Annotated in this window: 53 protein-coding genes, 2 tRNA genes and 1 pseudogene (2 of these 56 cut by a window edge); 27 read left to right on the top strand and 29 right to left on the bottom strand. The window is 62.5% G+C overall.

Annotated features, from left to right (window positions below):
* The 5 genes from FJW03_RS10755 to FJW03_RS10735 form a co-directional block, all read right to left on the bottom strand.
* Positions 1-671, bottom strand: the 5' portion of a protein-coding gene (locus tag FJW03_RS10755) for a zinc-binding dehydrogenase (protein WP_140694232.1). Its footprint begins 358 nt before the window's first position; only the first 671 of its 1,029 coding nucleotides appear in the window; the start codon lies at positions 669-671; the stop codon falls past the left edge of the window.
* Positions 672-707: 36 nt separating this feature from the next.
* Positions 708-1,979, bottom strand: a complete 1,272-nt coding sequence (locus FJW03_RS10750) for a beta-ketoacyl-ACP synthase (protein ID WP_140763312.1) — start codon at positions 1,977-1,979, stop codon at positions 708-710.
* Positions 1,980-2,028: 49 nt separating this feature from the next.
* Positions 2,029-3,219 (bottom strand): beta-ketoacyl-ACP synthase, encoded by a 1,191-nt coding sequence (locus FJW03_RS10745; protein ID WP_140607605.1) that lies wholly within the window; start codon positions 3,217-3,219, stop codon positions 2,029-2,031.
* 57 nt (positions 3,220-3,276) lie between these two features.
* Positions 3,277-3,558, bottom strand: coding sequence for an acyl carrier protein (locus FJW03_RS10740; RefSeq protein WP_010909964.1), 282 nt, complete (start codon positions 3,556-3,558; stop codon positions 3,277-3,279).
* A gap of 223 nt (positions 3,559-3,781) precedes the next feature.
* Positions 3,782-4,330 carry a histidine phosphatase family protein gene (locus tag FJW03_RS10735; RefSeq protein ID WP_140607604.1) on the bottom strand — a complete coding sequence of 183 codons (549 nt, stop codon included), beginning with the start codon at positions 4,328-4,330 and terminating at the stop codon, positions 3,782-3,784.
* A 281-nt stretch (positions 4,331-4,611) separates the two neighbouring features.
* Between FJW03_RS10735 and FJW03_RS10730 the strand changes: the two genes are divergently transcribed.
* The 3 genes from FJW03_RS10730 (at position 4,612) to FJW03_RS10720 (ending at position 8,317) form a co-directional block, all read left to right on the top strand.
* Positions 4,612-5,562: an AEC family transporter gene (locus tag FJW03_RS10730; RefSeq protein WP_140763310.1), complete on the top strand. Its 951-nt coding sequence runs from the start codon at positions 4,612-4,614 to the stop codon at positions 5,560-5,562.
* Positions 5,563-5,747: 185 nt separating this feature from the next.
* Positions 5,748-7,205 (top strand): NAD-dependent succinate-semialdehyde dehydrogenase, encoded by a 1,458-nt coding sequence (locus tag FJW03_RS10725; protein WP_140694237.1) that lies wholly within the window; start codon positions 5,748-5,750, stop codon positions 7,203-7,205.
* Positions 7,206-7,294: 89 nt separating this feature from the next.
* Entirely contained in the window at positions 7,295-8,317 is a 1,023-nt protein-coding gene (locus FJW03_RS10720; protein WP_140763307.1) for an aldose epimerase family protein, read from the top strand.
* A gap of 11 nt (positions 8,318-8,328) precedes the next feature.
* Here the strand turns inward: FJW03_RS10720 and FJW03_RS10715 are convergent, their stop codons facing one another.
* Complete coding sequence (locus FJW03_RS10715; RefSeq protein ID WP_140607600.1) at positions 8,329-9,261, bottom strand: sugar kinase; 933 nt, start codon at positions 9,259-9,261, stop codon at positions 8,329-8,331.
* Positions 9,262-9,411: 150 nt separating this feature from the next.
* Here FJW03_RS10715 and FJW03_RS10710 point away from each other — a divergent pair, with 150 nt between their 5' ends.
* Complete coding sequence (locus FJW03_RS10710; protein ID WP_140607599.1) at positions 9,412-9,861, top strand: FixH family protein; 450 nt, start codon at positions 9,412-9,414, stop codon at positions 9,859-9,861.
* Positions 9,862-9,868: 7 nt separating this feature from the next.
* Positions 9,869-11,068 (top strand): cytochrome-c peroxidase, encoded by a 1,200-nt coding sequence (locus FJW03_RS10705; protein WP_140763304.1) that lies wholly within the window; start codon positions 9,869-9,871, stop codon positions 11,066-11,068.
* A 64-nt stretch (positions 11,069-11,132) separates the two neighbouring features.
* Here the strand turns inward: FJW03_RS10705 and FJW03_RS10700 are convergent, their stop codons facing one another.
* Positions 11,133-11,585, bottom strand: coding sequence for an Lrp/AsnC family transcriptional regulator (locus FJW03_RS10700; protein WP_140763301.1), 453 nt, complete (start codon positions 11,583-11,585; stop codon positions 11,133-11,135).
* A 161-nt stretch (positions 11,586-11,746) separates the two neighbouring features.
* Here FJW03_RS10700 and putA point away from each other — a divergent pair, with 161 nt between their 5' ends.
* Positions 11,747-15,355 carry a bifunctional proline dehydrogenase/L-glutamate gamma-semialdehyde dehydrogenase PutA gene (gene putA, locus FJW03_RS10695; protein ID WP_140763389.1) on the top strand — a complete coding sequence of 1,203 codons (3,609 nt, stop codon included), beginning with the start codon at positions 11,747-11,749 and terminating at the stop codon, positions 15,353-15,355.
* A gap of 111 nt (positions 15,356-15,466) precedes the next feature.
* Here putA and FJW03_RS30340 read toward each other — a convergent pair whose 3' ends face one another.
* Entirely contained in the window at positions 15,467-15,883 is a 417-nt protein-coding gene (locus FJW03_RS30340; protein WP_413466504.1) for a TonB-dependent receptor domain-containing protein, read from the bottom strand.
* Here FJW03_RS30340 and FJW03_RS30335 point away from each other — a divergent pair.
* On the top strand, positions 15,803-15,988 hold the full coding sequence (locus FJW03_RS30335; RefSeq protein ID WP_413466527.1) for a hypothetical protein: 186 nt from the start codon (positions 15,803-15,805) through the stop codon (positions 15,986-15,988). The two genes, FJW03_RS30340 and FJW03_RS30335, sit on opposite strands and share 81 nt — an antisense overlap.
* A 518-nt stretch (positions 15,989-16,506) precedes the next feature.
* Here FJW03_RS30335 and rirA read toward each other — a convergent pair.
* Complete coding sequence (gene rirA, locus FJW03_RS10685) at positions 16,507-16,968, bottom strand: iron-responsive transcriptional regulator RirA (RefSeq protein ID WP_137934645.1); 462 nt, start codon at positions 16,966-16,968, stop codon at positions 16,507-16,509.
* Positions 16,969-17,236: 268 nt separating this feature from the next.
* On the opposite strand from rirA, the gene FJW03_RS10680 reads away from it, so the two are divergent.
* From FJW03_RS10680 to FJW03_RS10670, 3 genes are all read left to right on the top strand, one after another.
* Positions 17,237-18,532: a DUF445 domain-containing protein gene (locus tag FJW03_RS10680; RefSeq protein ID WP_140607595.1), complete on the top strand. Its 1,296-nt coding sequence runs from the start codon at positions 17,237-17,239 to the stop codon at positions 18,530-18,532.
* 104 nt (positions 18,533-18,636) lie between these two features.
* Positions 18,637-19,065, top strand: coding sequence for a phasin family protein (locus tag FJW03_RS10675; RefSeq protein WP_140763298.1), 429 nt, complete (start codon positions 18,637-18,639; stop codon positions 19,063-19,065).
* A 259-nt stretch (positions 19,066-19,324) separates the two neighbouring features.
* Positions 19,325-19,822 carry a MaoC family dehydratase gene (locus tag FJW03_RS10670; protein ID WP_140763294.1) on the top strand — a complete coding sequence of 166 codons (498 nt, stop codon included), beginning with the start codon at positions 19,325-19,327 and terminating at the stop codon, positions 19,820-19,822.
* A 28-nt stretch (positions 19,823-19,850) separates the two neighbouring features.
* On the opposite strand, the gene FJW03_RS10665 is transcribed toward FJW03_RS10670, so the two are convergent.
* Positions 19,851-21,299 carry an MFS transporter gene (locus tag FJW03_RS10665; protein WP_140763291.1) on the bottom strand — a complete coding sequence of 483 codons (1,449 nt, stop codon included), beginning with the start codon at positions 21,297-21,299 and terminating at the stop codon, positions 19,851-19,853.
* Positions 21,300-21,427: 128 nt separating this feature from the next.
* Here FJW03_RS10665 and FJW03_RS10660 point away from each other — a divergent pair, with 128 nt between their 5' ends.
* Positions 21,428-22,318, top strand: coding sequence for a LysR family transcriptional regulator (locus FJW03_RS10660; RefSeq protein ID WP_140763288.1), 891 nt, complete (start codon positions 21,428-21,430; stop codon positions 22,316-22,318).
* A 16-nt stretch (positions 22,319-22,334) separates the two neighbouring features.
* On the opposite strand, the gene FJW03_RS10655 is transcribed toward FJW03_RS10660, so the two are convergent.
* Positions 22,335-23,738, bottom strand: coding sequence for a PLP-dependent aminotransferase family protein (locus FJW03_RS10655; protein WP_140763285.1), 1,404 nt, complete (start codon positions 23,736-23,738; stop codon positions 22,335-22,337).
* 105 nt (positions 23,739-23,843) lie between these two features.
* On the opposite strand from FJW03_RS10655, the gene FJW03_RS10650 reads away from it, so the two are divergent.
* Positions 23,844-24,707 carry a DMT family transporter gene (locus tag FJW03_RS10650; RefSeq protein WP_140763282.1) on the top strand — a complete coding sequence of 288 codons (864 nt, stop codon included), beginning with the start codon at positions 23,844-23,846 and terminating at the stop codon, positions 24,705-24,707.
* Positions 24,708-24,733: 26 nt separating this feature from the next.
* Here FJW03_RS10650 and FJW03_RS10645 read toward each other — a convergent pair whose 3' ends face one another.
* From FJW03_RS10645 to FJW03_RS10635, 3 genes are all read right to left on the bottom strand, one after another.
* Positions 24,734-25,774 carry a zinc-dependent alcohol dehydrogenase family protein gene (locus FJW03_RS10645; RefSeq protein WP_140694263.1) on the bottom strand — a complete coding sequence of 347 codons (1,041 nt, stop codon included), beginning with the start codon at positions 25,772-25,774 and terminating at the stop codon, positions 24,734-24,736.
* Positions 25,775-25,884: 110 nt separating this feature from the next.
* Positions 25,885-26,535, bottom strand: a complete 651-nt coding sequence (maiA, locus tag FJW03_RS10640; protein WP_140763278.1) for a maleylacetoacetate isomerase — start codon at positions 26,533-26,535, stop codon at positions 25,885-25,887.
* Positions 26,532-27,230, bottom strand: coding sequence for a fumarylacetoacetate hydrolase family protein (locus FJW03_RS10635; RefSeq protein WP_140694268.1), 699 nt, complete (start codon positions 27,228-27,230; stop codon positions 26,532-26,534). The genes maiA and FJW03_RS10635 overlap by 4 nt, the downstream gene beginning before the upstream one ends.
* 202 nt (positions 27,231-27,432) lie before the next feature.
* Here FJW03_RS10635 and FJW03_RS10630 point away from each other — a divergent pair, with 202 nt between their 5' ends.
* Positions 27,433-28,116, top strand: coding sequence for a response regulator (locus FJW03_RS10630; RefSeq protein WP_140763275.1), 684 nt, complete (start codon positions 27,433-27,435; stop codon positions 28,114-28,116).
* Between the two features lie 21 nt (positions 28,117-28,137).
* Here the strand turns inward: FJW03_RS10630 and FJW03_RS10625 are convergent, their stop codons facing one another.
* The 3 genes from FJW03_RS10625 to FJW03_RS10615 are packed head-to-tail and all read right to left on the bottom strand — an operon-like array spanning position 28,138 to position 31,064.
* Entirely contained in the window at positions 28,138-28,563 is a 426-nt protein-coding gene (locus FJW03_RS10625) for a hypothetical protein (RefSeq protein WP_140763272.1), read from the bottom strand.
* Between the two features lie 9 nt (positions 28,564-28,572).
* Positions 28,573-29,913 (bottom strand): hybrid sensor histidine kinase/response regulator, encoded by a 1,341-nt coding sequence (locus FJW03_RS10620; RefSeq protein WP_140763269.1) that lies wholly within the window; start codon positions 29,911-29,913, stop codon positions 28,573-28,575.
* Between the two features lie 14 nt (positions 29,914-29,927).
* Positions 29,928-31,064: an FIST signal transduction protein gene (locus FJW03_RS10615; RefSeq protein ID WP_140763266.1), complete on the bottom strand. Its 1,137-nt coding sequence runs from the start codon at positions 31,062-31,064 to the stop codon at positions 29,928-29,930.
* Positions 31,065-31,371: 307 nt separating this feature from the next.
* Between FJW03_RS10615 and FJW03_RS10610 the strand changes: the two genes are divergently transcribed.
* The 4 genes from FJW03_RS10610 to FJW03_RS10595 all read left to right on the top strand — a co-directional run bounded on the left by FJW03_RS10610 (position 31,372) and on the right by FJW03_RS10595 (position 36,553).
* Complete coding sequence (locus tag FJW03_RS10610) at positions 31,372-31,875, top strand: (2Fe-2S)-binding protein (RefSeq protein WP_140763263.1); 504 nt, start codon at positions 31,372-31,374, stop codon at positions 31,873-31,875.
* 116 nt (positions 31,876-31,991) lie between these two features.
* Positions 31,992-34,343 (top strand): xanthine dehydrogenase family protein molybdopterin-binding subunit, encoded by a 2,352-nt coding sequence (locus FJW03_RS10605; protein ID WP_140763260.1) that lies wholly within the window; start codon positions 31,992-31,994, stop codon positions 34,341-34,343.
* 12 nt (positions 34,344-34,355) lie between these two features.
* Positions 34,356-35,153 carry an FAD binding domain-containing protein gene (locus FJW03_RS10600; protein WP_140763257.1) on the top strand — a complete coding sequence of 266 codons (798 nt, stop codon included), beginning with the start codon at positions 34,356-34,358 and terminating at the stop codon, positions 35,151-35,153.
* 377 nt (positions 35,154-35,530) lie between these two features.
* Positions 35,531-36,553, top strand: a complete 1,023-nt coding sequence (locus FJW03_RS10595; protein ID WP_140763254.1) for an acyltransferase family protein — start codon at positions 35,531-35,533, stop codon at positions 36,551-36,553.
* Positions 36,554-36,639: 86 nt separating this feature from the next.
* Here the strand turns inward: FJW03_RS10595 and FJW03_RS10590 are convergent, their stop codons facing one another.
* The 5 genes from FJW03_RS10590 to FJW03_RS10570 form a co-directional block, all read right to left on the bottom strand.
* Positions 36,640-37,128: a GNAT family N-acetyltransferase gene (locus FJW03_RS10590; RefSeq protein WP_140763251.1), complete on the bottom strand. Its 489-nt coding sequence runs from the start codon at positions 37,126-37,128 to the stop codon at positions 36,640-36,642.
* Positions 37,125-37,883: a copper homeostasis protein CutC gene (locus FJW03_RS10585; protein WP_140763248.1), complete on the bottom strand. Its 759-nt coding sequence runs from the start codon at positions 37,881-37,883 to the stop codon at positions 37,125-37,127. Before FJW03_RS10585 ends, FJW03_RS10590 begins: the two co-directional genes overlap by 4 nt.
* 178 nt (positions 37,884-38,061) lie before the next feature.
* The gene (locus FJW03_RS10580) at positions 38,062-38,493 is read right to left on the bottom strand and encodes a cupin domain-containing protein (RefSeq protein ID WP_140763245.1); all 432 of its coding nucleotides are present in this window, start codon (positions 38,491-38,493) and stop codon (positions 38,062-38,064) included.
* Between the two features lie 1,231 nt (positions 38,494-39,724).
* Positions 39,725-39,979, bottom strand: coding sequence for a hypothetical protein (locus FJW03_RS10575; RefSeq protein WP_181173235.1), 255 nt, complete (start codon positions 39,977-39,979; stop codon positions 39,725-39,727).
* Positions 39,980-41,084: 1,105 nt separating this feature from the next.
* Positions 41,085-41,273: a DUF3606 domain-containing protein gene (locus FJW03_RS10570; protein WP_140763239.1), complete on the bottom strand. Its 189-nt coding sequence runs from the start codon at positions 41,271-41,273 to the stop codon at positions 41,085-41,087.
* Positions 41,274-41,396: 123 nt separating this feature from the next.
* Between FJW03_RS10570 and FJW03_RS10565 the strand changes: the two are divergent.
* Positions 41,397-42,249: pseudogene (locus FJW03_RS10565) on the top strand (RNA ligase family protein).
* A gap of 1,069 nt (positions 42,250-43,318) precedes the next feature.
* Here the strand turns inward: FJW03_RS10565 and FJW03_RS10560 are convergent.
* Both FJW03_RS10560 and FJW03_RS10555 read right to left on the bottom strand, forming a co-directional pair.
* The gene (locus FJW03_RS10560; protein WP_140763236.1) at positions 43,319-44,011 is read right to left on the bottom strand and encodes an SOS response-associated peptidase; all 693 of its coding nucleotides are present in this window, start codon (positions 44,009-44,011) and stop codon (positions 43,319-43,321) included.
* Between the two features lie 378 nt (positions 44,012-44,389).
* A complete protein-coding gene (locus FJW03_RS10555) occupies positions 44,390-44,683 on the bottom strand; it encodes a hypothetical protein (RefSeq protein WP_140763233.1) in 294 nt (97 codons plus the stop codon).
* 147 nt (positions 44,684-44,830) lie between these two features.
* Here FJW03_RS10555 and FJW03_RS10550 point away from each other — a divergent pair, with 147 nt between their 5' ends.
* Positions 44,831-45,766, top strand: a complete 936-nt coding sequence (locus FJW03_RS10550) for an IS1595 family transposase (RefSeq protein WP_140763230.1) — start codon at positions 44,831-44,833, stop codon at positions 45,764-45,766.
* Positions 45,767-45,814: 48 nt separating this feature from the next.
* Here FJW03_RS10550 and FJW03_RS10545 read toward each other — a convergent pair whose 3' ends face one another.
* A complete protein-coding gene (locus FJW03_RS10545; protein ID WP_140763205.1) occupies positions 45,815-46,795 on the bottom strand; it encodes a trypsin-like peptidase domain-containing protein in 981 nt (326 codons plus the stop codon).
* Positions 46,796-47,097: 302 nt separating this feature from the next.
* Here FJW03_RS10545 and FJW03_RS10540 point away from each other — a divergent pair, with 302 nt between their 5' ends.
* Both FJW03_RS10540 and FJW03_RS10535 read left to right on the top strand, forming a co-directional pair.
* Entirely contained in the window at positions 47,098-47,370 is a 273-nt protein-coding gene (locus tag FJW03_RS10540) for a hypothetical protein (RefSeq protein ID WP_226890629.1), read from the top strand.
* Between the two features lie 727 nt (positions 47,371-48,097).
* Positions 48,098-48,538 carry a hypothetical protein gene (locus tag FJW03_RS10535; protein ID WP_140763199.1) on the top strand — a complete coding sequence of 147 codons (441 nt, stop codon included), beginning with the start codon at positions 48,098-48,100 and terminating at the stop codon, positions 48,536-48,538.
* Positions 48,539-48,776: 238 nt separating this feature from the next.
* On the opposite strand, the gene FJW03_RS10530 is transcribed toward FJW03_RS10535, so the two are convergent.
* The 4 genes from FJW03_RS10530 to FJW03_RS10515 form a co-directional block, all read right to left on the bottom strand.
* The gene (locus FJW03_RS10530) at positions 48,777-48,983 is read right to left on the bottom strand and encodes a helix-turn-helix transcriptional regulator (RefSeq protein WP_140763386.1); all 207 of its coding nucleotides are present in this window, start codon (positions 48,981-48,983) and stop codon (positions 48,777-48,779) included.
* A 363-nt stretch (positions 48,984-49,346) separates the two neighbouring features.
* On the bottom strand, positions 49,347-50,027 hold the full coding sequence (locus tag FJW03_RS10525) for an outer membrane protein (RefSeq protein ID WP_181168866.1): 681 nt from the start codon (positions 50,025-50,027) through the stop codon (positions 49,347-49,349).
* A gap of 186 nt (positions 50,028-50,213) precedes the next feature.
* On the bottom strand, positions 50,214-50,528 hold the full coding sequence (locus tag FJW03_RS10520) for a DUF3303 domain-containing protein (RefSeq protein WP_140763193.1): 315 nt from the start codon (positions 50,526-50,528) through the stop codon (positions 50,214-50,216).
* Between the two features lie 314 nt (positions 50,529-50,842).
* A tRNA-Asn gene (locus tag FJW03_RS10515) sits at positions 50,843-50,917 on the bottom strand.
* Between the two features lie 219 nt (positions 50,918-51,136).
* Between FJW03_RS10515 and FJW03_RS10510 the strand changes: the two genes are divergently transcribed.
* The 6 genes from FJW03_RS10510 to FJW03_RS10485 form a co-directional block, all read left to right on the top strand.
* Positions 51,137-51,397 carry a PGPGW domain-containing protein gene (locus tag FJW03_RS10510; RefSeq protein ID WP_140607575.1) on the top strand — a complete coding sequence of 87 codons (261 nt, stop codon included), beginning with the start codon at positions 51,137-51,139 and terminating at the stop codon, positions 51,395-51,397.
* Between the two features lie 498 nt (positions 51,398-51,895).
* Positions 51,896-51,969: transfer RNA gene (locus tag FJW03_RS10505), tRNA-Cys, on the top strand.
* A gap of 90 nt (positions 51,970-52,059) precedes the next feature.
* Positions 52,060-52,728: a protein-L-isoaspartate O-methyltransferase family protein gene (locus tag FJW03_RS10500; protein ID WP_140763190.1), complete on the top strand. Its 669-nt coding sequence runs from the start codon at positions 52,060-52,062 to the stop codon at positions 52,726-52,728.
* A 180-nt stretch (positions 52,729-52,908) separates the two neighbouring features.
* Positions 52,909-54,285, top strand: coding sequence for a TolC family outer membrane protein (locus FJW03_RS10495; protein ID WP_140607573.1), 1,377 nt, complete (start codon positions 52,909-52,911; stop codon positions 54,283-54,285).
* 214 nt (positions 54,286-54,499) lie between these two features.
* Positions 54,500-55,357, top strand: a complete 858-nt coding sequence (locus tag FJW03_RS10490) for a PopZ family protein (protein ID WP_140763187.1) — start codon at positions 54,500-54,502, stop codon at positions 55,355-55,357.
* 270 nt (positions 55,358-55,627) lie between these two features.
* Positions 55,628-55,801, top strand: partial view of a valine--tRNA ligase gene (locus FJW03_RS10485; protein ID WP_140763184.1) — the beginning only. 2,610 nt of this gene lie beyond the right edge of the window; the window shows 174 of its 2,784 coding nt (coding positions 1-174); it begins with the start codon at positions 55,628-55,630; its stop codon lies beyond the right edge, outside the window.

Here is a 55,801-nt window from a genome sequence, read left to right as displayed (position 1 = left end):
CCTTCGAAACGGTCGTCGCGGTAGTTGATGACATGGTCGGCGCCAAGCGCCTTGGCCTTTTCGATCTTGTCGTTCGACCCGACCGTGGTGATGATCGTGCAGCCCATGCGTTTGGCCAGCTGGATCGCGGCCGAGCCGATGCCGGAGCCGCCGGCATGGATGAGGATGGTCTCGCCGGGCTGAAGCTTCGCATTGTCGAACAGCATGTGCTCGACCGTGCCAAAGGTGACGGGAGCCACCGCGGCGCCGATGTCGCTCACGCCAGGCGGCGCTGGGACCAACAGGCGCGCCGGCAGGTTGATCTTCTCCTGCGCGAAACCGTCTAGGTGGAAGCCGTGGACACCGGAAACATGTTCGCAGAGATTGTCGCGGCCTTCGCGGCAAGCACGGCAAAGGCCGCAGGTGCGGGCGCCGTAGATCGACACCAATTGCCCGGGCAGCAGGCTGGAGACGCCTGGGCCGACCGCCTCGACCTCGCCGGAGGCTTCCGCGCCGACGACCAACGGCAATTTGCGCTTGGCGAAGGCCATGCCGCGCCAGCCCCAGACGTCGATATGGTTGAGCGCCACCGCCTTGACGCGCAGCGTGACTTCGCCGAGTGCGGGCGGCGGGGGAGGCGGCAGGTCCACCGTTTCAAGACGGCGGTCCTCGATAAGTTGCAATGCGCGCATGGAGCCTGTCGGTTCAGTGGGACTGAAAAAGGTCGCTTAGACCGGTTCCCGCGCCATGACAAGGCAAGTGTTCTGGCCGCCGAAGCCGAAGGAGTTCGACAGAACGCTGCGAACCTCGGCATTGCGCTTCTTGTTCGGCACCACGTCGAGCACGATCGCGGGGTCAGGATTGTCGTAATTGATGGTCGGCGGAATGACGCCTTCGCGCATGGTCATCAGCGAGAACGCGGCCTCGACGGCGCCCGCCGCCGACAGCGTGTGGCCGATCATCGACTTGTTCGACGAGATCGGCATCGAGCCGATCCGCTCGCCAAACACGGTCGACAGCGACAGATGCTCCATCTTGTCGTTTTCCGGCGTCGAGGTGCCGTGCGCATTGACGTAGTCGATCTCGTCTTCGCCCAGGCCGGCATCGGCAAGGGCAGCGCGAACGGCCGCGATCGCCGGCGAACCGTCCGGCTTGGAACGGGTGCGGTGGAAATCGTCCGCCTTTTCGCCGCAGCCACGCAAAATGCCAAGAACGGTCGCGCCACGGGCCAGCGCTGCTTCCAGCGATTCCAGCACAAGCGCGCCGGAACCCTCGGCCAGCACGAAGCCGTCGCGGTCCTTGGAAAACGGCTTGGAAGCTTTTTCCGGAATGTCGTTGTGGGTCGACAGCGCCGACAGCAGCGAGAAACGGATCAATGCCTCGGCGGTCGCCGAACCATCGGCGCCGATGGACAGGGCCCGGTCGCATTCGCCGCGACGGATCGCCTCGACACCGAGCTGGATGGCGGTGGCGCCGGAGGCGCAAGCGGTCGACAGCGTGATCGGCAGCCCGCGCGTGCCGAACCGGTCGGCGAGCCGATCGGCGATCGAGCCGAACTGGGTGGTCTCGAAAATGTCGAGTTCCTTCAGGCCGCGCGCCACCCGCAGCAGCCTTTCGGCGCCGGCGTCGTCCTTGTCGGAATTGTAGAGCGAGAAGCGTTCGTGCCAATCGAGCTCGACCGGCGGCGAGGCGAGGAACAGCGGCCCGCCGAAATCGCTGGAATCGAGACCGGATTCGGCCACGGCTTCACGCGCTGCGGTTTCGGCCAATTCGTAGGTGAGGGGGCTGGCGCCCTTCGAACTCGACGGCAGGAAATCGACCATGCCGGAGATTCGGGTGTTGAGGTGATCGACGGGAAAGCGGGTGATCGGGTGGATGCCCGACTTGCCCGAGGTCAGCGCCGCCCAATTATCGGCCTTGCCGACGCCAAGCGAGGTCACCACGCCGATGCCGGTGACGGCGACGATCGGCCTGCCCATGTGATCTCTGAGATTGGCCATCGGAAGCCCTCAACCTTTTATCGTTACAGCATCGCCGAACAATGCCGCCTTACGCAGCGTTGACCAGTGCCATGCCCTCGAATTGGTGATAGCCGATCGCCGTTGCAAGGACGGTTCCGGGAATGCCTTCGAACGGCTTCTCGGCGGCGGCATCGAAGACAGGGTAGGCGGCCTTGCGGTCGACGGCCAATGCGGCCAGCGCGACGGCGAATGGAAACTGCGCTTCCTTCATGTGCCCGGTCAGCGTTGAGAAACCGCGCGCGGCGATTGCCGGATTGGCATCGAGAGCGGCTTTTTCGGCGGTGGTTGCCGCATGCGCGCCGGACGCGCCCGACATGGCGAGCAACTCGCCGTTCGGCAGCTTCGCCCGGGCGAGCAGTGCGGCGATCTCGGCGTCGAGCTCTCCGCGCGACCGCCTGGCGCGGCCGGAAACGACCGGTCCGAGCTCGGCATAGATCTTGCGCCCCCGGCTCATCGCGTGTTCGCGCTGCTCCAGCACCAGGAAGGCACCGCCGGAGCCAGACACCACGCCGCCGCCCTCGGCCCCTTGCCTTTGCCAGACAGGCATCCACGGGCCGCGATGCAGATAGCCGGCCAATTCGTAGCCGAGCAACATGTCGGAATGCTCGGTCTGGAAAGCGCCGCCGACCAGGATGTGTGTCGACTGGCCGGAGCGGATGCGCGCGGCGGCCGTCTCGACGGCGGCGACGCCGGCGCCTTCCTCGCCCATGAAGGTTCTGGACGAGCCGGTCACCTTATGGACGATGGAGATGTTACCTGCGAGCAGGTTGGAAAGCTGGGCCAGGAACAGGGTAGGCCGCAATTCGGTAGTCAGCTTCTCATTGAGCAGCACATCGCGGTCATTGCGGCTTTCCGAAGCGGCGAGAATGGCGGCATCGACCGCCTCGTCGCGCTCGCCGCCGCCGGCGGCGACAACCATGTCCATGGTGGCGCAGAGATCATCATTGCCCTTGATGCCGGCATCGTCGAGGGCAAGTCCGGCCGCATAGGTGCCGAGCCGCTGCCAGGTTTCCATCTGCCGCTGGTCGCCGCGCTTGGCGATCTGGAGGTTCCAGTCGACCTCCGGCAGCGGATGGATGGTGTAGGGCGCAAAGCGCGCCGCTTCGAGCACCGGCTGCAGGCCTGGTTGCGCGAGCTTCTGCCAATGGGCTTCCGGGCCTTCTCCCAATGAGGAGACAAGGCCGATTCCAGTGATGACGACGTCGCGGGGGCTGCTCATGAGCGGCTTTGTGGGTCAGGCGGCGAAGCGCGTCAAGGTCGCGGCGCTCAACTGGCGTCAGGCGGTCTTGGCGGCAACCAGCGCGTCGATCTTGGCGCACAGGTTTTTCATGACGAAGTAATCGTCGGTGGAAGCCTTGCCGTCGTTGACTTCCTGGGTCCACTTTTCCAGCGGCACCTTGATGCCGAATTCCTTGTCGATGGCGAAGACGATGTCGAGGAAGTCGAGACTGTCGATACCGAGATCGTCGATCGTGTGGCTTTCGGGCGTGATGGTGTCGATATCGATCTCGCTGGTGTCGGCAATGATCTTGGCGACTTTGTCGAACGTGGTGGACAAGGGCTTTTCCTTCTTTGCGGGCGGAATCTGTCCGCAGCTTGTTTGGGCGCTGTCTAGTCGGTTTTTCCCGGCAGGAAAAGGCCTGATGAGCCGGGCGCAGATGGGAAGCATGCCAAGAAACGCAAGAAGGCCCGTGGGTCAAGCTGGCAGTTCCGCCGGTTGATGTTCCGGCAGCTGCCGGCGATGGCAAACCGCCGCCGTCTTGCCGGTCCTCGGCCGGTCCTCAGAAAGTGACGCGGCCGAGCACGCGCAGGCCGTCGCCCTGCGGCTCGACGACCACGGCCTCGCCCTCGCGCGGCGAGATGCCGGTGAGCGCGACGATGTTTTCCAGGTGGGTGACCATGACCAGATTGTCGGAGCCGGAATAAGCGCGGATTTCCTTCAGGATGCCGGCGATCTGCGCGGCCTTCTGCCCATCGTCGCCCTTCAAGAGGTCGAGCGGCGCGAACAGTTTCGGCTCGGCCTCGAAGGCGATGCGCGCTGTGTCGAGGCAGCGGCAGTAGCGGCTGGAGAGCACGCGCTCAACCGGCGCCGCGCGGGCGGCAAACAGGGCGCCTATCCTGCTCGCCTGCTGCTTGCCGCGCGCCGACAGGTTGACCTGGGTGCCGCAGTTGTCGATGTCGAAATTGGCGGGGTCACTGGTGCCGGTGACCATGGCGTGGCGAAGCAGAACCACATGGCCGCCGTCACGCAGCAGCGCCCACCCGGCATCCGTTGCGTGGGCCGCCACAGGCACAACAAGCAGGAACAACGCCAAGGCCAATCGGAACATCGTCACCTTCCAGGAGCCCGGCATCGGCCTCCGACGATTCGCATATAGGCATTGGAAGGCAGACACAAAGACAAGCCAAGAACCGGCCGCGTTCCGAGCCTCACTTTTTAGCGAGTTGCTTCCTCACCAGATCGATCTTCTGGCCGGCAAGATGACAAACCATACGTTGCGTTTCCAGAAGAGTTCGCCGACTTTCAGATATTCCGGTGGTCATCGCTGGGGCAGCTACTGTGGATATTGCCGCGATTGCGCCCCGGGCATGGCTCGCCTATCCCTGAAAAATGTCTCCGCTCACAGAAACCGTCCTCTTCGTCTTCAGCCTGGTCGCGCTCGGCTATCTCGCCGGGCTTACCGGCTATCTCAGGCCGGCGAGCGGCGAGGGCATATCCGATTTCGCGGTTTCGGTGGCGATGCCGCTGCTTTTGTTCCAGACCATGGTGAAGGCGGATTTCCTCGGCGTGGCGCCCTGGCCGCTGTGGGGCGCCTACTTCACAGCGGCGGCGATCACCTGGACCGCCGGCCATGTCGTCATCACGCGGATATTCGGACGCGATGCCCGCGCCGGCGTCGTCGGAGGCGTCTCGTCAGCCTTTTCCAACATCGTGCTGCTCGGCGCTCCCTTCATCCTCGGCATATTCGGCCCGAGTGGCTTCGAAGTTCTGTCGTTGCTGGTTTGCGTGCACCTGCCGATCATGATGATGGCGTCGATCGTGCTGTTCGAAATGTTCGGCCGCGGCAGTGGCGAGCATGTGCATCCGCTGCGGGTCCTGCACAGTTTCCTGAAGCGGCTGTTCATCAACCCGCTGATCATCGGCATTCTCCTGGGGCTGGCGTGGCGGCTCGGCGGCGTGCCATTGCCGGCCCTCATGATGCGGCTGGTCGAGGCCTTGGCAAACACCGCCGGGCCGGTGGCGCTGTTCGCCATGGGGCTCAGCCTGCGCCGCTTCGGCATATCGGGCAATGTGCGGCCGGCACTGGCGCTTTCGGCGCTGAAACTGTTCCTGATGCCGGCGCTGGTTCTGGGCTTCGTCTGGCTGCTCGGCCTGCCGCCCTTGACAGCCAAGGTGGCCGTCGTGGTGGCGGCGCTGCCGTCCGGCATCAATTCCTATCTTATCGCGGTGCAGTTCAACACCGGCCAGGCGCTGGCATCGAACCAGATGACGATCGCCACCGCTTTTGCCGCCGTTACCACGGCCTTCTGGCTGACGATTGTTTTGCAGGTCTTTGGGTAGGATATGTCGATACACACCCTTCAGCGAACCACGGTTGCTCTCGTTATGGGCTGGCCCAAGCCCTATATGCCATCTTGCGATTGCTTGCGGGCCTTGCCCTAGGTAAAGAGCAGGTTCCAGTCATGCGCACGCTTCACGCAGAATTCACAGACCGGCCCGTTAGCGCGCCGAACGGAGGATAGACCATGCTTCAGAAAACCAGCCATTTCATGCGGCAGGCCAATCTCATCAATGGCGAATGGGTCCCGGCCGACAGCGGGCAGACGGTCGACGTCACCAACCCGGCCACCGGTCTCAAGATCGGCACGGTGCCGAAGTCGGGCAAGGCCGAAACGCGCCGCGCCATCGAAGCCGCCGATGAGGCATTCAAGACCTGGCGCAAGACCACCGCTCTCGAGCGCTCGAAGCTGCTGCGCAAGCTGCATGACGCGATGATGGACAATCAGGACGTGCTGGCTGAACTCTTGACCATCGAGCAGGGCAAGTCGCTATTCGAATCGAAGGGCGAGATCGGTTCGGCCGCTGCTTATATCCTGTGGTTTGCCGAAGAAGGCCGCCGCGCGTATGGCGACATCGTACCGTCGCCGTGGGCGGACCGCCGCATCCTGGTGACCAAGGAGCCAGTCGGCGTCATCGCCGCTATCACGCCGTGGAATTTTCCGTCCTCGATGCTGGCCCGCAAGCTCGGTCCGGCCCTGGCCGCCGGCTGCACCGCCGTCGTCAAGCCGGCCTCGCAGACGCCGTATTCGGGTCTCGCCTGGGGGGCGCTCGTCGAGGAAGTCGGCTTCCCCAAGGGCGTCGTCAACATCCTGACCGGCGCCGCCGGTGAGATCGGCGATGAGATTTGCGCCAATCCGCTGGTCAAGAAGATCACCTTCACCGGCTCGACAGAGGTCGGCAAGATCCTGATCCAGAAATCGTCGACCACGGTCAAGAAGGTGTCGATGGAGCTTGGCGGCAACGCGCCGTTCATCGTCTTCGACGATGCCGACATCGACCGTGCCGTCACGGGCGCCATCACTGCCAAGTACCGTAACTCCGGCCAGACCTGCGTCTGCACCAACCGCTTCCTCGTCCAGGCGGGCGTTTATGACAGGTTCGTCGAGAAGCTGGCCGCGGCCAGCAACGGACTGAAGGTCGGTTCCGGCCTTGAGGAGGGCGTGCAACAGGGACCGCTGATCGACGAGAAGGCGGTCGAGAAGGTCGAGGAATTCATCGCCGACGCCACCTCCAAGGGCGGTAAGGTTGTTGCCGGCGGCAAGCGCCATGCGCTTGGCGGTTCGTTCTTCCAGCCGACGGTGATCGCCGACGCCACGCCCAAGATGCGCTTCATGAAGGAAGAGATTTTTGGCCCGATCGCACCGGTGTTCAAATTCGAGACCGAGGAAGAGGCGGTCGCGCTCGCCAACGACACCGAGTTCGGCCTTGCCTGCTATTTCTACACCGGCGATCTCGGCCGCGCTTTCCGGGTCATGGAAGGCCTGAAATACGGCATGGTCGGCGTCAACGAAGGTCTCATCACCACGCCGGAGGCGCCGTTCGGCGGCGTCAAGGAATCGGGCCTGGGCAAGGAAGGCGGACACCAGGGCATCGAGGATTACCTCGATACCAAATATGTCTGCATCGGCGGCCTCGGCCTCTGATAGAGCTTCCCGGATGGGAAGGCCGTTGGCCCTCCCATCTCTCATGGAAGACCAGCCGAACTTTTCTGGATCAACTGGCGTTTGCGGGCATGGCGATGAAGGACGGCGAGGTTTTCGGCACGACTCAGGCAGGCGAGCCGGTGCGCCGCTTCACGATCAGAGGCGGCGGCCTCACCGCCAATATCATCGGATTTGGCGCCATCGTCCAGGATTTGCGCCTGACCGGGCACGATGCACCGCTGGTGCTCGGCTACGGCAATCTGGAAGCCTATGAAACCGATACTGCCTTCTTCGGCGCGGTGGTTGGCCGCTATGCCAATCGCATCGCCGACGGCCGCTTCACGATTGGCGGCAACCGTTACCAGACGGAACGCAACTTCCTCGGCAAGCATACGCTGCATGGCGGCTCGCAAGGCTATTCGCATCGGCCGTGGGCGGTTTCGCTGCATGGCAGGGACTTCGTCACGCTGACGCTGCACGATCCGGACGGTGCGATGGGTTTTCCCGGCGCGCTCGACGTCACTTGCACCTACCGGTTGAAGATCCCCGGGACGCTCAGCGTCGAACTGACGGCGACCTGCGAGGAGCCGACGCTGTGCAATCTCTCCCAGCACTCCTATTTCAACCTGGATGATGGCGGCGCCGGCGACATCCTCGACCACCGGATGATGCTCAATGCCGGCGCCTATCTGCCGGTTGATGGCGACATGATCCCGACCGGCGTGGTCAAGCCGGTTGACGGCACGCCCTATGATTTCCGTCAGGCACGGCCGTTGCGCATGGAAACCGAGGGCGAGCAGCTTCCCTACGACCGGAATTTCTGCCTTGCCTCGACGCGTGGGCCGCTGAAGCAGGCGTCATGGACGCAAGGGGCGAGTTCAGGTGTCGAAATGGAGGTCTGGACCACGGAGCCCGGTATTCAGCTCTACACTGGTCAGTACGTGACGCCGCGCACCGGGCTGGAGGGGCGCGGCTACAAGCCTTTCTGCGGCTTCTGCCTGGAGCCGCAGACATGGCCGGATGCACCGAACCGGCCGTATTTCCCGCAGGCGACGCTGTGGCCTGGCGCGATCTACCACCATGTGACGGAATACCGGTTCCGCCTGCCTTAAATCTCCGAGGATCAGGTTGGACCTAGGCCGTCGAACGCAGTTCGCAGAGTCTCGAATGGCGCCAGCGCGCCGCTAACCTGCACCACGGCGGCGGCGACACGATGGGCCCGGCGGACGGCTTCCCGAGGGCCATGACCGGCAAGACGCGCCGCGAGATAGCCGCCATTGAAGGAATCGCCGGCGCCGGTCGTGTCGGCGGGGGCAGCGACATGGATCGCGGGCACATCCTCCACTGTCGCGTTTTCGGCAACCAATGCCGGCTGCTCGCCATTCTTGACGACAACTTCGCCGACCTGTCGCCCGAGCCGCTCCGCGGTTGCCCGTGGCGATGCATCATCAAACAGCATCTGCTCGTCGGGGAAGGTCGGCAACGCGATGTCGGTGACATCAAGCGCTTCGACGATCGCCGCCTGCGCGTCCTGGCGGTTGCGCCAGAGCCGTGGCCGGTAATTGGGATCGAAGGCGATCAGCGAGCCAGCCGCCCGCGCCTTGGCCAGGGCCGTCACCAGCGTTTTGCGCGCGGCCTCGTCCAGAATTGCCAAAGTGATTCCGCTGAAGTAGACAAGCGACTGATTTTTCAGGCTTTTCGACAGTGCCTCAGCGTCCGACGCGAGCTGCCGTGCGGCGGCGTCGCCGCGCCAGTAGGTGAAGGAGCGCTCGGCGCCGGTCAACGTGATCGCATAGAGGCCGGGGCGCGCTCCCGGTATCACCGGGCTGGAGCCGATGCCGATGCCGTTTTCGACGAAGAAGCCGATCTGGCCCTGCGAGAAGGGGTCGTCGCCGAAGGCCGAGACATAGGTTGCCGGCCGGTCCCCGCTCAACGCATGCAGCGCCCACAGTGTGTTGAACGTGTCGCCGGCAAAACCCATGCGCCAGTTGGGGCCGGTCTGCCCCGACAATTCGAGCATGCATTCGCCGATCGAGGCGACGCCGTTTCCCGCCATCTGCAATCCTCCAGTGATTTTGGTGCTGTAGCTTTTTGCCGGCGACAGCGCCATGCTTGGCAAGCAGGCTTTTTTCCGCCACAGCGTTTCCCACGGCCTGGCGGGATGCGATCCTCCCGGCAGAACGTTGTCCGCAGAAGAGGAACTGGTTTGGCATCGTTATGGCGTTATCTCCTGGCAGGTCTTGGTCTGGCTGCTCTGCTGGTCGGCGTTCTCGCGATCGTCTATCTGACCGCGCCGCAATCGGCACAGCCCATCGGCCCGGATGTCTCGCGGACAAAGACCACGGACAACGGGCTGTTCATGGCGAGCTTCGCGCCGGAGAGGGGCGTCGTGCGGCAGGGCGAGCTGGAATCCTGGCTGCTGACCTTGAAGACGAAGGCCGGTGCGCCGGTGGAGGGGGCCGCGATCACCATCTCCGGGGGAATGCCGCAGCACAATCACGGCCTTCCGACCAGCCCGCAGGCGACCGACTATCTCGGCGACGGCCGCTATCGCATCGAGGGGGTGAAATTCACGATGAGCGGCTGGTGGCAGCTGCACTTCGCCATCTCGGCCACCGCCGGCTCCGACACGGTGCTGTTCAACGTGGTGCTGTGAGCGATCGATGAAGCGTCTTTTCTTCTTTCTGGCGCTGACAGTGGCGGCCATCCTCGCTGGCTGCGGCAAACCGGATTTCTCCGACGCCGAGAAGAAGACCATCGCTTCTCTGGCGTTGAACACGCTGCCGCTTCTGAAGCCCGACACCACCAACCGTTTTGCCGACGTGCCGGCGGCCGCGGCTTTTGGCTCGACGCTGTTCTTCGACGTAGGGATGAGTCGCGACGGTACGGTGTCCTGCTCGACCTGCCACAAGATCGACCGGCAGTTCCAGGATGACCTGCCGCAGGCGGTGGGCATCGGCCGCACCAACCGCCGCACCATGGCGCTGGCCGGCGTGGCGCGCGACCCCTGGTTCTTCTGGGACGGCCGTCGCGACAGTCTGTGGGCGCAAGCGCTGACGCCGCTGGAAAACCCGCTGGAGCAAGCGGGCAACCGCGCCGCCTACGCGCACTACATCAAGGCGCGCTTCGGCGAACGTTATGAGCGCATCTTCGGGCCGCTGCCCGATTTCTCCGGCATTCCGCTCAATGCCAGCCCGATTGGAAGCGATGTCGAGAAGGCTGCCTGGAACGCGATGAGCGACGCGCAGCGCGACTCCGTCAACCGCGTCTATACCAACATAGGCAAGGCGATCGCGGCCTTCGAACGCTCGATCGAACCGGCACAGACGCGTTTCGACCGCTTTGCGCTGGACCTCGTCACAGGCGCCGAGCCGAAAGACGACGCAGCCTTTTCCAGGGAGGAGATCCTTGGGCTGAAACTGTTCATCGGCAAGGCCAATTGCGTGACCTGTCACAACGGCCCGCGCTTCACCGACAACGGCTTTCACAACACGGGCGTGCCGCCCGTTGCGGGCCTGCCGCCGGATCGCGGGCGCATCGACGCGGTAGTGCAGGTGGAGACTGACCCGTTCAACTGCTTCGGCGCGTATCGGGATGGCGACGTCAGCTCCTGCGGCGAGTTGCGCTTCATGGTCAAGGACGCGCCGGAACTGATCCGCGGCTACAAGACACCGTCGCTGCGCGGCGCGGCAACACGCCCGCCCTATATGCACGCCGGTCAGTTTTCGTCGCTCGACGAAGTGGTTGCGCACTACGCCAAGGCTGCACCGAGCGTCGAAGGCGTATCCGAAATCCATCCGCTGCAGCTTTCGGATCGCGAGCGCGCGGCGCTGGTGGCGTTCCTGAAGACGCTTTCGGAATAGGCTCTGTTTTCTTGTTTGACCATGATCTCGTCCGAAAACCGGCGTCTGCTTTTCGGGATCATGGTCATCGATCCTTCACCGTCTCCATTGCCACGAAGGTGGAGGTCTGGGCGACATGAGGCAGGGCCGAAATACGCTCGCCGAGCACGCGGCGATAGGCGGCAATGTCCCTGGTGCGCACCTTCAGCAGATAGTCGAAGCTCGACGCCATCATGTGGCACTGCTCGATCTCCGGCACGCCCTGGACGGCGCGGTTGAAAGCGTCCAGCGCGGCGGAGCGGGTGTCCGACAATTTCACCTGGACGAAGGCGACATGGCCTTCGCCCATGCGCTCCCGATCAATGATCGCCTGGTAGCCTCTGATATAGCCGTCCTTCTCCAGCCGCTTCACCCGCGCCTGCACCGGCGTCTTGGAAAGGCCGACCTTTGCCGCCAGTTCGGACATGGAAAGCCGGCCGTTGCTCGCCAGCGCCGACAGGATGTTCCTATCGATCCGGTCCAATTGGTCTTCTGCCATGAAAAACATAGTCCATTTGATGAATTCATGCCGCTATGATAGACTAAATGAGCTATAATGTCGATTTCTTTGGACCGACGAAAATTCGCGCCTGTGCTAGCTTGCGCCATTCGGTCCGGTGACCGCCGGGCCGCTCCCTTATGCTTGCTCATAGGACCGCCATGCCGCTCGACGCCATCCGCCAGCAGATCCGTGCCAACTACCTGCCCGACGAAGACGAGGCGCTGAAGCGTCTGGCGGAGACGACGGGGCTCTCGGCCGAGAACCGAAGGGCGATTTCGGCCCGCGCCGCCGAGCTGGTGCGGGCGGTGCGCGGCTCGTCGGATCCACGGCTCATGGAGGTCTTCCTCTCCGCCTATGGCCTCTCCACCAAGGAAGGCGTGGCGCTGATGTGCCTGGCCGAGGCGCTGCTGCGCGTGCCCGATACCGAGACGATGGACGATCTCATCGCCGACAAGATCGCGCCGCACGATTGGTCGGCGCATTCTGGCGGTTCGAGCTCGATCTTCGTCAATGCTTCGACCTGGGCGCTGATGCTAACTGGCCGCGTACTCGACGAGGGCGAGGGCGGCATCGAAGGCACGTTGCGTTCGATGGTGCGGCGATTGGGCGAGCCGGTCATCCGCAAGGCGGTCGCCGCCGCCATGCGCGAAATGGGCGAGCAGTTCGTGCTCGGCCGCACCATCGCGGAAGCCGTCAAGCGCGGCAGGCCGATGATCCAGAAGGGCTATCTCTATTCCTTCGACATGCTGGGCGAGGCCGCCCGCACCGAGGCCGACGCCTTGCGCTACCACAGGGCCTATGCCGACGCCATTTCCTCGCTCGATTCCGGTTCCAACAGCCCCGACATCCGCCAGAACCATGGCATCTCGGTCAAGCTCTCGGCGCTGCATCCACGCTATGAGGTGGCGCAGAAGGAAGAGATGCTGCCGGTCATGGCCGAGCGCCTGCTGACGCTGGCGCTCGCAGCGCGCCATTCGCGCATGGGCCTCAATATCGATGCCGAGGAGGCCGACCGCCTCGATTTGTCGCTCGACGTGATCGAGCGGGTGCTGGCCGAGCCGGAACTCGCCGGCTGGAATGGTTTCGGCGTCGTCGTCCAGGCCTATGGGCCGCGCGCCGCGTTTGCCATCGACTGGCTCTACGCGCTGGCGAAGAAGTACGATCGCACCATCATGGTGCGGCTGGTGAAGGGCGCCTATTGGGACACCGAGATCAAGCGGGCGCAGACGCTTGGGCTTTCCGGCTATCCCGTCTTCACCCGCAAGGCCAACACCGACGTCTCCTACATAGCCTGCGCCAAGAAGCTACTTGGCATGACCGACCGCATCTATCCGCAATTCGCCACGCACAACGCCCACACCGTCGCGGCCATCCTGTCCATGGCGGGAGATCGCGATTGCTTCGAGTTCCAGCGCCTGCATGGCATGGGCGAGGCGCTGCACGAGACGGTGCGCAAGGCCGAAGGCACGCGCTGCCGCATCTATGCGCCGGTCGGCGCGCATTCCGACCTGCTGGCCTATCTGGTTCGCCGGCTGCTGGAGAACGGCGCCAATTCCTCCTTTGTGCACCAGCTGACCGACGAGGATGTCGAGCCGGAGGACATTGCCCGCGATCCGCTCGAGACGATCGAGCACCAGGGGCCGGCCGCCAATCCGGCGATTACCCGGCCTTCCCAGATATTCGGAGCCGGCCGCCGCAATTCGAAGGGATTCGACATCACCGACACGGTGACGCTCGCGGCAATCGACAAGGCAAGGGCGGCCTTTGCCGGGCCGGACCGCTGGCACGCCAAGCCGATCACGCGCGCCGCGGGCGCCGGCAAGCAGCGCCCGATCGTCAATCCGGCGAAACCCGGCGAGGTGGTCGGCACGGTTCACGAGGCCACCGCCGAGCAGGTCTCGACCGCCGTGCGCATCGCGGTGGAAGCACAGCCGGCCTGGGCTAGACGTCCAGTTGCCGAACGTGCCGCCATCCTCAACCGCGCCGCCGATCTCTATGAAGCCAATGCTGTCGAATTTTTCGCGCTGGCAACCCGCGAAGCCGGCAAGTCGTTGGCCGACGGGGTCGCCGAGGTGCGCGAGGCCGTAGACTTCCTGCGCTACTACGCCGCCGAGGCGGCAAATGCCGAAGCGGGCACCGAGGCGCGGGGCGCCATCGTCTGCATTTCACCGTGGAATTTCCCGCTCGCCATTTTCACCGGCCAGATCGCGGCGGCACTCGTCACCGGCAATTCGGTGATCGCGAAGCCCGCCGAGCAGACGCCGCTGATCGCCTTCCGCGCCGTCGAATTGCTGCGCGAGGCCGGCGTGCCGGAAGACGTTATCCAGCTTCTGCCAGGCGACGGCCCGTCGGTCGGCGGGCCGCTGACCGCCGACCCGCGCATTGCAGGTGTCTGCTTCACCGGGTCGACCGAGGTCGCCAAGCTGATCGAAAAGCAGCTGGCCGAGACCGCCGCGCCAGATGCCATGCTGATCGCCGAGACCGGCGGCCTCAACGCCATGATCGTCGATTCCACGGCCCTGCCGGAACAGGCGGTACGCGATATCCTGGCCTCGGCCTTCCAGAGTGCGGGCCAGCGCTGTTCGGCGCTGCGCGTGCTCTATGTGCAGAAGGACGTCGAGAAGAAGATGCTGGAGATGCTGAAGGGCGCGATGGAAGCGCTCAACGTCGGCGATCCCTGGCTGATCTCGACCGATGTCGGTCCGGTCATCGATGACGAGGCACAGGCCTCGATCAGCGATTATTGCACCAAGAAGGGCCTCGAGGGCAGGCTGATCGCCAAGCTCGAAGCTCCGAAGGACGGCCGCTTCGTGGCACCGCACGTCTTTCGGGTCAAGGGCATCGAGGAGATGGAGCGCGAGGTGTTCGGGCCGGTGCTGCACGTTTCGACGTTCGACGCCGACGAGATCGATACGGTGATCGCGGCGATCAATCGCAAGGGCTATGGCCTGACCTTCGGCCTGCACACCCGTATCGAAGGCCGCGTGCAGCATTTCGTCGACGGCATCCATGCCGGCAACATCTATGTCAACCGCAACCAGATCGGCGCCGTGGTGGGATCGCAGCCGTTCGGCGGCGAGGGGCTGTCCGGTACGGGACCAAAGGCCGGCGGGCCGCACTATCTCCGACGCTTCCGCAAAGGCCCCGAGGCCGGTACGCATGTGCTGGACGGCCACAAGGTGACGGCGACCGAACTGGCCGACAATCTGCCGGATCCGGCGCTTGGCGGCTGGTCGACCCGTCCGGACCGCATCGCCATCCTGCGCAAGCATCTGCGCGGTAAGGGAGCGGCGGCGATCGCTGCCGCCGCCAGCATCGACTTCGGCCAAGTCGATTTGCCCGGGCCGACCGGCGAGGCCAACACGCTATCGCTGTCACCGCGCGGTCGGGTGCTGTGCCTCGGTCCAGATGGCGATACGCTGCTCGCCCAGGCGATCCAGGCGCTCGCCGCCGGCAATGCGGTGTTGGCCGTGGCGCCGGGAGCTCCCGGCGCACTGTCCGCATTGACCGGGAAGGGCTTGCCTTTGGCGGCGATCGATGGCCGGCCCGATCCGGTCGAGGCACGCTCGTTACGCGTCGATGTCGTCGCCTTTTCTGGAACGCCCGAGGCGGCGCGCATCGTGCGCAAGGTGATTGCCGAGCGCGGCGGGCCGATCGTGCCGCTGGTCAGCGAGGTGCTCAATCCGGCGGCCTATGCGCATGAGCGGGCTGTCTGCGTCGACACCACGGCGGCGGGCGGCAATGCGAGCCTGCTCGCCGCGGCCTGAGCCGGCGCGGCTGGCCTCCATGGCATTGCCGTGGTCAGGCGCCTTCGACGACGGAAAGTCCCAGCGTCGAGGTCAGCAAACGAAGGGGTGCCGTCAAGCGCGTCACGATCATCAACCACCGAACCGCATCGTTGCGGCCAGCTTCAGCGTGATGCCCGGTTCATAGACCGCGGCTGTCGTGCTGCCGTTCAGCGGGTTGGCGTATTTGACGTCGAACAGATTGTCGGCGCGGAAATCGACCTTCAGAGCGTCGGTCGCCTGATAGCTGACGAAGGCATTGACCGGCGTATAATCCCTGGCCACCACATTGCCCTTCGGCTTGCCATTGTACTGCACTTCGCCGCCGACGGTGAGCTTGTCCTCGAGGAAGCGCAGCCCTAGCTGGGCTGTCACCTGCGAGGACGGGATCGTCGCAAGATCGGCCTCGGCGCCCATGTAGGATATGGTGTGACCATCGACGAACGATGCCGAGAGCCCGGCATAGCCCCAGGCCGCGTCATAGACACTTTCCAGTTCGAAGCCGTCGATCCCGGCCTTGGCGAAGTTCTGATACTGAAGCAGATCGGGATACCGGGGCCGAACGGGCAGCCGCTGCCCGGAGCGAACGGCGACAGCGTCACGCCGTCGATATAGTCGTCGACATTGATGATGTCGTTCTGCTTGTAGTTGATCCCGAATTCGGTCGTCTTGCCGGTTTCGGGGCGCAGATTGGGGTTGGGCAGGAACGGAAAGCTCACTCCCGCGGGATGGTTGCCGCTGATCAATGTCTCGGTGATCGACGGTTAGCGATAGCCTTCCGCATAGGTGCCGTAGAACTGGAGACCGGCGCGTTGCCTGCGGGAAGCGTGCCTTTCGTATTGCCGCAATCATTGGCTTAGGCTCGGCACGAGGAAAGATTTGCCAAACCCTTCCCCCTTCGTCATCCACGGGCGGAGCGGGAGCGAAGCGGACGCGGAGACCCGAGGATCCATGCCGTTACATCAAACGAAGAATGCAGCGGTCCGGAAGAAGAGCTGGCGCTGTGTCGCTAGTTTTTCATCGTAGCGGCGCTCGAACGTTACGGCATGGATTCTAGGGTCTACGCGCGTCGCTTCGCTCCTTGCTCCGCCCTGGAATGACGAAGAATCGAGCCGCTAAGGCCGCGTTGTGGACTACGCGGCCGGCGCGCGGCGCTCCAGCATGTCGATGCCGAGCAGGTTGCGCACATTCGGCCGCGCCGCCACGAGGTCGGCGATCGTGTAGCGGGCCAGCACGGCGAAGAAGGCGTTGAGCGCCTCGCGCAGCGCCGAATTCAGCGCGCAACTGTCGACCAGCGGGCATTCGGCGGCATCGTTCTCGAAACATTCGGCCATGGCGAAGCTTTCCTCGGTGACGCGCACGACGTCGAACAGGCTGATCGCCTCGGCTGCGCGGCCAAGCCGGACGCCGCCATTCCTGCCGCGCACGGTCTCGACAAGGCCGTTCTCGACCAGTGGCTGCAGGATCTTGAAAAGGAAAAGCTCCGATACGGAATAGGCGGCCGCGATCTCTGGAATGCGGCTCAACCGGTCATTGTTGGCGGCACAGTACATCAGGATGCGCATGGCATAGTTGGTTTGGCGCGTTAGCCGCATCTTGTCCTCGCTAGGCGCTGGCGCAACCCACGCCAGATTCCAAAACTTTGCCGCGCGGCTCCCATCCGGAATTCGAATTCGCCACGCTGGCCTCGATCCGAATATGGCTTATACCTTGGAATAATTCCAGACTGGCATCGTTTGATAGATGAATATTCTCGTCAACTTTACGTGCGCAGTGGAGCGAAAAGCTTAGGAAAACGGTCGTCGCGGGCATTTTGGCGGCCGAAGCACTAGATAGGCTGGGATCGACGAGGAGCGGCTCATCATGTCTCAATCGGCCCAGTCCCTGGCGCCCGTCCGTTTCGACACCGACGCGGCCGCCAAACTCTCCGCGCTGCGGCGAACCAAATTCATCGCCACGGCCGCTCTGGCGCTTTGCGTGCTGGTGTTTGCGCTGGCCAAGTCGTTCCAGGGCACCTATCCGTGGCTGGGGTTCGTCGCTGCCTTCGCCGAGGCGGCGACCATTGGCGGCCTCGCCGACTGGTACGCGGTGGTGGCGCTGTTCAGGCGGCCGCTCGGGCTGCCGATCCCGCACACCGCCATCATTCCGGAAAACCAGAACCGCATCGCCGATAATCTCGGCCGCTTCATCGAGGTCAACTTCCTGGCGCCGGAACCGGTGCGGGAAAAGCTGGCCGAGGTCGATTTTTCAGCGCTGGTCGCCGACTGGCTGGCCGACGCCGAGCGCGCCGCCGGCCTGTCGCGCTTCGTCGTGCGGCTGGTGCCGCAGACGCTTGCCGCCGTCGAGCAATCCGGATTGCGCGGCTTCGTCACCAGCCGCATGCTCGAGCAGATCGAAAAGGTGCCGTTGGCGCCACTGGCCGCCGAACTGTTGTCGGCACTCACCGATGACCGCCGACACCAGAAGCTGTTCGACGAATTCATCAAGGTGATCGGCCGTTTCCTCAACGATGAGCAGGCGCTGGCGACGATGCGCGAGAAGATCCGCGAGGAACTGCCATCGCTGTTCAACCTGTTCAGGGCCGACGCCTATCTGCTGAAGAAGATCGTCGCCTCCGCGGGCTCCCTGCTCGACGAGGTCCGGGCCGATCCCAACCATCCGATGCGCGCCGAGTTCGACAGATTCGCGCAAGGCTTCGTCGAGCGGCTGCGGACGTCGAAGCAGTATGCCAGGCGTGCCGAGAAGATGAAGCACGATTTCCTCGCCAGACCGGAAGTCAGGGCGCTGGCCGGCGATATGTGGGAGAGCCTCAGCCTGTTCATCGAACAGGACGCCAAGGCGCCGAATTCGGTGATCCGCGCGCATCTCGCCAACATGTTCGTCGAGGTCGGGCGGCACCTTGCCGGCGATGCGCAGATCCGGGCCGACATGAACCAGGGGTTCGTCGTGGCGCTGGCCTCCTTCGTCGAGAGCCAGAAGAGCGGCGTGTCGAAATTCATCGCCGATCAGGTCAAGCGCTGGGACCTGGCGCAACTGACGCGGCTGATCGAGATGAACATCGGCAGGGACCTGCAATATATCCGCTTTAACGGCATGATCATCGGCGGACTGGCGGGCATCGTGCTCTACACGATCGAGCTGCTGCTCCCGGTCAATTGATGCGCCTCGCTCGCCAGGCCTGTGTTCGAAATGGACATACGGCAGCCCAGTGCTATTCTCCCGACGAGGGCACCGCATCCGCGGCAACAGGGGAGAAGACACTCATGGCAAAGCAACCGGAATCCGATTCCTTCATGGACATGTTCGGCAGATTCGGCCGTGACCTGAAGGTGCCCAATGTCGATGTCGAGGCGATCCTCGCCCATCACCGCAAGAACCTCGAAGCCTTGGAGAAATCGGCGCGCGTCAGTGCCGCCGGAGCGTCCTCGCTGCTGTCAAGACAACGCGAGATGCTGCAGGACACGCTGCGCGAGGTTGCCGACATGGCGCAGAGCTACCGGGCGCCGGGGAACCCCCAGGAACTCATCGCCAGGCAGACGGAGTTCGCCAAGAAATCCTTCGAGGCCGCCCTGAAAAATGCCGGTGAAGTGGCCGAATTGGCGAGGGAATCGGGCACCGAATCGATCGATATCCTACGTGCGCGCATCAAGGAGGCGATGGAGGAAATCCGCGCCGGCTATGGGCAGAAGTAAGGCTTCGATGGGCTGCGGTTCCGCCTTCGGCCGGGGGCGCCGGTTCGCAATCCCGCAACCTTGCGCATAGTTGCACCAGCGCAACGCTATCGCTCACGCCCGTTCTTGACAGTCAGAAAATCCGAATTCGACCTGCCATTGCAAGGCAAGCCATGGCACGAATCGGCCGGAATTCAGCGGAACGGAATCATGCGCGACGAATTGACAGAAGCAGTCAGTTCGTGGTCCGGAGGCGCTGCAAGCTATCGGGAAAGCAGGAATGACTGAAGTACGGCCTAAAACGCCGCCAACCTACGAGCAGTTGAGGACGATGTCCGGCCAGGAGCTCGGCGTCTCGGAATGGACCACGGTCGACCAGAACCGTATCAACCAGTTCGCCGAATGCACCGGCGACCATCAATGGATTCATGTCGACCCCGAACGGGCGCGGCGGCAGAGCCCGTTTCGCACGACGATCGCGCATGGCTATCTGACGCTGTCGATCGTCGGCGCGCTGGCGCTCGGCATGGGCATCGTGCCGGAAAATACGCAGGCCGCCTTCAATTACGGCTTCGACAAGGTGCGCTTCCTGGCACCGGTCAAGGTCGGTGCGCGCATCCGGCTGCGCACCACGCTGCTTTCCATGGAAGACAGAGGGCCTGGCCAGTACCTGATGAAGGCCGCCAACACCGTCGAGATCGAGGGTGAGGAGAAGCCCGCCTTGACGGCGGAGACGCTGGTCATGCTCTATGAGCGCCGTAAACGGGCAGGGGCCTGAGCGGTGTCCGCCCAAAGCCCCCCGCAGGTCACGCAATCCCGGGCTGCGGACGGCCGGAAATGCGCAACGATAAGAGCGCAAGCAACAGTGCAGCCAGCGCCAGGGCGGTTGCCGTCTCGAAGGTGACCTGCATTCCCCGGGCGGCCGAGGCGGAATTCACCACGTCCTGACCTGTTCCGTGCCGAGCACCGGCCGATGCGACCGCGAATATTGCGCCCATCAGGGAAGCGCCGGTGATGAGGCCTAGATTGCGCGACAGGTTGAGCAACCCCGATATGACACCACGCTCGCCGGCGCCGACACCGCTCATGACAGCCGCGTTGTTGGATGTCTGGAACAGGGCGTAGCCGAAGCAGGTGACGGTGATCGGACCGACATAGCTGGCAATGCCGAGCGTCGTCATGGCGAGCGACAGAAGGGCTGTACCCGTGGCGAGGCTGATCAGGCCGGCGACCATCATCCTGTGGGCGCCAAGCCGATCCGAAAGGCGCCCGGCCAGCAGCGCCGACAGGGTCGAGACGAGCGGCCCGGTCGACAGCACCACGCCGACCGTCGCGGCATCGAGTCCCAGCCCCCGCGACAGATAGAACGGGCCGACGACCAGGGTCGCCATCATCACCGTGGCGACGATGAAGCCCATGGCCAGGCTGGCGCTGAGCCGCAGATCCCGGAAGCCGGCAAGCTGGACCAGAGGGTTCTTCACGCTCCTCTGTGCGACAGCGAACAGCACGATGCCGAGGGCGGTGACAGCCAGCAGGCCGACATTGAGCACGCCGAAATTACCCCGGCCAAGCGTCATGGCCATCGCATAGGCGGCCAGCGTCAAGCCCAGCAGGACAGTGCCTGTCGCGTCGAACTTGCCTTGTTGGGCTGCCTTGTTGCCGGCAGGCAGCGCGCGCCAGGCGAGGGCGAAGGTCAGCAGGCCCAGCGGGACATTGACCAGGAAGATCGCCCGCCAGCCGAGGCCGGCGATCAGCAAGCCGCCGAGCGAGGGGCCAAGTGTCGTGCCGATGGCGGACATGGCGCCCAGCAGGCCCATGGCACTACCGGTCCGGTCCTTGCTCACGGTCTCCGTGACGAACGCCAACGTCAGCGCCATCATCAGCGCCGCGCCAAGTCCCTGCATGGCACGAGCCGCGATCAGTAGCCAGAGCGTCGGCGCGAGCCCGCAGAGCACCGATGCCGATGTGAATAGCGCGATACCGCCAAGCAGCAGCGGTCGGCGCCCGAACATGTCGGCCAGCCGCCCGGCGCTGACGATCAGCGTGGTGATGGCAAGCAGATAGGCCAGAACCACCCATTGCACGGCCTGGAAGGACGCGGCGAACGCCTGCATCAGCGAGGGCAGCCCGACGCTGGCAATGCTGGTTCCCAACGACGACAGCAGCGTGGCGAGCGACAGGCTTGCCAGTGCCCAGCGGGCGGATTTTTGTGAAGTTGATATCGGCCTCTCCCGATTTTGCTTCGCGACTGCCATGGCGATCTCCTTTGCGCTCGCTCCGAACCGGAGCTGTTGGAGATCTAGTCTTGTGGCTGACACGGCGGAAGGCGCAGCATTTGCATCATATTCGTGCATGAGACGCCGCATCATGTTATGAACCATTGATGGCGTCACCCGATCTCAATCTGCTCTTCGCACTCGACGCCTTGCTGGCGGAAGGCAGCGTGGCGCGGGCCGCGCGCCGTCTGCGGCTCAGTCCCTCGGCGATGAGCCGGACGCTGGCGCGGTTGCGGGCGGCAACGGGCGATCCGCTTCTGGTCCGAGCCGGGCGCGGCCTGGTGGCGACGCCGCGCGCGGAGGAATTGCGGCACCAGGTCGGCCGGGCCGTCCAGGACGCGGAGGTGCTGCTGCGTCCCGCCGAGCGGCTTGATCTCCCGCGCCTGGACAGGGTCTTCACGCTGCGTACCAATGAGGGTTTCGTCGAGGAGTTCGGGGCCCGCCTTGTCGCCCGCGTCGAAGCCGATGCGCCTGGGGTGCGGCTGCGTTTCGCTGCGAAGTCCGACAAGGATGCGATGTCGCTGCGCGACGCGGCGATCGACCTGGAAATCGGTGTCGCCGGCGAAACCGGACCGGAAGTGCGTATCCAGGCGCTGTTTCGCGACCGCTTCATCGGTGCCGTGCGAGCAGACCATCCCCTGAGCGAGGGCACGGTGACGCCCGAGCGCTACGCGGCGGGCCGGCACATCAGCGTTTCCCGGCGTGGCCGCGAGAAGGGGCCGATCGACGAAGCCTTGGGCACGCTTGGCCTGCAGCGGACGGTCGTGTGCATGGTCTCGGGTTTCTCGGCGGCACTCGCCCTGGCACGCGCCTCGGACCTGATTGCCAGCGTGCCCGAACGGCACACTGCCGGCGCGCGCGTCGGGATGCACAGCTTTGCGCTGCCGGTCGCCACCGTGGAAGTCACCATTTCCATGCTTTGGCACCCGCGCCTGGATGCCGATCCGGCGCAACGCTGGTTGCGTGAGTGCGTGCGGGAGGTCTGCGCCGGCCGCTGAGCGAAGCAGCGCGAGATCAGTGCGCCATCGCTGTTTCAAGCACTTTGAAAATCCGCTCGTCTCCGCACTGGGCGACGTTGAAGCGCACGAAACGGCTCGCTGTCTGCGACAGGCTGAACGCATTGCCTGGCGCCAGCACGACATTGTCGGCCAGGGCGCGGCGTGCGACTTCGGCCGCGTCAACGCCATCGGGCAGGCCGCACCACAGGAACAGGCCGGCCGGCTGGTCGATCCAGGGCGTGATGCCGATTGCCTTCAGCCGGGCGCCGGTCTCGACCATGGCGCGCGCAAGCTTCGCGCGCAGCAAATCCATATGCTTGCGATAGCTGCCATCCTTCAGCAGCGTCAGCACCAGTTCGGCCGCCAGCCGTCCGCCGCCGAAGGTCGTGGCGATCTTGAGGTCGGTCAGGCCCTCGATCCAGTCGCGGGGCGCGGCGATGAAACCGCAGCGGATCGACGCCGACAGCGTCTTGGAGAAACTGCCGATGTGGACGACGCGGCTGAGACCATCGAACGCCGCCAGCCTCGGGGCAGGGGTGTGTTCGAAATCGGCGAAAATGTCGTCCTCGACGATGGTCAGGTCCGACTGGTCGGCGAGCTTGAGCAAACGATGCGCGGTGACTGGCGACAGGATCGCACCGGTCGGATTGTGGATGGCGGAGTTGGTGATGTAGAGGCGCGGCCGGTGTTCGGCCAACGCCTGCGCAAACAGCTCGATATGCGGTCCTGACGGCGTATAGGGAACGCTGACGACCTTGGCGCGATGGGCGCGCAGCAAGGCGTGGAAATTGAAATAGCAGGGGTCGTCGACCAGCACCGTGTCGCCAGGTTCGATCAGGAACCGGCACAGGAGATCGATGGCCTGCGTGCCCGATTCCGTCAGCATGATCTGTTCGGGGGAGGCTTCGATGCCATACCCGGCCATGCGGCGCGCCAGCAGCTGCCGCAGCGGCGGCAGGCCAAGCGGCGTTCCGTAATCGGCAAGCGCGATATCTTCGGCACGCGCCACCGCGCGCAGGGCGCGGCGCAACCCGGCCTGGGGCATCCAGGAGGCTGGCAGCCAGCCGCAGCCGGGTTTCAGGGCCTCGCCGCTGGCATCCAGCGACTGGCGCGAGACCCAGAGCGGATCGACGGCGCGGTCGAGCCGAGGGCCGATCTCGGCCAGCGACAGCGGCGCCAGCGATCCGGCGGCGTAGAAGCCGGAGCCCGGCCGGGAGCGGATCGCGCCCTCGGCGGCGAGCCGCTCATAGGCTTCGACGACGGTGGACTTTGACACCTGCATGGACTTTGCGAAGGCCCGGATCGAGGGCAGTCTGGCTCCCGGTGTCAGACTGCGCGCGGCGATCCGCTGACGGATGGTCGCCATGACGCTTTCGACCAGCGTCGCGCCGCCATCGAGTCTTGTGGTCTGCTCGTCCATCTGTACTCCTCGTGTGGCCATTACAGTTTTGTGGAATTGTACTGCATTGTCTCTGGTGGCGCCATCGGGTGAGCCCGATAGAAGGCACAACAGAAGGAGCTTTTCATGGACAAGGCTGTGAGCGGCTGGGTGAGCGGTTTCATCGGCGTGTTGATCTTCAGCGGATCCTTGCCGGCGACACGCGTGGCGGTGATGGATTTCGATCCGATCTTCCTGACCTCGTCTCGTGCCGCCATAGCCGGCCTGCTCGGTCTGGCGCTTCTGCTCTTGTTTCGCGAGAAGCGACCCGAGCGGGGCGACTTGCTGTCCCTGGCGATCGTCGCGCTCGGTGTGGTCGTCGGTTTTCCCCTCTTGACCGCGCTGGCGCTGAAGCACGTCACCTCCGCGCATTCCATCATCTTCGTCGGCCTGCTGCCGTTAGCGACCGCGATCTTCGGTGTGTTGCGCGGCGGCGACCGTCCCCACCCGGCCTTCTGGCTGTTTTCATGTCTGGGCAGCGCGCTGGTCGCGGGTTTCGCCCTGGTGCAGGGTGTGACCGCTTCACCGGTCGGCGACAGTTTGATGCTGGCCGCCATCATCGTCTGCGGGCTGGGCTATGCCGAAGGGGCCGCACTTTCGCGCCGGCTTGGCGGCTGGCAGGTGATCTGCTGGGCGTTGGCGCTGTCACTGCCGATCATGCTGCTGCTGACCTTTGTGACCCTGCCGCCATCCTTCGCCGGTGTCGGCTCTAACGCCTGGATTGGTCTCGCCTATGTCTCGCTGTTCAGTATGCTGATCGGCTTCGTGTTCTGGTATCGCGGCCTGGCGCAAGGCGGCATCGCGGCGGTCGGCCAGTTGCAGCTGCTGCAGCCTTTCTTCGGCCTTGCGCTGGCGGCGACCCTGCTGCACGAGAAGGTCAGCCCGCTGATGATCGTCGTCACGCTCGGCGTCGTGGCGTGTGTGTTCGGGGCGAAGAAATTTGCGCGGTAGTTCGGGAAGAGATTCCCGCACCTAGACTAGAACTTCGTCACCACCCCAATCCCAATACCCTCGAAGCCGCCCATCGCCATCAACGCCGCCGGGGCTTCGTCAAGGCTGATCTTCTTGCCGACCAGAAGTTCGGGCTTGAGCTTGCCGGTGCGGATCATCTCCATCAGTGCTGGGTAGCGATAGGCCTGGATGCCGTGGCTGCCGAGGATCTCGAGCTCGAAGGCGATTACCTTGTCCATCGGCACTTGCGGGCGGGCGTGCTCGCCCAGCATCAGGCCGACCTGCACGTGGCGGCCGCGCCGGCGCAGATTGGCGATCGAGTTGAACGAGGTGGTCGAGTGGCCGAGCGCGTCCATCGACATATGCGCGCCGCCATTGGTGATCTGCTTGACGGCCTTGACCACATTCGGCGTCGTCGAGGCGTTGATGGTGGCGACCGCGCCGATCTTCCTGGCGAAGTCCAGCTTCTCGTCGGAGAGATCGATGCCAATGACATTGGCGCCCATCGAACTGGCGATCATGATCGCCGATAGGCCGACGCCGCCGCAGCCGTGCACGGCCACCCATTCGCCCGGTTTCACCCGGCCCTGATCGACGATGGCGCGGAACGAGGTAACGAAGCGGCAGCCGAGGCTGGCGGCGGTGGTGAATTCCATCTCGTCGGGCAGGCGCACTAGGTTGGTGTCGGCATGCTCGATGGCGACATATTCGGCGAAGGAACCCCACGCGTTGAAGCCGGGCTGCGATTGATGCTCGCAGACCTGGTGATTGCCCGACGTGCATTCGAAGCAATGGCCGCAACCGACGGCGAACGGCACCGTGACGCGCTCGCCCGCCTTCCAGCGGGTGACATGCTTGCCGGCGGCAACCACGACCCCGGCCAATTCGTGGCCCGGTACATGCGGTAGGCGGATATCGGCGTCATGACCCATCCAGCCATGCCAGTCGCTGCGGCAGAGCCCGGTCGCCTCGACCTTGATGACGACGCCGTCGGCTGTCGGCTTCGGATCGGGAACGGTCTGGATCGTCGGTGCTTCGCCGAATTTCTCGAAGACGACGGCTTTCATAGGTAACTCCACCCTTGAAACGGCATACGCTACCGGAAACGATAGACGATTCCCTGACCGGTCAAGCGGAAATCGATTCCGCCAGAGCGGCAGCAATTCCGCAGGCTTGCCTATTCGGCATCGATCTGGTTCTGCGGCGCAGCCTTCTGGAACGCGGGCAGCGCCATGCAGGCGGCGTTGATGCGCGCGATCGTCGGGTAGGGCGCCAGGTCGACGCCGAAGCGCGCATTGCTGGTGACCTGTGCCGCCAGGCAGATGTCGGCCAGCCCCGGCGCTTCGCCATGGCAGAATGTTCCGGTCCACGGCGAGGAAGCCAGAATCTTTTCAAGCGGCCCGAAGCCTTCGTTGACCCAGTGGCGGAACCAGTTGGTGATGTCCTGGTCGCCTGCGCCGAACAGGGTGCGCAGCGAGGTCAGCACGCGCAGATTGTTCACCGGGTGGATGTCGCAGGCGATCATCTGCGCCAGCATCCTGACACGCGCCCGGCCCGACGGATCCTTCGGCAGCAATGGCGGATGGGGCTGCGTTTCGTCGAGGAATTCGATGATCGCCAGCGATTGCGTCAGCATCATGCCGTCGTTCCATACGATTGTCGGGACCAGCCCCTGCGGATTGAGCGCGAGATAGGCGGGCTCCAGATGCTCGCCGTGGCGCAGGTGATGCGGGACGTAGTCATAGCTCAGCCCCTTCATCTCCAGCGCGATCCGCACCCGGTGGGAGGTGGAAGAGCGATAGTAATTGTGCAGGACGATGTCGCTCATGATCTCGGCTGGCCGATGGTTATCTCGATCGTGCTGATGCCGTCGACGCCGCCGGTCATTGTCTCTCCCGGCTTGACCTCGCCGACACCGGCGGGCGTGCCGGTGAAGATCAGGTCGCCCGGTTGCAGCTCGACTGCCTCGCTGCAGATCGAGACGATGTCGGTCACCGGCCAGATCAGTTCGGCGAGATCGGCATCCTGTTTCACCGTGCCGTCGACAGCGAGCCAGATACGACCCTTCGCCGGGTGTCCGGATTTCTGCGCCGGAACCAGCGGGCCGCAGGGCGCGGAGCGGTCGAAGGCCTTCGACCAGTCCCATGGCCGCGCTGCCTTCTTGGCGGCATCCTGCAGATCGCGGCGGGTGAGGTCGATGCCGACGCCATAGCCCCAGACATGGTCCAGCGCCTTGTCGCGGGCGATCCAAGAACCAGCTACACCGATCGCGACAACCAATTCGATCTCGAAATGCAGGTTTTCGGTCAGCGGCGGGTAAGGGATCTCGGTGCCGGAATCAACGACCGCATCGCCGGGCTTGGTGAAGAAGAAGGGCGGATCGCGCTCGTCATTGCCGAACTCGCGGGCGTGCGCGGCGTAGTTGCGGCCGACGCAAAAGATGCGCCGCACGGCAAAACGCTGGGCTGAGCCACTGACGGCGACAGAAGGCGTTGGCGGCACGGGTAGAACGAATGCGGTCATGTTGAACTCTAAAATAGATGTAGGAAGGCGGCACCTTCGGCCGATTTCGAGAGCCGGGCAAGCGCCGCATTTGGCGCGGCAGCACTTCGCAAAAGGTCGTACAAGGAATCCAGATGGCGGCGGTATACTATTTGGCAATAATCCGCTCGTGATCGCGGGGCTACCTTATGCCGCAAACTGAACGGGGCTCGAAACCAACGCCATGACGTCAGCCACTGATCGCGCCCGATTTCTGATCATCGACGATCATCCGCTGTTTCGCGAGGCGCTGCACAGCGCCGTGCAGATGGCTTATCCCGAGGTCGACACGGTGGAGGCGCGCTCGATCTCGGAAGCGCTCGATCTTCTGGCCGACGCAAAGCCGTTCGATCTGGCGCTGCTCGACCTCAGCATGCCCGACGTGCACGGGTTCGACGGGCTGTTGCAACTCAGGACCCGCCATCCGCGCCTGCCGGTGGTGATCGTATCGGGCTATGAGGAGCCGAAGATCATTTCGGAGGCACTCTCCTACGGCGCCGCCGGCTTCATTCCGAAATCGGCGCGCAAGAGCGATCTGGCCAATGCCATACGTTCTGTAATGGATGGCGCGATCTATGTGCCGGAAACCTATGAGGGCCCGCCGCGGGACGCCGACAGCAGCGACCGCGCCGACATGGTGCAGCGCCTGTCGACGCTGACGCCGCAACAGCTCAGGGTGCTGCAGATGCTGCGCCAGGGCCTGCTCAACAAGCAGATCGCCTATGAGCTGCAGGTCGGCGAGACCACCGTCAAGGCGCATGTCTCGGAGATATTGCGCAAGCTCAACGTCTACAGCCGCACGCAAGCGGTGATCGAAGTGTCCAAGCTGGACAATGCGGAGCTGTTTCGGGATCAGGCTGGGTTTTGAGCTTTCCCTCGGTGCTGGATCTCATGGCGCCACGTCGGCCCGCATCAGCGTTATTCGTCTTATCCTGTCTGCTCGAGGCTCGTATTCGATATGTATTGACTGACGGGCGTCGTCATATCGGTCCCATGGCCCGTACTCCCCCAAAATGGGATCGCTATATGGTTTCCCGCTCTTCGAGGGCTCTCCAAGGAAACCCTTCAATTCCTCCCGGTTGTGCGAAAAGGAAATACCGCCGAGGAATTCTCCGAAATCGTCAGATACGATGAATATGGTTGATATCGTTTCATGGCTGTCACACGCAAAGGAAAGGTCGTGGCCGTCGGCAACGTAGTTTACGTTGTTGTCCGGAAGATCGTCGTCAACGGTTCGCTTGAATCGCCAGGTGTTGAATGGTGCCGAGGTTAGCAGCTGAGCCGCCGGCCTTCCCAAAAAATCAAGAAAACGCATTGGTGCTCCTTAGGCCAGCAAATGCGCCAGCAGTGCGCGCAATTGTGCCGGCTTCAGCGGCTTGCGCATCAGTTCGATGCCGCCGGCCCGGGCCGCCTTCGCAACGTCCTCGGAAGTGTCGGCGGTGACGATTAGCGCCGGCGCGGCGCGGCCGAGATAGTCGCGGACCTCCGATATGGTGGCGGTGCCGAGATCGCCGTCGTCGAGATGCTGGTCGGCGATGATGATGTCCGGAATCCAGTCGGTGTCGCCGAGCAGGTCGAGCGCGTCATCGGTCGAGGTCGCGGATCGCACCAGGCATTGCCAGCGCTCGAGCAGGAAGGTCATCGCCTCCAGTACCTCGGTGTCGTTTTCGACCAGCAGCACCTTGGTCCCGAACAGGCCGTAGCCGCGAGGCCGCTCCAGGCCGGCGGCGCTGGCGATGGCGTCGGCCGGCGCGCCGATGCCGACGGGGACATCGATATGGAAGATCGTGCCGCGTCCGACCTTCGATGAAAATGTCACGGGGTGGCCAAGCGCGCTGGCCATGCGGCGCACGATGGCCAGGCCGAGCCCAAGCCCGCCGCCGTCGAATTCGGCACCGGCCTGCGAGGTGCCGCGATGGAACTCCTCGAACACCACCTCGCGCTGATCCTCGGGAATACCGCAGCCGGTGTCGGCGACGTCGATGCGGATCGTATCGCCGCGATGGCGAGTGCCGACGAGAACGCCTCCTGAACGCGTGTAGCCCAGCGCGTTGGACAGAATATTCTGCAGGATGCGGCGCAGCAGCGTCCGGTCGGAGCGGACAACGGCATTGACCGGCCGGAATTTCAACGACAAGCCTTTTATTTCCGCGACCGGCTGGAAATCCGAGCGCAGCGACGAGAACAACGCCTCGAGGCTGACGTCGCCGATGTCGGGCCGCACCACGCCGGCATCGAGCTTGGAGATGTCGAGCAGCGTGCGCAGCAGGTCCTCCATCGTTTCCAGCGAGCGCTCGACCTGCCGCACCAGCTTCCTGCCTTCGTCGCTGGTCTGCACTTCGGCGAGCGCGGAGACGGACAGATGGGCCGCGTTCAGCGGCTGCAGCACGTCATGGCTCGCGGCTGCAAGGAACCGTGTCTTGGACAGGTTCGCCAGCTCGGCGTTCTCCTTGGCGGCGCTGAGGTCGATGTTCGACTGCTCAAGCCGCCGCAGCGTGGAGTGCAACTCCTCGGTGCGCGTACGCACCCGGTTTTCCAGCGAGATCGCCGTCTGGAACAGCGAGAATGCATTGCCCTGCTGGTCCATCGACCGCTCGACGCGGCTGACCAGGGCGGCGTTGATCTTCTTCAATTTTTCGAGATCGGTTATGTCCCTGAGCGGCATCTTCTTCCGCCGCCCTATTCAGCCGCTTGGCGGTCACCGAATGCTATGCCGGTGAAAGTCTGGTTGAGGTGCATTGACCGGTACTGCTCGCCATAGGTGCCGAAGCCGATGACATTGTTGACCCGGTAGAGCTCCGAAATGTCGCGAAAGACCTGCCGGTTGCGCGCGTCGAGGCGGCGCAGCACGCAGTCGAAGCCGAGGATCAAGTCGATGCCGCCCAGCCTCTCCTCGACCTCGCGCAACGCCGCGCGCGTCGATTCCACCATGTCCTTGGGCTGCGCGATCGACAGCACGACACCGTCGTCGATGGCGCAGAAGAACGACAGCGAGCCGTCGGCGTGCATCCTCTGGATCGAACGGCAGTAATATTCGCCGCCCACCTTCACCACCACCGGATGCGAGGCGAAGCTCAGCGGCGTCAGGGTCTGCGGCACGATGCCGACGGAAGCGGCATATTCCTCGGCCGCGTTGGTGGCGTTGAACTGCCGCACGATGCGGTGATCGGCATCGGACGCCGTCACCACCAGCTTCTCGTCGGTTGGAACGAAATTGTCGGTCTTGAAGACGTGGAAGGGAATTTCCGTGGCGATCAGCACAATGATCGCGCTGTCGGAGGTGACCTTGCCATCGGAGATCAGGCGCGTCGTTTCGAATTTCAGATCGTCGCCGGCCGAGCCGCCGAGCAGCGGGATGTCGTCAAGGCCCCAGTGGATGGCGGAGCTGACCGCTTCCTCGGCATAGGACAGCCCGTCGATGAAGCAGAGGGCGAAGGTGTTCCTGGTGCTCTCGCCGCCGACCCGGCCGCGCAGCGTGCGCCGAAGCGCCTCGACCTCGCCGGTGATCGTGTCCATGCCCGAAGAGGACAGGTTGTCGACCATGGCGCTGACCGCGGTGAACGAGGCCGAAGGAAGCAGCATCGCCAGCATGTGGCCTTCCTCGAGCCCCTGCGGCGTGATCTCGCCGGCAGTGGAACAGCCGGCATGATGGAGCCCCGGTGCATGGACCGAAAGCGCCCGTGACAGAGCGCCGGCTTCGACGAGACTCTGGGAAAAGAACAGGAGGGCAAAGCCGGCGTCGATCGAGGCGGCCTCTGCGGCTACCGCGCGTGCGAAGGCATCCGGATCCGGCTCGTCCGTGGTCAGCGCCGACAAGCCGCATGCGTAGCGCGTCCGTGAACTGGCCAGCGGCGTTCTCCCGCATTTCCTCCAACGCTGTTTTATGCGCGGCTGTTACAAGCTTCTGGCGCGCAGCGTCGAAGGCATTGTTGCTTCCAATCGGCGGTTTGGCAATGGGGGCGAGGGGCACGCACCTTTGGCCTTGGCCATGACCGAAAGTACAATGATCCGACTTTTCCGTCGCGCTGTTTTTTGCCGGTTATGCGGTGTACGAATGCGCATAGCCGAGTGCCAGCGGCGCGTCGGCAGCGTGATGACCAAGGTTGATACCCAGGGAGGATTCATGTCGGACGTTTCGTTGATGGTCAACGGCAGGCGGGTCAGTGGCGAGGCCGAGGACCGAATGCTGCTGGTTCACTTCCTGCGTGAGAATCTCGGCTTGACCGGCACGCATGTTGGTTGCGACACTTCGCAGTGCGGTGCTTGCGTCATCCATGTCGACGGCAAGGCGGTGAAGTCCTGCACCATGCTCGCCGTCCAGGCTTCAGGGTCGACCGTTGTCACGATCGAAGGTCTCGCCAATGGCGCCGACCTGCATCCCATGCAGGCCGCATTCAAGGAATATCACGGGCTGCAATGCGGTTTCTGCACGCCGGGCATGATCATGGCTGCAACCGACATGATCAACCGCCATCCCGAAGGCCTCGATGAGGCGACGGTGCGGGCCGAACTGGAGGGCAATATCTGCCGCTGCACCGGCTACCACAACATCGTGAAGGCGATCCTGGCCGCATCGAAGACGATGTCGAAGGGCGCCGCCAAGGGCAAAGCGAAACAAGCTGCGTGAGACTTAGGGCATTAAGGGAGTAGGGCAGTAAGGCAGTAGGAATTGGGAGCCGATTTTTCCTACTGCCTTACTTCCCTACTGCCCTATTCCCCTACTTTTTCGGGAGGATTTCTGCAATGGGCATTGAAGGTGTTGGCGCTCGTGTCGCGCGCAAGGAAGACAAACGATTCATCACCGGCGCCGGCCGCTATGTCGACGACATGGTGGTTCCCGGCATGAAGCATGCGGCCTTCGTGCGCAGCCCGCACGCGCATGCGCAGATCAAGAAGATCGACGTCAAGAAGGCACAAGGCATGCCGGGCGTCATCGGCGTCCTGACCGGCAAGGAGCTCAAGGCCGACGGCATCGGCAATCTGATCTGCGGCTGGATGATCCATTCCAAGGACGGCACGCCGATGAAGATGGGCGCATGGTCGCCACTGGCCGTCGACAAGGTCCGTTATGTCGGCGATGCGGTCGTGGTGGTGGTGGCGGAAACCAGGGGCCAGGCGCGCGACGCGGCCGAGGCGGTGGAAATCACCTACAAGGAATTGAAGGCTGTCGTCGATGCGACCAAGGCACTCGAAAACGGCGCGCCGCAGATCCATGCCGAGGCCGAGAACAATCTGATCTTCGACTGGGAGCTTGGCGACGGCAAGGCGACCGACGCGGCGATCAAGGCGGCGGCCCATGTCACCCGCATGAAGATCGTCAACAACCGGCTGGTGCCGAACGCCATGGAGCCGCGCGCGGCGCTCGGCCACTACGACAAGGCCGAGGACCACTACACCTGCTGGACGACCTCGCAGAACCCGCATGTCGCGCGGCTGGTGATGAGCGCGTTCTACAACATCGCGCCGGAAAACAAGCTGCGCGTGATCGCACCGGACGTTGGCGGTGGGTTCGGCTCCAAGATCTACATCTACCCGGAAGAGATCGTCTGCCTGTGGGCTTCCAAGAAAACCGGCGTGCCGGTCAAATGGGTAGCCGACCGCACCGAGAGCTTCCTGTCCGACGCGCATGGGCGCGACCACGTCTCGACCGTGGAAATGGCCTTCGACAAGAACAACAGGATCACCGGGCTGAAGGTCGACACGATCGCCAATCTCGGCGCCTACATGTCGCTGTTCTCGTCCTCCGTGCCGACCTATCTCTACGCCACGCTGCTGTCGGGCCAGTACGACATTCCAGCGATCCACGCCAATGTGCGCGCCGTCTACACCAACACGGCTCCTGTCGACGCCTATCGCGGGGCGGGGCGGCCGGAGGCGACCTATGTGCTGGAACGCACGATGGAAGCCGCCGCGCGCGAGCTCGACATCTCCCCCGCCGAACTGCGGCGGCTGAACTTCGTCACCTCCTTCCCGCACCAGACACCGGTGATCATGAACTATGACGCCGGCGATTATGGCGCCTCTCTCGACGCGGCGATGAAGACCGCCGACTATGCTGGTTTTGCCGGGCGCAAGGCGGAAGCGGCCAGGCAGGGCAAGCTGCGCGGCATCGGCATGAGCTGTTACATCGAGGCCTGCGGTATCGCGCCATCGGCCGCGGTCGGCTCGCTCGGCGCCGGCGTCGGCCTGTGGGAATCGGCCGAGGTGCGCGTCAACGCGGTCGGCACCATCGAGGTGCTGACCGGTTCGCACAGCCACGGCCAAGGCCATGAGACAACGTTCGCACAACTCGTCAACCAGCGCCTTGGGGTGCCGATCGACAGCGTCTCGATCGTCCACGGCGACACCGACAAGGTGCAGATGGGCATGGGCACCTACGGTTCGCGTTCGGGCGCGGTCGGCATGTCGGCGATCGTCAAGGCGCTCGACAAGGTCGAGGCCAAGGCCAAGAAGATCGCCGCCCACCTGCTCGAGGCCGACGAGGGCGACATCGTCATCGAGAACGGCGCACTGAAGGTCGCCGGCACCGACAAGAACGTGCCTTGGTTCCAGATGGCGCTTGCCGCCTATACCGCCCATAATCTGCCGGCCGGCATGGAACCGGGGCTGAAGGAGACGGCGTTCTACGATCCGTCGAACTTCACCTTTCCGGCGGGCTGCTACATCTGCGAGGTCGAGATCGATCCGGAGACCGGAACGACCGAGATCGTCCAGTTCGTGGCCGCCGATGATTTCGGCAACATCATCAATCCGATGATCGTCGAAGGCCAGGTGCATGGCGGCATCGCCCAGGGCATCGGCCAGGCGCTGCTGGAAGGCGCCCATTACGACGCCAGCGGACAGCTGCTGACGGCGAGCTACATGGATTATACCATGCCGCGTGCCGGCGACCTGCCGTCGTTCAAGGTCTCGACGTCGAATACCCCATGTCCCGGCAATCCGCTCGGCATCAAGGGCTGCGGCGAGGCGGGCGCCATCGGCTCGCCGCCGGCGGTCATCAATGCCATTACCGATGCCATCGGCATCACCGACATCGCCATGCCGGCTTCGCCGTCCACCGTGTGGGCCGCGATCCGCGCCGCGACGAAGCACTGAGGAGGAACAACCATGTACTCGGTCAACTATCACCGTGCCGCCTCGGTCGCCGATGCCGCGAAGCTGGTCAAGAGCGGCGATGCCAAGCTGCTATCGGGCGGCATGACTTTGATCGCTGCCATGAAGACGCGGCTCGCGGCGCCTTCCGATCTCGTCGATCTGTCGCGCATCAAGGAACTGCAAGGCGTCAAGGTATCGGGCAAGACAATCACCGTTGGCGCCGCCACGACGCACTATGACGTCTCCAACGACGAGAAGCTGCGGAAGGCCTGTCCGGCGCTTGCCAATCTGGCGTCGCTGATCGGCGACCCGGCGGTACGCTACAAGGGCACGATCGGCGGCTCGATCGCCAACAACGATCCGGCGGCCGACTATCCGGCGGCGCTGCTGGCGCTGGGCGCCACCATCATCACCAACAAGCGCGAGATATCAGCCGACAAGTTCTTCAAGGGGCTGTTCGAGACGGCCTTGAAGGATGGCGAGATCATCACGGCGGTCTCCTTCACGGCGCCTGCGAAGGCTGCCTATGAAAAGTTTCGCAACCCCGCCTCGCGCTACGCAATCGTCGGCGTGTTCGTGGCCAAGGGCAAGGACGGCGTCAGCGTCGCCGTCACCGGGGCCGGCGATGACGGCGTCTTCCGCTCGAAGGAGATCGAAGCAGCACTGGCGAAGAATTTCGACGCCGCTGCGCTCAACGGCGTCAAGGTGCCTGCCAAGAACCTGATGAGCGACATGCACGCTTCCGCCGACTACCGCGCCAATCTGATCACGGTCATGGCCAAGCGCGCGGTGGCGGCGGCCAATGCCTGACATTAGAGCGGCTCATCGTTTTCATGGAAACGCCGAACCGCTCTATCCCTTGGTTTTGACGCAAATTCCTGACGAAAAACCGCTTCACCTTTCCTGGTATTGCTTGGCGGTTGCAGATAGGGATAGGGGCCGTCGCAGGCCCCTTTTTCGCGTATGCGGCGGCCTGTAGCTGCCCCAGTTCCTGATGGAATGGCTGCAGCGCACTATCCTTTTGCCTGAAGCAATTCCGACCCGTGCCTGCCTCGGACCTGCGTCGGCGGCAATCTCGCACTTGCACAAACTTATATTGCACTGCAGTATGGGTTGGGCGGGAATGCGAGCCGGGTTCGGAATGCGTATCGCCGTGCCCTTTCGCATGCCAATGCGAAAGGATCGGCATGTCCGAAATTTCCGCAACCCATATGGTTCCGTCCCGATCCGTCGTCGACAGATCGGCCAGAGCAAGACTGGCCTATCTCGATGGCTGGCGCGGCCTGTCGATCGCCCTGGTGCTGATCGGGCATTTTTTCCCGGTTCCCGGGATCAATCTCGGCGTGCTGGGCGTCGAATTCTTTTTCGTCCTCAGCGGCAGGCTGATGGCCGAGATCCTGTTCATCGAACGCTACCCGCTGAAGAAATTCTTCAAACGCCGTTTCTCGCGCATCTATCCGGCGCTTCTGGTCTTCGTCGTCGCTGCCATGGTCGCGCTCTCCGGCACCTTCGTCGCCTTCAAATGGAAGGCGGCGCTGACGGCGCTGACCTTCACCTACAACTACGCCGGAATTCTCGTCACCCGTGCCGGGGCGCTGGACCATATCTGGTCGCTCTGCGTGGAGGAGCACGCCTATGTGATCCTGGCCCTGATCAGCGCGACTGTTGTCAGCCGCGATCGCGTCATCCCGTTGCTGCTGGGGCTGGCCCTGCTCGCGATGGCGAATGGCGCGGTCTCGTACTGGGCGTTCAAGCTGGACTACGAGGCCACTTACTGGCGAACCGATGTGCACATCGCATCGATCCTGCTGTCAGCCTCGATCTGCCTGCTCAAGGCCGACGGCAGGCTGCCGGCGGTGTTGGAGGGGCCTTATGTCGCTCCGTTGGCGGCTGCGACCGCGGTCTTGCTGTTCATGGACGCAGTGCCGACGCCGATCCACTATCTCCTGGCGGTGCCGCTTCTGGCTCTGGCCGTCAATGCGCTCGATTTCAGCACTGGCTACCTCTGCGGATTGCTGTCGGCCCTGCCAATGACTATGCTCGGCCTGTGGTCTTATTCGCTCTATCTGTGGCAGCAGCCATTCTATAAATTCGTTTATGAGCAAGGCAGCAACCCGTGGCCGATGCTGGCCGGCGTTTTTGCCTGCGCACTCTGCAGCTATTACGTCATCGAGCGCCCGGCGCGCGAATGGCTCAACCGCAACTGGTGAATGTGGCAACGCAGCCGCAGTAGGGTGGGGTTGGGTTGGACTGGCCTGCCGGGTTGTCGTCTCTCGACGTGGCGAGCGCCACCGGGTCAGCCCACGATCTGCCTGGCGTAATAGCGTACGGTCTTCTTGCCGCCATGGATCACCGCGTCGCCCACCTCGGCAAAGCCAAGGGCGGCGTGGAAGGCATCCGAGGTGGGGTTGGGCGGGTCCGAGTTGACCTCGCAGGTGACCAGCGTGTGGCCCGCGCGCCGGGCATGATCGAACAGGTCCTGATAAAGCCTGCGTGCATGGCCGCGGCCCCTTGCATGCGCCGCCACGACGACGCGATCGACATAGATGAAGCGCTCGTAGCGTTCACGGAACCAGACGAAGTTTGGGCTGTCGTAATTCGCGTCCTGGTCGAAGGTCATGATGAAGGCTTCGAGATCGCCGATGCGGCGCGCGTAGAAGGCCTCGCCGAGCAGGAACGACAGCCGCTCGGCTTCGAGCCAGGACAATTCCGCGGCATGCTCGTTGTTGAGCGCCAGTATGGCCGCTTCGTCATCCTGCGCTATGCGGTCAATCGGAGCGGTCATGCCTTGGCCGCCGCGATTATTGCCGCCACCAGCGGCGTGTCGGTCAATGTGTTGCGATATTCGCGGTCAAGATCGGAGCCGCCCATGCCGACCTTCGGATTGCGGTAGCGCATGGCGCTCGGCACGTCCTTGAGGGCGGCGAAATGCATTTCGGTCAGCCCGGTCTTCGCACGCACCTCGGCGATGTTGCCGAGATCGAGCCCGCCGCAGCCCAGGATGATGATGCGGTCGCCGGCCTGCCGCACCAGATCGGCCAGTAACGGCAGGCCTTCGATCGCGGTGTCGCGCTGGCCACTGGTCAGCACGCGGCCGATCTTGCAGCGGATCAGCGCTTCCAGCGCCTCGATGGGATCGCGCGTCATGTCGAAGGCACGATGGCAGGTGACGTTCAGGGAACCTGCGGCCTCTGTCAGTTCGCCCATGCGCCTCTCGTCGATGGTGCCGTCGGCGTTCAAGCAGCCGAACACCACGCCGGGCACACCGAGATCACGCAGTGCCGCGACATCGGCGAGCATCGAGCGGTACTCGGTCTCGCTATAGAGAAAATCGCCGCCGCGCGGCCGCACCATGACGTGGAACGGGACAGTTGCCTGGTCCAGCGCGGCGCGCACCGTGCCGAGGCTCGGCGTGATACCGCCTTCGACAAGGCTGGCGCATAACTCGACCCGGTCGGCGCCGGCAGCTTGCGCGGCGAGCAGGCCACCAATGCCTTCGACACAGATTTCGATCAGCGGCGGGCGAGTTTCTGCGGTCAAGGGGCGATCCGGTCCATGATGGTGTGGAAAGCCCTAGCACTCGGGCGCGCGGCGCGAAAGCGTGAACGGTGCGCCGCCATTTGGACCAGATGACATTTCCCTTCTTGACAGTGTTGCCCATGAGGACACGGGAAGCGTGTGGCGCTTGCCTTCCCGCTTTCCGGGCGCGGCTTGGTAGCTACTGACGCAATTCCGTATTCTTGACGCCTTCCTCGACCTGATCGATCACCAGGAGCTTGACCGGGCCGTCGCCGATATTGGTGGCCTGATGCCACTGACCGATCATTTCGATGATGAAATCGCCTGTCTTGTAGGTGTTGCTGTTGCCGGTCTCGACATTGGTGACCTTCAAAGTGCCGGCCTCGACATAGGCGTAGCGGGGAAAGGGGTGCCGGTGCACCGGCAGCGTCGCCCCCGGCGCGATGTCGTAGGTCGACACCAGCACCTGGACATTCTTCTGCGGCAGCGTGATCGGCTGGCCGGAAGCGGTTGCCGTGCGTGATGCAAGCGGAGTGACAACCACCGGGGTTCCGCCGCTGTCCAGCGCAAGGGCGCCTGTTGCATAAAGCGCGGCCGCGATCAGTAGTGCCGGTATCAAGATTTTCCGCATGATTCCTCCCAAAGCCTCGCCACCATCGCGCGGTGGGCACTTGCGCGCAAGCGCGTCGCCCTTCGGCAGAGGCTTGGAACCGGGCGGACAAGCATCTACGACGGACCGTGATCAATCTCCTGTTGCTCGCCCTTTTCCAATTTCGTCGTTTGAGGGTGAACGCGAAGGCCGCTCAACCCAGACCCGATGGCGTTGCAATTGCCGAGGCGCCAACCGTTGGAAGCACTAATCGCTGACGGTTTAGTCTCGGCTTCCAGCCCGTCGCCGAATTTGACCGCAGGTGGCGGCGGCGCGATCGCGGGCTGGCGCTGACGTTGAAAGGCCAGCTCGGCAACCGACGTCAGGTTGGGTGTGTGGCGGAGGCTGCCGAGCTGCACCGGTGGTGTGAGTCACCGGCAACATTAGTGTTATCTAATCTATATTGGCGCGCGTCATCCAATCGACGGATGAGGGCAATGCGCCGCCCGCATAGAGTGATACGTGTAGTTGCGAAATTGCGCTACGGAGCGCCAGTTGAGGAGTGTCCCCCCTCTACACGTTGTCAGTCTGGCGCATTGGCCCGTTGCGCACACCGCGCGGCGGGCCATTTCGAATAATCGTATGCCGATAGCGGCCCGACAGCCTGTTGGGGTAAATTAGCACGGGCCGCCGGGCCTGACCGGCCAGGGCCTGCCGGCTGAGTCGAAGCGTAATATTAGCAATCCCGCATAAGAACACCGCGGAGGCGTTTTCCAATCAATATCTGTTTCATTTCGATACAAAGACACAGGCATCCGTCTTGCACCGAAGTCGCTGCCGGTTGACCCCGGTCCTGATCGCGCACTTCCGATCAGGTTGTAGGCTCGCCGGGCTTGAGGTGTTGGGTCTTCGCCCGGCGGGCTTCCTCTCAGTTTCCCATGGCAACCGGTCAAAGTCGGGCTTCTGCCTCGTGCACGGTAGACGTCTTGGGTAATGTAGCTGCATCTGGCCTTCTCCGGGACGCAGGCAAGGGGCGGAATTCCTGGACATCGGTAAAGCCTCCACCTTAGAAACTCTCCATCACAGAGGTTTTCACAGCCGTTTACATGAAGGGACAGCCGGCCATTGCAGCGGCGACCACCTGCGCATGCTCGGTCGACCGTGCGGCACGCGCGTTCAACGTCCATTCAGATGTAGGATCGGCTCTTGAGTGCGATATTCTACGCTGCTTGCGGCGGCACATTGCTCCCGCGATATCTCCGTAGACTGCGCGCTACTTATCGACGGAAGGGCCGCCCGGCTGTTTAGGGTCATTCTCCATGCCCAGCCCCATCTTGTCGGCGAAGCTGAAAGCAAAAACTCTTCCACGATTTTCGTCTGTGACACGAACCCATTTTCTCTTCCAGGTTCGCAAGGTCACGTCACGGCCGACGGCCTTGGACGCGGCCTTCAATGGACTGATGGCACGCGCCTGATGCACGGCCAGGACTTTGTTCATGTCCATTTCTTCGACAAGATAGATCGCCATCTTCGGAGCCTCCCCAATCCCCGGTTGCATATTCGCGCAACTTGAGCGCGCGCGCAAGCAGGCCCCTTTGGGAAGCGTTTGACGGTCAATCCTCGCGCGGCCGCATCCCTGCACCGCCATCCCTTGATGCCGGCTGAGATTTACGTCTGCCGCATCCCTGCCAGCGCTGTGGGATACGGCGTCCGTTTGCCAGCCTCGGTAAAACGCAGGACGTCGAAGGCCAAGCAATTCAAGATCACGCCGGCCGTCCTAGACGCGTTCCGCGCCGGTGACGACGGGCATTGCATATCGCACTCAATCTTCCGCCATGGTGGCCAAATCCTTTGTACACAAACGGACCGCTTCCTCCGCCGTGGGCGCAGAACGACGGCACAGCGTGGTCGGAATGCTGGCCCGATGCTTGGGCGCTGCGCCAGGAACTAGAGGCCGCAGCGATGGAGGCCGGTTGATGCCCCGTCCTCGCCCTCATCGCATCCTGCGCCGTCGTCGGCGCGCTGCTGCTGCACTGAAAAGGCAAGCTCGCGGGCCGAAGGCCCCAAGCCCATGCCCGGCGAGCTTAACCTGATCCCCCGATCAGGACCGGGTGGAGGAATACCGGCATTCTGTTCAATGCAAAACCGGGGCCGGCGTTTTCGTCCCGAAACGAGACACATCTGAGGGCGAGTGTTGCCGCAGAGTTACAGCGCAGCAAGCAGGTTTAGCTCTACAAACACTGATGCGTAGGGTTTCCTGGAGCGGCGGATTGTCTGGGGACTAGGGGGCGCAGGTATGAGGGAGATGGCCCGCTGACTTCGGTCAGCGGGTTTTTCTTTTAAGTCGGCTTGTCGACGAGCGGCCTCTTGCGCTTCGGCGGCACTAGGCGGTCACCAACCTCACCGTATCAATCGGTCAGCTTCTCCACCGTGGCGATGATTGCTTTGGCAAGCGCCTGAGCCTCGTCGATCGGGGCCGGCCGATAGAGCGCATTGACCATTTCTCGGCTAGGCAGCACGCCGCCGGACAGGTTTGCTCGATCGCCATTCTGATCAAGCCAAGGGCCTCATCGCAGTCCTCGGCCGGGATCATTATCGAGGGTAGAGCGCGAAGCCGCTCGAAACTCTCCGCCTTAGCTTTTGGCAAGGGCTTTCGCCTCTCGCTCTAACGTCTCGCGATCATTGCCGTGCTTTTTAATGAGGTCTCGCGCTTCCGGCATGGTGAGCTGGAATTTCCGCGCGAAGTAGGCGACCTCGTAATCTTCACTGCCAGACACCCGGTCGCGGTCGCGGAAGTCGCGCTTGGTCTTGTCGTCTGCCATGGCTGGTTCCTCCTGTGGCGAGATTCGCAACGTGCGATCGGCCGCTTTGTTTCAGCCGCTATTTCCCGTTTCGGAACAATTTTAGATGATGCTAATTGAGTCCGGGTTTTGCGAGTCCAGTTCATGCGTTTGAAGTTCATCCCGCCGATGATGCCCGAGCTTGTCGACCGTCCGCCCGAGGGCGACGATTGGAGCCACGAGGTCAAGTTCGACGGCTTCCGCACCCAGATCGTGAAGGATCAAGACGGCATCCGCTTCTACACGCGGCGCGGCCACGACTGGACGGCGAAATATCGGCCGCTCGTCGACGAGGCGGCGGCGATCGAGGCCGAAGACTTCATCATCGAGGGCGAGGTCATCGTCACGAATGACGCGGGACTGGCAAACTTCGGCGCGCTGCGCTCAGCCATCACCAGCCGACCGCAAGACCTCTATTTCGTGGCGTTCGATCTCCTCCACCTCAACGGTCACGATCTGCGCGACGTGCCGCTGGAGGACCGCCGGGAAATCCTTCACGAGGTGATCCCGGCCGGCAGCCGCATTCAATTCTCTGAAGCGCTGCCGGGACAGGCGCCGCAGTCTATCACCTCGTCGACAATGCCGGCCTGGAGGGCATGGTGTCGAAGCGAAAGGACAGCGCCTACCGCAGCGGCCCGACGATGAACTGGCGCAAGATCAAATGTTTCGATGAAAAAGAGCTCGACATCATCGGTGTGAAGCGTGAGGCCGGAAAGCCGGCAATGGCGCTCATGGCCGACAAGGGCCGCTATGTCGGCGGCGCCTTCATCACGATGAACCGCGAAATCCGAGAGCGGCTGTGGGATATGGTTCAAGGAAAGACGGGCGCACCGGCACCGAAGGGACTCGCCAAGGAAAGGCGGAATGGCTGAGGCCAGGCTTGGTTGGCCGGGTGAAGTTCCTGAAGGGCGAAGACATGTTGCGCCACGCCTCTCTGAGGGATTTCCGACAGGAGTGAGCAGAACAGGGAATCGGCTGAAGTGCCTGACCGGATTTCAACACAAGGGTGCTGGCATCCCTCTTGCATAAGGACTGCATGTAGCAACGATTGGGATTCGGCGATGCGACTGAACGTTCGACCTGGGCGAAAGCCAGGTTCCCCAAAGAGAATATACTCTGAGCCGCTGCAAACTGAAGAATTGCAGGTTTGCGAAAATACCGTCACGATTTCCATCATCGCCGATGATATCTACACAAGAAACTCCAAACAACGCTATGAGATAGCGTTAACCGAAGCCGAAATAGGTTTGCTTGCTGTCACACTGAGAAGCGGCTCGCTCGGTGACCCATCGAAGGGCGAATGTTAAAAGTCGATCGATCGAAGAAGCACTTCGGAAACGATGTTTAGTAGGGCTTGCTTCAGCGATTTACTGCTAAATAGAACGTGGCGGCTCCGGCCCTGGGGTAGGGTTGCCTGAAAGCCAGAGCCGCCGGCGCGGTACGGCAACAGGACCGCGCTGTCCTATTCTGAGACAGCGCGGTCTACAATTAGTTAATTCTAATGAACCTTATGGGCGGCAGGGCGCCGTGGCGTTTAGCCGGTCCGGGATGATGCCTTCGACGACCTAAAGCGGCTCTGGCCCACGACCAAACGCCTAAGGGCGGATTCAGCCCGTCTTTCCGGCTCGAATCATGGCACGAATAATCGCCAATTCGGCCTCGACCTTTGCGTTTTCCTTCTGCGTCATGTTGTCGGCCGCGATCAGCCGGCGAAGGGACCGCATGACCTCGCCGCGCGTCTAACCGGCCTCGATCATGCAATCGACGATTGCCTGAAAGCCTGGCTCCATTACCTCCTGGCAGTCGAGCTCGCGGTCTGCGTAGGCTTCAGAACGCTTCGGCGGGCTGATCATAGAAACTGCTCTCCCTCGCCGTGATGCTCTAAACAGAACCAATGCGACGGCTGCCGCTGCCTGGCAAAACCAAACGCGGTGTCCTTGCCGCAGCCGGCATGCTCACAGGCCGATTTTCGACCACGCGCTGCGGCGCCACCGTCATGCCGTCAGCCAGTTTGATGGGTTCGTCGCTCATAGCAGCTTGATCGGTTCTATCAGGCCGGCGTAGTCGTTCGGCAGCTTGTCTTTCACGCTGGCGTTGACCTCGCGGCCGACGCGATAGAACTGCAGCTGCCCATCGATGTCGTGGCTGAGAATATCCTTCAGGCCGCCAGCAGGCGTCTTCGGGTCCAGCCAGGCGTCGTAGAAGGCGGGATCGAGGATAAGGGGCTGGCGATCGTGGATCAGGTCGACGGGCGCTCCGGATGGCTCGGTGATGATCGTGCAGCTGGTGACGTCGAGGTTCGAATTGTGGGCCCACAGACCAGCGAACGAGAACGGCGCGTGGCCGGGCTGGAAGATGTGCCAAGGGTCTCTGCCCTTGTCGGCGGGAGAGATCGTCCACTCATAGTAGCCGTCGGCGGGGATCAGGCAGCGCTTCGACTTGAGTGCATCTCGGAAGGCTGGTGTCGTGTCGACGCCTTCAATTCGTGCGTTGAACATCGCCGCTTTGGGCATCTCCTTCGCCCAAAACGGGACCAGCCACCAGCGGCCCGTTCGGAGCTTGTGGTTGCCATCGTCACCGGCGGTAATGAAGGGGACATCTTCGGTCGGCGCGATGTTGTAGCGGGGTGCATCATTGCGCCCGATTTCGGCCGGCGCCGTCAGCCTGTAGAGGCGGTGGATTTCTGACCACGACAGATATCTGGTGTAGCGACCACACATGCCCCGACCTTAGGTTCGTAGGATCTCCGGCACGCTAAGCGGCCCAAGGCCCAGAGTTCGCTCATAGTGGCCCACTCGGCGCCACACACCGTTAGCTCGGCCGTCTTCCCGGTCCTTCGAAGGATCGAACATGACGCCGCCGAAATGGTCAAGAAATGCCTTGGCGTCCTCCTGGTCAGCAAAGCAATGAAGCCGCCATTGCTCATATTTGCCGTCCGGCCAAATCGCCTGCATTTGTCGGATTTGGGGCCTGACGCCAAGCCCATCGGTCTTTAAAATTTCGATCGGTGCAAATGTCGTCAGGCAATGCCACTTGGTGCGGCCATTTGCGGTCGACGACAGATGGCGGTGGGATCGAACGGTTGCGTCGGACCATGGCTAGTCGATCAATTCGAGCATCAGATAGTTGCCCGGTTTCTCGGGCCAATCGGCGCAACACGCCTCAATCGCAGCCTTGTTGGCTTCCATCCACACGCTCGCCGCCTGATCCTCGTCTTCATCCGGCTCCATGTCATCGTGAAAACTGGCGTCGTCCCAACCTTCAAGCGCGAACATTCCATCCGCTCCCTGTTCCGGGGATATGCCCGCCGCAGCAAAAACTGCGCTGGCTGCGTCGATGCCGCGCTGCACCTCTTCCGGGGAAGCTCCTTTGATTTCCAGCCGAAGCCGCATAGCTCGCCTCCTGTGGCTATCTGGCCGGCAGTGAACAAAATGAGAACGCAAGAGTCAACAGGCTCTTGACGGAGCAGGAATATGTTCCTAATTATATACTTGACATAGCTGCCATCTTGACCGATAAAGGGTCAAGAGGGACAAGCCATGACGAACATTACCGACCCGATCTTCAATGACAACGATAAGGCGCGCGAGCATCTTGAAGCGATCCGTTGGGCCGATGGCGTCTATTGCCCGCATTGCGGCAATGCCGATCCGGCTTCGCTGCATCTGTTGAAGGGTAAATCGCACCGTCCCGGCCTGTACCAGTGCAACGCTTGCCGCGAGCATTTCACCGTCACCGTTGGCACCGTCATGGAGCGGTCGAAAATCCCGTTGTGCAAATGGGTTCTCGGCTTCCATCTCTATGCCGCCAGCAAGAAAGGTCTTTCGGCGCACCAGCTGCACCGCATGATAGGCGTCACCTACAAGACTGCCTGGTTCATGGCGCATCGTATCCGCGAGGCCATGAAGGAAGACGTGAAGTCATCCGGCCCGCTTGGCGGCGAAGGCAAGATCGTTGAAGCCGACGAAACCTACTTTGGCCCCAAGGACACGATCAAGAAGCGCACTATTCGCGGCAAGCCCGCCAATTCGTCAAAGCGTTCCATTGTGGCGCTTGTGGAGCGTGGCGGCAAAGCCCGTATGTTCCATGTCGAACGCGCCACGAAGGAATCCGTCCGCGACGTGCTGGTCCGCAATGCCGACCGCAAATCGACGCTCATGACCGACGAATCCAACTTCTACCCGATCACCGGTCTGGAGTTCGCAGACCATGCCACCGTCAAGCACACTGGCGGCGAGTATGTCCGCTACGAAGCCGACCGCATCGTCCATACCAACACGATTGAGAACGTGTTCTCGGTCTTCAAGCGCGGCATGGTCGGCGTCTATCAGCATTGCGGCGAAGCTCACTTGCACCGCTACCTTGCGGAGTTCGATTTCCGCTACAATCGCCGCGCCGCTCTTGGCGTGACCGACCGTGAGCGGGCCGACGATTTGATCCGTGGCACTGGTGGTAAGCGGTTGATGTATGCGTGACTGGCTCGCGCCATAACGCAGAAACAGAAAGCGCGGAAGATTCGACGGTTACACCGCGTCCGGCTTGGTCTTTGGTTCCGGCGGGGTGTTTAACGCCTTGCGCAATCCAGCGTCCCGTCGCCTCACTACTTCTTCCGCCGAGAGTGATGATTTGTCCGGAAGAGAAGCGTCGTCCTCACTGGACTTTCTCGCCCGCTTCAAATCCGGATGGTTCAAAACTTCATTGATTTTCATTGAAGGCACCACAACGTTAACTCCACGCGGGACGATGAATGTTCCTCCCGGTGGCATTTGGTATTCTACGCCCGCTTTTCCAGTGAAGGAATCACTGTGCATCCCCAATAACCAAATCGAACCCTCAACATAAGTCTTGGTCTTTCCCTTGGGGTCCAAATCAGCGTGCAAACGATTATCGATTGTCCTTCTGACAAAGACTGGAGCGCCACTGACACCATCCAACGGCTCACCCTCTACCAGATAAGCATCAACCAACACTCGTTCGTTTCTATGGGAGGGAGCCCAAGGTCTGACAGGTACTTTTTGGTCCTCTGGGACCAAGCCGATGTGACCGGTGTAGACGAATGGTTGGTTCCGATTCTCTCCATGAAGGAATTTCCAAAGGCCAACCGTATATGTACGGCTCCCAACACCAATGTTCTTCGTCCTGAACTTGAAGTCATCCATGACGGTCGGCTGCTGGAGGATCAAGGTACAATCGGCCCAATCCGGAATATCTATTGGTAGGACGGCAACATCAACGTTGTCATCCGTTGGGTGCGTTATCCAGCAAGGCGTGTCTACATAGTAGTTGCGAGACGATCCGTCCTTTGTATTGAATCTTATGTCAACCGGACAGTCGTCCTTATCCGTGAGCGCATGAGCAGCTGTTACAACGTATTTACCCCACGGTTTGCCCTGAGCTGCATCAACAAGAAATCCCGTGCACCACGGAACGATGTCATTCTCGGTGCCGGCCTTCGCGGAGCCGATCACCACAGTGCACTTTCTCCATTGCTCTTCCAGCCGCACCAAATCGCCCCTTCGATATGCAACCGCACCCGGCCCGAGACACCACTGGCCGGATGCTAATCGATCAAGGCTGTGAACGCCAACGCTGGCGGTGTCGATCTCGCATATCATTAGGAACTTTTCCTAAGTTCCCTGACTGCGGTTTGGTGTTTCCTTCCTGCTAGTTCCTGACTGCCGGCCTGTCAGCGAATCAACTAGCACACACAAATAGCTAGTCAGGTATATAATTAGGAATATGTTCCTTTTTCTCAGGCATGCCTGACCAACCGGAACAATGGCACAAAGCTGTGCCGTGGACCTTGATGCATGCCCACAATGCGGGGCAGGTGGCGCTGGTGACCTGCCGGTACTGCAACATCAAGCGCTACTTCAAGCCAGCCGAGCTGCGCGAGGTTTTCGGCAACGTCTCCATCGAGGCGCTACGCGGCAAGATGACTTGTCAGAAATGCCGACGAAAGGAACACATCGACGCCGAGCTGCTTCACCTAGTAGGGCAGGAAGCTGTCAACGTGCGCTATCGGCGCCTAGCGGAGATCCGGTTCGTGCGCCGCGTGATCTGGAGGGATGAGATATGACGTTGCGTCAAATCACCTAACATTTCGCAGCTACAATCCTCGCTGAGCTTCACGGCGCTGTGGAAGGCGGGCATCACTGAACAACGACGTTTAGACCGGCAACTCTTTCCCTCATTCTCCAAGACGCGGCGGGCATCAACATGGAGATGAGCACATGCATGGCAATTTTGGCCCCATCCGCCGCGCTGGACGCGATGGGAGCACGGCCAGGGCGACGTCGACATCGATCGCGTCTGGTGGGCGGCACGGTGCCTGCATTTCCCGAAGCTCAATTTCAGTTGTTGGCTCGACGGTTCGGATCTCGTCGCAATCGCGCATTGGGGATATCGGCGTCCGCAATGGTGCATGAAGAAAAAACCGGCCGACTGGACGCCGTTGCCTGAAGTCTACCGGCGCGAGCGCGAGCGGGAGAGCGAAGAAATCATGGAGCGTCGCCCGCGTTGCCGCCCAGCAGCGAATGTTGGCCCCATTGAGCGCGCTGGGAAGCGCCAGAGCACGCGCCAGAGGTTTCGGCGGTGTAGGACAGCGGAGAAGGGAAACGCGCGCTCGCGGGGTCCGGGCTTATCGGGAGCGGCCCGGCTTCCTGGCGGAGACCAGTATGCGCCGGGCCTAACCGGCGAGGGGGACATCATGCTAAGAAAGAGGACTTCACCGGCTGGGAGAAACATACGATTTCGTTGATGTGACTGGAACGCATCCATATGGACGAAAAGGTGGTAGCTGACTGGTGGTCATCATCGCCGGGATTGCGGTCGGGCTCGCCCTAAGGGATAAGAAAAACGCCCACCACGTTCTTCCGCAGCGGGCGCCAGGACGCGCGAGACGCTTCGCCGGTGTAGGAAGAGGCCATGGCCAAGGCGATCGGCGACAAGGTGCGCATCGAGCAGATCACGCCGAAGAAGACGCGGCGATGATCGAGCTTTCTCAAGTCCGATCGTTAGTGCCTGCCGAGCGCGGCGGCCAGTTCGGACGCGCGCGCAAGGATTTCACGGGACCTCTTTGTAAGCCGGCGGTTCTGCTCGATGAGTTCCTGAGTTTCTTTGATGCGGATGAGGCTTTGCCGCTCCCTCTCATCGAAGTGCTTAACCAGCTTTTTGGTGTCGTTGATCTGTTGCATGACGATTCAACCCGCGAGGCTGGAAACCGTTCCCTGGGCCGCCCCGCGTAGGACCGCGACCAAACCGCAAATTTGAATCAAGTAAGCAATTGCCAACAAATCAAAGCGACACCGACAACGCCGAAAAGCGCGAGCCCAACGAAATTCATCCAGAAAATTATGGGGTGTGCGTTGCGTAGGATCAATCGATTGCCGCGAGCACGAAATGAACCGTCGCGAAACATTAGGAACACCTGACGGGAACTGACCAAAACGATCGCGATCCCCCCGAGGAAAAGCGAGATCTTGATCATTCCTTCCGCAGCCTCACCCCGGCGCCGCCGCCATTCTCTGGGATGAACTCGACGCCGGCAGATTCGAGGGCTGCGCGGATGGCGTCAACCGCTTCTGCCGACCCGCCATATCGGCCTGTCTCGAAGTTTGAGACCGTGTTTCTGTGAACACCGGCAGCCTTCGAAAGGTCTGCAAGGGACCAGTTCAAAGCGGCGCGAGCCATCCTCACTTGTGCAGGCTTCACAACTCAATTCCCTTGTGCTAATTTCACAAGTGTAAATATCACAACTGACTGGAGAGGACGGCGCGGACCATGAGCCATACATGGCGGGCTGGTCTGGCGACAACGACGACCGTGAGGCCGATCATTGCGACTTGGAAGACGACGGCACCGAGGAGCCGACGCTTGGCGCTCCGAAACCGGTTCCACAATCAAGAGCATTGGGCGGACGGCGCGCGCGGCGATCACGAGCGGGAGGTGTGCGTCGATCGGGAGCAGCCGGATCACACTATTAACTGACACGAGGCCCCGCTAACCTCACGGGGGCGGGGCCTAATCGATCGTGCATTACGGCGTCGCCCAAAGTCAGAACTTGTAGGCGATCCCGATTCGGACCTCGTTGGTCTTGAGTTTTTCGTGCTCTACAAAGGAAGAGTCAGTGTTGGTGGTGGCCGTCGTAACCTTGCCGAAATCGGTATAACGGTATTCAACCTGACCGACCCAGTTTTTGTTAAAGGCATAGGCGACGCCAGCACCAACCGTCCAGCCAGCCTTGACTTTTGACTGGGAATCCGTTGCCGCCCCGTCTTCGAACTTAGTGTGAATATCCCCGAGGGCCAGACCGCCGGTGACGTAGGGTAGCCAATTGTCGAAGGCATAGCCCAAGCGGCCGCGCAATGAGCCTTGGGCGTCGATATGGGTGTTATCATCAGTGCCGAACGGCCAGTCGGGATTATGGCCGACAATACCGGAGGCCTCGATATCGCCTTCGATGCCGCCGACGATGTTGCCCCACTGCATGTTATAGCCGGCAAAAACACCGCCGGTAACGCCACGGAGCCTAAAGCTATCCGAATAGTCTGAAAGACCGCCGCCGAGAATTTCGTCCTGAATATGATCACGGCCCCACGCATAACCAATTTGGCCGCCGATATAGGCACCGGTCCAGTCATACGTGGAAGCGACTGGAAGCTCATTCAAAACATCGGCTGCCATTGCCGACGTGAGAGTGGCGCCGAGAAACGCCGCTGCCAAAATGTATTTCATTGCCTGTCCCCGCATGGACGCTTCGAATGAGGGCTGAACATATCAGACAAACGCCGTAACGGAATGTAAGCGAGTGTGAAGTGCAGCAATTTCACCGAATAGGTTGCAATTAAGCAACATGGGTTGGAATGCGGCAAGCGAGAGACCTAACTGGGGTTTGCTACGCAGGTTGGCCGGGGCTCGCCGTCAGTCGCGTTTCAGTCCATCGCGCCAGGCAATGGCTTCGAGTTCGACCCGGACAGCTTCCTCGATGGCAATCACGGGCCGCGCCTGGAATTCAAAAGCGGGGAAGGTCGAGCATGCCTTGTGAACGGCCACGGGATCATCACAGTCCACCAACATATGCCCACCCCACTCTCCCACTCTCACCACGAACAACTCGATCTTGAAATTGGCGGGCGCCTTCCATTGACTAAACACATCAAGTATCCGCTTTTGGGCGTTCTCATACTCTACAGGCGAACCTTGCGGGCGTTCGATCCAGCTGACCATGTATTTCATCTGCTGCACCCTCCTCAATTGAGTTAAGACAATGAAGCTTCGGGGACGCGTGCTGCGGCAGGTCCGGGGCATCCCCCAACAAAACTACAGAATCCGACAGCGTCCCGCACGATGCAGGACAGCTGTTAAAGGCGGCGCGGTGACCCACCTCTAATATTAGCATTGTTGCACAAATTGAAATTGACCGCTATGGCGCGCCCGGCGGCTTCGGCTTCCGGGCCTTTTTGCGCCTACCAAAAGCCGTTAGCGTACCTATGCCGTACCTATTCGGTTTTCGTGCAGTTTGCGAGTCGAGCTAAGTTCTTTGGAATTGTTGGCTCCCCGGGCCGGATTCGAACCAGCGACCAACCGGTTAACAGCCGGTTGCTCTACCACTGAGCTACCGGGGAACAGAGGCTCTTCAGCAAGTGGCGCAGCCTATAGCAAACCCTTTTCGGCTTTGCAAAGAAGCATTTCGTATTTTTACGAGACTTTTTCACGCGGCGCTTTCTCGCAATCGGCGGTGTCCGCTCTCATATTAGCCGTCTGGCGACCGGCGCGGAACCGAAATGGCGGTCGCGGCTTTCGTAAACAGGCATTCTCGAATCACCAGAGGGCAGCCATTGGCGATGACGGCAGCAGACGAAAACCGGTTACCGGCGCGAAAGATCTCGGTTTTCGGGCGCGAGTTCACCATGCCGCGTTCGCGCGGCCTCAGAATCACGATCGGTTTCCTTTTGACCATCGGCGGCATTCTCGGTTTTTTGCCTATCCTGGGCTTCTGGATGGTGCCGCTCGGATTGCTGGTGCTCTCCTATGAATTCGCCATGGTGCGCCGCCATCGTCGCCGTTTCGTCGTCTGGTGGGAGCGGCGGCGCCGGCCGGATTGAACGGCAGGCGCGCCTTTGACCGCGCCGCGCTTGTCCGCGTTATGCCGGGCTGCAGATTTTCGCGATTCGGTTCTACGGCCCGCGCTTCTTTCCAGATCCCAGCGAATCTCCTTGAGAACGGCGGCGGCGGAAGCGAGGCGCGCGGTCGCGTGGCGAACGCCGGCTGGTCACTTCTATCGCGATACAGTCGATGGCGTGACGCAGCAATTCCTCGCATCCCGGTCGCGGCAAGCCGCCCAGGCATCTGTCGCCGTGTTCAGGCTTGCCGGTCGCATGGGCGTCCTCCTCATTCCTCAACCGCGGCCGGGGCTTGGAGTTTCTCGTCATCGCCTGCTATACATAACGAGATGCTAATGTGTGACGTGGGCGCAGTGGTCCGCGACGCCGCATGCGGAGGTTGGATCGATGCAGAGGGAAACCGCGCCGAATGCGCGGTGGCCGCTTGACGGCATTTTCGCCGCAACCTATTGGAACCGGGTGGAACGCCGGGAGCAACGAGGCCTCGTGGCGGAGTGGTTACGCAGAGGACTGCAAATCCTTGCACCCCGGTTCGATTCCGGGCGAGGCCTCCAATGCCCGGGCTCCCGCGCGCCAGCGCGGGAGCTTGATGTTCCGGTCGAAATGAACCGCGGTTTTGACGCGGCAAGCGGATTGGTTGGAACATGAACGCTGATTTCTCCGAACGTCGGGTCAAGATGGTCGACGGTCAGGTTCGCACCACCGACGTCACCAGCGCACCGCTGCTGGAAGCCATGCTTGTCGTGCCGCGCGAGATTTTCGTCGGCGCCCCCCAGCGCGATCTCGCCTATATCGACGAGGATATCCGCATCGCGGACGGCGCCGATGGCGCTCGCTACCTCATGGAACCGTCGCCGCTGGCCAAACTGATGCAACTGGCCGAGATCAGTCCCACCGATTCGGCGCTCGATATCGGCTGCGGCACGGGCTACGCCTCGGCCATCCTGTCACGGCTGGCAAGGTCTGTCGTGGCGCTCGAAAGCGAATCGACGTTGGCCGAAACCGCCAGATCGTTACTGTCACCCCTTGGCTGCGGCAATGTGACCGTGGTCCAGGGGCCGCTGGCGCAAGGCCATGCCGCCGCGGCACCCTATGACGTCATTTTCATCGGCGGCAGCGTCGCGAAAGTGCCGGCAACGCTGCTCGACCAGCTCGCCGAAGGTGGTCGACTCGTCGCGGTGGAGGGACAGGGCAATTCCGGCGTGGCGCGACTATTTTTCAAATCTGGGGGGATTGTAACCGGAAGAAGGGCATTTAATGCGGCAATTAAGCCACTACCGGGGTTCGAACGTGAGCATGCTTTCGAATTCTGAATGATTTGGCCTTGCAGCAAAGGCTTTGTCATGGTCGCTTGCATTTGAACAATCGTTGCCGGTCCCGAACTGGGGGCACTTCGGGCCGAGCGACAGGGAGCATCAAACACGCTGCTCCGGCTACTCAAAGGAGAAGCTGGCGCGGCGTGGTTCCCATGGAAAACGAATGAGGGATATATCGTGCCGTCTGTATCCAAGACCCTTCTTGCAGCTGTCCTGGTTTCCGCGACCGCTTTGTCTCCGCTGGCCGCCTCGGCCGAAACCATCTCCGGCGCGCTCGCCAAGGCCTATCAATACAATTCCTCGCTGAATGCCTCACGGGCCGGCGTGCGCGTCACCGACGAGGGCGTTGCGATCGCCAAGTCCGGCTGGCGCCCGACCATCACCGGATCCGCCGACGCCAATTATGTGAACACCCACGCCAGGGGGTTCACCAGCAAGACATCGTCCGCCAGCGCAGGAATTGTGATCAACCAGAGCCTGTTCGACGGCTTTCAGACAAGAAACAATGTGGCGGCCGCCGAATCCCAGGTGAAAGCGTCGGTGGAGAGCCTGCGCAACACCGAGGAAAACACCCTGTTCAATGCGGCCACGGCCTATATGGACGTGATTCGCGACCGGCAGATTGCGGTCCTAACTCAGCAGAATCTCCAGTTCCTGACCGAGCAGGCGCGCGCTGCGCGCTCGCGTTTCGAGGTCGGCGAGGGCACCCGTACCGACGTCGCGCAGGCCGACGCCTCGCGCGCCTCGGCGGTGGCCTCGCTCAGCTCTGCCCGCGCACAAGCCCTGGCAAGCGCCGCGACCTACCATCAGATCGTCGGCGACGAACCCGGCAAGCTCAAGCCGGCTTCGCCAGTGTCCAGGCTGTTGCCGTCGAGCCTCGAGGCAGCGATCGGGATCGCGTCGAATGAACATCCGGCCATCCTCGCCACCCAGCATCTTGTCGACGCGGCTGCGTTTTCGGTGAAATCGGCAGAGGGAGCACTGTTGCCGCAACTTTCCGCCTCCGCAGGCATTTCGGACGACTATCTGAACCGCAATCCGAGCATCGGGACGAACGGCAATTCGACATCGGCCAATATTGGCGCGACGCTGACTATTCCGATCTATTCGGGCGGGCGGACCTCGGCGATCGTGCGGCAGAACAAGGAATCGCTCGGCGAAGCGCGTATCCAGGTTGACGTCAGCCGCGACCAGGTGCGCCAGGCCGTTGCGTCGGCATGGTCGCAGTACACCGCCGCGCAGCAAAGCGTCGCCGCCAACAGGCAGGTGATCGATGCCGCGCAGCTGGCGCTGAATGGCGTCATCGAAGAGCGCAATGTCGGCCAGCGCACGACACTCGACGTGCTCAATGCGCAGGCCACCGTCATCACTGCCAAGATCAACCAGGCCAATTCCGAACATGACGTGGTCGTGGCAAGCTATGCCATCCTGTCGGCAATCGGCCGTTTGTCGGCCGAGCGCCTTGCCCTGCAGGTGACCAAGTACAAGCCTGAGGAGCACTACAACGCCGTCAAGGACAAGTGGATCGGCCTGCGCACGCCGGACGGCCGCTAACGGGCGGCCACCTTAATTTCCCTGGAATGTCTGACAGAACCTTTCCTGGGACCGGCTCCACTTCGGTTTCGTGCTCTAATCTGTTGAAATCCCACATGTCCCCAGATTGGGGATTCTCGTGCGGCCATCCGTCGGGTACGCTGTTGCCATGATTCGAATCCGGCTCTTGCCGGAGCGGAAATCCACAGAGGTCACAAGGGCGGCGGATGTGACGATGGCAACGGCAAGCAGCGCACAGCGCGAACCTTCCATGGAAGAGATATTGGCTTCCATCCGGAGGATCATCGAGGACAGCGACAACGGCCGCAAGCAGCCGGGCGAGGCCGATGAGCTGCGGCAGGACTTGGCGCCGGCGCAAGGCGAGGCTCCAGCCGCCGACCAAGGCGAGGCTCCAGCCGCCGACATGGATGCGTTTCGCGCCGAACTGCATGCTGCCCCTGACGTCAGGAAGCCGGTCATGCTTGCCGAAGTCAAGGCGTCGTCGCCAGAGCCGGTGATCGCACGGGGGGAAGCGCAGTCGCGCGTCGATCCCGTGCCCGTGAAGACGTCGATGACGCTTGCCGAGGTCAGCGCCAGGATCGCCGCGGAGCCGGTGGCTGCCGTAAGGTCCGACGCGGCCCCGGAGGCCGGCGCGACAAGCGATGGCATCGTTGCCGATTGGCGGCGCGAGATCGCGGCGGTTGGCGAGCAGGCCAAAGCGATGCCGGACAGGGGCATCCGCAAGCCGGTTGCCCAGCCCGATGTGCCGGTGAGCGAACCGGTGGCGGAGCCTACCTTCGAGCAACCTGCTTCAAGCGGTGCTCCCACGGGCGCTACCGAGGTGCGTGCGGCGGCAAATGAAGCACCCGCGGCCCGTCCGGCAATCCTTTCCGAGCATGCGGGCAGGCAGGTTGCCGCGGCCTTTGGCGAGCTGTCCGACGCCTTTGCCAGCCGCAGCAAGAAGACATTCGACGAGATGGCCGAAGAAATGCTGCGGCCGATGCTGCAGGATTGGCTCGACAACAACCTGCCGACGCTGGTCGAGAGGCTGGTGCGCGAGGAGATCGAGCGCGTCGCGCGCGGGGCGCAGTAGGCCGTAAGCTCCAGGGCAATCGCCGATGTAAACGCCGCCGCCCGAGGCGGCGTTTTTCGTTGCCGCGCCATCAGCTCGCGCCTGCCGCCAAACAGACGAGATTTGCGTCGGGGGCCATGACAATGAATGTGCGGGCGCCTTCCGTTGAAATGAACACGGTCGCGCCTATCTGCTTGTGATGAACCAAGGCCGCCCTTGCGGTTGACTTGGCCAAGACCTTCCGATTTAGACCGAACCAGCAAAAATCCCGACAGCGCGGACCGTTCCCCCATGCTTGAAAAGACCTATGACGCAAAAACCGTCGAGCCGAAGATCGCCAAAGTGTGGGAAGAGGCCGACGCGTTTCGCGCCGGCGCCGGGGCGGAGGAGGGCGCCGAAGCGTTCACCATCGTCATCCCGCCGCCCAACGTCACCGGATCGCTGCACATGGGCCACGCGCTCAAC

The organism is Mesorhizobium sp. B4-1-4, from assembly GCF_006439395.2.
Taxonomy (GTDB): domain Bacteria; phylum Pseudomonadota; class Alphaproteobacteria; order Rhizobiales; family Rhizobiaceae; genus Mesorhizobium.
The sequence above is the reverse complement of the archived record's forward strand: the minus strand, read 5'-3'. Positions and strand labels throughout refer to the sequence as shown.

What these genes read in the sequence shown, in the direction of transcription:
- FJW03_RS10750 (WP_140763312.1), bottom strand. Translation starts at nt 1,979, where the DNA reads ATGGCCAATCTCAGAGATCACATGGGCAGGCCGATCGTCGCCGTCACC.
- FJW03_RS10745 (WP_140607605.1), bottom strand. Translation starts at nt 3,219, where the DNA reads ATGAGCAGCCCCCGCGACGTCGTCATCACTGGAATCGGCCTTGTCTCC.
- FJW03_RS10735 (WP_140607604.1), bottom strand. Translation starts at nt 4,330, where the DNA reads ATGTTCCGATTGGCCTTGGCGTTGTTCCTGCTTGTTGTGCCTGTGGCG.
- FJW03_RS10730 (WP_140763310.1), top strand. Translation starts at nt 4,612, where the DNA reads ATGTCTCCGCTCACAGAAACCGTCCTCTTCGTCTTCAGCCTGGTCGCG.
- FJW03_RS10725 (WP_140694237.1), top strand. Translation starts at nt 5,748, where the DNA reads ATGCTTCAGAAAACCAGCCATTTCATGCGGCAGGCCAATCTCATCAAT.
- FJW03_RS10720 (WP_140763307.1), top strand. Translation starts at nt 7,295, where the DNA reads ATGGCGATGAAGGACGGCGAGGTTTTCGGCACGACTCAGGCAGGCGAG.
- FJW03_RS10715 (WP_140607600.1), bottom strand. Translation starts at nt 9,261, where the DNA reads ATGGCGGGAAACGGCGTCGCCTCGATCGGCGAATGCATGCTCGAATTG.
- FJW03_RS10705 (WP_140763304.1), top strand. Translation starts at nt 9,869, where the DNA reads ATGAAGCGTCTTTTCTTCTTTCTGGCGCTGACAGTGGCGGCCATCCTC.
- FJW03_RS10700 (WP_140763301.1), bottom strand. Translation starts at nt 11,585, where the DNA reads ATGGCAGAAGACCAATTGGACCGGATCGATAGGAACATCCTGTCGGCG.
- putA (WP_140763389.1), top strand. Translation starts at nt 11,747, where the DNA reads ATGCCGCTCGACGCCATCCGCCAGCAGATCCGTGCCAACTACCTGCCC.
- rirA (WP_137934645.1), bottom strand. Translation starts at nt 16,968, where the DNA reads ATGCGGCTAACGCGCCAAACCAACTATGCCATGCGCATCCTGATGTAC.
- FJW03_RS10680 (WP_140607595.1), top strand. Translation starts at nt 17,237, where the DNA reads ATGTCTCAATCGGCCCAGTCCCTGGCGCCCGTCCGTTTCGACACCGAC.
- FJW03_RS10675 (WP_140763298.1), top strand. Translation starts at nt 18,637, where the DNA reads ATGGCAAAGCAACCGGAATCCGATTCCTTCATGGACATGTTCGGCAGA.
- FJW03_RS10670 (WP_140763294.1), top strand. Translation starts at nt 19,325, where the DNA reads ATGACTGAAGTACGGCCTAAAACGCCGCCAACCTACGAGCAGTTGAGG.
- FJW03_RS10665 (WP_140763291.1), bottom strand. Translation starts at nt 21,299, where the DNA reads ATGGCAGTCGCGAAGCAAAATCGGGAGAGGCCGATATCAACTTCACAA.
- FJW03_RS10660 (WP_140763288.1), top strand. Translation starts at nt 21,428, where the DNA reads ATGGCGTCACCCGATCTCAATCTGCTCTTCGCACTCGACGCCTTGCTG.
- FJW03_RS10655 (WP_140763285.1), bottom strand. Translation starts at nt 23,738, where the DNA reads ATGGACGAGCAGACCACAAGACTCGATGGCGGCGCGACGCTGGTCGAA.
- FJW03_RS10650 (WP_140763282.1), top strand. Translation starts at nt 23,844, where the DNA reads ATGGACAAGGCTGTGAGCGGCTGGGTGAGCGGTTTCATCGGCGTGTTG.
- FJW03_RS10645 (WP_140694263.1), bottom strand. Translation starts at nt 25,774, where the DNA reads ATGAAAGCCGTCGTCTTCGAGAAATTCGGCGAAGCACCGACGATCCAG.
- maiA (WP_140763278.1), bottom strand. Translation starts at nt 26,535, where the DNA reads ATGAGCGACATCGTCCTGCACAATTACTATCGCTCTTCCACCTCCCAC.
- FJW03_RS10635 (WP_140694268.1), bottom strand. Translation starts at nt 27,230, where the DNA reads ATGACCGCATTCGTTCTACCCGTGCCGCCAACGCCTTCTGTCGCCGTC.
- FJW03_RS10630 (WP_140763275.1), top strand. Translation starts at nt 27,433, where the DNA reads ATGACGTCAGCCACTGATCGCGCCCGATTTCTGATCATCGACGATCAT.
- FJW03_RS10625 (WP_140763272.1), bottom strand. Translation starts at nt 28,563, where the DNA reads ATGCGTTTTCTTGATTTTTTGGGAAGGCCGGCGGCTCAGCTGCTAACC.
- FJW03_RS10620 (WP_140763269.1), bottom strand. Translation starts at nt 29,913, where the DNA reads ATGCCGCTCAGGGACATAACCGATCTCGAAAAATTGAAGAAGATCAAC.
- FJW03_RS10610 (WP_140763263.1), top strand. Translation starts at nt 31,372, where the DNA reads ATGTCGGACGTTTCGTTGATGGTCAACGGCAGGCGGGTCAGTGGCGAG.
- FJW03_RS10605 (WP_140763260.1), top strand. Translation starts at nt 31,992, where the DNA reads ATGGGCATTGAAGGTGTTGGCGCTCGTGTCGCGCGCAAGGAAGACAAA.
- FJW03_RS10600 (WP_140763257.1), top strand. Translation starts at nt 34,356, where the DNA reads ATGTACTCGGTCAACTATCACCGTGCCGCCTCGGTCGCCGATGCCGCG.
- FJW03_RS10595 (WP_140763254.1), top strand. Translation starts at nt 35,531, where the DNA reads ATGTCCGAAATTTCCGCAACCCATATGGTTCCGTCCCGATCCGTCGTC.
- FJW03_RS10590 (WP_140763251.1), bottom strand. Translation starts at nt 37,128, where the DNA reads ATGACCGCTCCGATTGACCGCATAGCGCAGGATGACGAAGCGGCCATA.
- FJW03_RS10580 (WP_140763245.1), bottom strand. Translation starts at nt 38,493, where the DNA reads ATGCGGAAAATCTTGATACCGGCACTACTGATCGCGGCCGCGCTTTAT.
- FJW03_RS10575 (WP_181173235.1), bottom strand. Translation starts at nt 39,979, where the DNA reads ATGGCGATCTATCTTGTCGAAGAAATGGACATGAACAAAGTCCTGGCC.
- FJW03_RS10570 (WP_140763239.1), bottom strand. Translation starts at nt 41,273, where the DNA reads ATGGCAGACGACAAGACCAAGCGCGACTTCCGCGACCGCGACCGGGTG.
- FJW03_RS10560 (WP_140763236.1), bottom strand. Translation starts at nt 44,011, where the DNA reads ATGTGTGGTCGCTACACCAGATATCTGTCGTGGTCAGAAATCCACCGC.
- FJW03_RS10555 (WP_140763233.1), bottom strand. Translation starts at nt 44,683, where the DNA reads ATGCGGCTTCGGCTGGAAATCAAAGGAGCTTCCCCGGAAGAGGTGCAG.
- FJW03_RS10550 (WP_140763230.1), top strand. Translation starts at nt 44,831, where the DNA reads ATGACGAACATTACCGACCCGATCTTCAATGACAACGATAAGGCGCGC.
- FJW03_RS10540 (WP_226890629.1), top strand. Translation starts at nt 47,098, where the DNA reads ATGCATGCCCACAATGCGGGGCAGGTGGCGCTGGTGACCTGCCGGTAC.
- FJW03_RS10530 (WP_140763386.1), bottom strand. Translation starts at nt 48,983, where the DNA reads ATGGCTCGCGCCGCTTTGAACTGGTCCCTTGCAGACCTTTCGAAGGCT.
- FJW03_RS10525 (WP_181168866.1), bottom strand. Translation starts at nt 50,027, where the DNA reads ATGAAATACATTTTGGCAGCGGCGTTTCTCGGCGCCACTCTCACGTCG.
- FJW03_RS10520 (WP_140763193.1), bottom strand. Translation starts at nt 50,528, where the DNA reads ATGAAATACATGGTCAGCTGGATCGAACGCCCGCAAGGTTCGCCTGTA.
- FJW03_RS10510 (WP_140607575.1), top strand. Translation starts at nt 51,137, where the DNA reads ATGACGGCAGCAGACGAAAACCGGTTACCGGCGCGAAAGATCTCGGTT.
- FJW03_RS10500 (WP_140763190.1), top strand. Translation starts at nt 52,060, where the DNA reads ATGAACGCTGATTTCTCCGAACGTCGGGTCAAGATGGTCGACGGTCAG.
- FJW03_RS10490 (WP_140763187.1), top strand. Translation starts at nt 54,500, where the DNA reads ATGGCAACGGCAAGCAGCGCACAGCGCGAACCTTCCATGGAAGAGATA.